Annotated in this window: 50 protein-coding genes and 1 riboswitch (1 of these 51 only partly in view); of the genes, 43 read left to right on the forward strand and 7 right to left on the reverse strand. The window is 38.5% G+C overall.

Annotation, left to right across the window (positions count from 1 at the left end):
• Positions 1-341, reverse strand: the 5' portion of a protein-coding gene (locus tag AC27HL_RS14515) for a Maf family protein (RefSeq protein WP_487081762.1). It extends 256 nt beyond the left edge of the window; the window shows 341 of its 597 coding nt (coding positions 1-341); the start codon lies at positions 339-341; its stop codon lies beyond the left edge, outside the window.
• 119 nt (positions 342-460) lie between these two features.
• On the opposite strand from AC27HL_RS14515, the gene yceD reads away from it, so the two are divergent.
• The 34 genes from yceD (at position 461) to pyrD (ending at position 43,002) form a co-directional block, all read left to right on the forward strand.
• Positions 461-973: a 23S rRNA accumulation protein YceD gene (gene yceD, locus AC27HL_RS14520; protein WP_487081763.1), complete on the forward strand. Its 513-nt coding sequence runs from the start codon at positions 461-463 to the stop codon at positions 971-973.
• 38 nt (positions 974-1,011) lie between these two features.
• Positions 1,012-1,182, forward strand: coding sequence for a 50S ribosomal protein L32 (gene rpmF / locus AC27HL_RS14525; RefSeq protein ID WP_487081764.1), 171 nt, complete (start codon positions 1,012-1,014; stop codon positions 1,180-1,182).
• A gap of 12 nt (positions 1,183-1,194) precedes the next feature.
• Positions 1,195-2,226 (forward strand): phosphate acyltransferase PlsX, encoded by a 1,032-nt coding sequence (gene plsX, locus AC27HL_RS14530; protein WP_487081947.1) that lies wholly within the window; start codon positions 1,195-1,197, stop codon positions 2,224-2,226.
• A 110-nt stretch (positions 2,227-2,336) separates the two neighbouring features.
• Positions 2,337-3,272, forward strand: a complete 936-nt coding sequence (gene fabD / locus AC27HL_RS14535) for an ACP S-malonyltransferase (RefSeq protein ID WP_487081765.1) — start codon at positions 2,337-2,339, stop codon at positions 3,270-3,272.
• A gap of 6 nt (positions 3,273-3,278) precedes the next feature.
• Positions 3,279-4,013 (forward strand): 3-oxoacyl-ACP reductase FabG, encoded by a 735-nt coding sequence (fabG, locus tag AC27HL_RS14540; RefSeq protein WP_487081766.1) that lies wholly within the window; start codon positions 3,279-3,281, stop codon positions 4,011-4,013.
• A 164-nt stretch (positions 4,014-4,177) separates the two neighbouring features.
• Entirely contained in the window at positions 4,178-4,411 is a 234-nt protein-coding gene (acpP, locus tag AC27HL_RS14545) for an acyl carrier protein (protein ID WP_077286054.1), read from the forward strand.
• Between the two features lie 163 nt (positions 4,412-4,574).
• Positions 4,575-5,807, forward strand: coding sequence for a beta-ketoacyl-ACP synthase II (gene fabF, locus AC27HL_RS14550; RefSeq protein WP_487081767.1), 1,233 nt, complete (start codon positions 4,575-4,577; stop codon positions 5,805-5,807).
• Positions 5,808-5,969: 162 nt separating this feature from the next.
• A complete protein-coding gene (pabC, locus tag AC27HL_RS14555; protein ID WP_487081768.1) occupies positions 5,970-6,785 on the forward strand; it encodes an aminodeoxychorismate lyase in 816 nt (271 codons plus the stop codon).
• Positions 6,778-7,836 (forward strand): endolytic transglycosylase MltG, encoded by a 1,059-nt coding sequence (gene mltG, locus AC27HL_RS14560; RefSeq protein ID WP_487081769.1) that lies wholly within the window; start codon positions 6,778-6,780, stop codon positions 7,834-7,836. Before pabC ends, mltG begins: the two co-directional genes overlap by 8 nt.
• 15 nt (positions 7,837-7,851) lie before the next feature.
• Entirely contained in the window at positions 7,852-8,493 is a 642-nt protein-coding gene (tmk, locus tag AC27HL_RS14565; RefSeq protein WP_487081770.1) for a dTMP kinase, read from the forward strand.
• Positions 8,494-9,444, forward strand: coding sequence for a DNA polymerase III subunit delta' (locus tag AC27HL_RS14570; RefSeq protein WP_487081771.1), 951 nt, complete (start codon positions 8,494-8,496; stop codon positions 9,442-9,444). It begins immediately after the preceding gene.
• 2 nt (positions 9,445-9,446) lie between these two features.
• A complete protein-coding gene (locus AC27HL_RS14575; protein WP_487081772.1) occupies positions 9,447-9,773 on the forward strand; it encodes a PilZ domain-containing protein in 327 nt (108 codons plus the stop codon).
• A gap of 74 nt (positions 9,774-9,847) precedes the next feature.
• On the forward strand, positions 9,848-10,624 hold the full coding sequence (locus AC27HL_RS14580; RefSeq protein ID WP_487081773.1) for a TatD family hydrolase: 777 nt from the start codon (positions 9,848-9,850) through the stop codon (positions 10,622-10,624).
• Between the two features lie 455 nt (positions 10,625-11,079).
• Positions 11,080-12,309: a nucleoside recognition domain-containing protein gene (locus AC27HL_RS14585; protein ID WP_487081774.1), complete on the forward strand. Its 1,230-nt coding sequence runs from the start codon at positions 11,080-11,082 to the stop codon at positions 12,307-12,309.
• 405 nt (positions 12,310-12,714) lie between these two features.
• Positions 12,715-13,395 (forward strand): GntR family transcriptional regulator, encoded by a 681-nt coding sequence (locus tag AC27HL_RS14590; protein WP_487081775.1) that lies wholly within the window; start codon positions 12,715-12,717, stop codon positions 13,393-13,395.
• 62 nt (positions 13,396-13,457) lie between these two features.
• The gene (gene prpB, locus AC27HL_RS14595) at positions 13,458-14,363 is read left to right on the forward strand and encodes a methylisocitrate lyase (RefSeq protein WP_487081776.1); all 906 of its coding nucleotides are present in this window, start codon (positions 13,458-13,460) and stop codon (positions 14,361-14,363) included.
• Positions 14,364-14,446: 83 nt separating this feature from the next.
• Positions 14,447-15,571: a bifunctional 2-methylcitrate synthase/citrate synthase gene (gene prpC, locus AC27HL_RS14600; protein WP_487081777.1), complete on the forward strand. Its 1,125-nt coding sequence runs from the start codon at positions 14,447-14,449 to the stop codon at positions 15,569-15,571.
• A 92-nt stretch (positions 15,572-15,663) separates the two neighbouring features.
• Complete coding sequence (gene acnD / locus AC27HL_RS14605; protein WP_487081778.1) at positions 15,664-18,282, forward strand: Fe/S-dependent 2-methylisocitrate dehydratase AcnD; 2,619 nt, start codon at positions 15,664-15,666, stop codon at positions 18,280-18,282.
• Positions 18,283-18,365: 83 nt separating this feature from the next.
• Positions 18,366-19,544, forward strand: a complete 1,179-nt coding sequence (prpF, locus tag AC27HL_RS14610) for a 2-methylaconitate cis-trans isomerase PrpF (protein ID WP_487081779.1) — start codon at positions 18,366-18,368, stop codon at positions 19,542-19,544.
• Positions 19,545-19,761: 217 nt separating this feature from the next.
• Positions 19,762-20,421, forward strand: a complete 660-nt coding sequence (locus AC27HL_RS14615) for a DUF2057 family protein (protein ID WP_487081780.1) — start codon at positions 19,762-19,764, stop codon at positions 20,419-20,421.
• 9 nt (positions 20,422-20,430) lie between these two features.
• Positions 20,431-21,204: an SIMPL domain-containing protein gene (locus AC27HL_RS14620; RefSeq protein WP_487081781.1), complete on the forward strand. Its 774-nt coding sequence runs from the start codon at positions 20,431-20,433 to the stop codon at positions 21,202-21,204.
• A 96-nt stretch (positions 21,205-21,300) separates the two neighbouring features.
• Positions 21,301-21,777 carry a GAF domain-containing protein gene (locus AC27HL_RS14625; protein ID WP_487081782.1) on the forward strand — a complete coding sequence of 159 codons (477 nt, stop codon included), beginning with the start codon at positions 21,301-21,303 and terminating at the stop codon, positions 21,775-21,777.
• Positions 21,777-22,064, forward strand: a complete 288-nt coding sequence (locus tag AC27HL_RS14630; RefSeq protein WP_487081783.1) for a hypothetical protein — start codon at positions 21,777-21,779, stop codon at positions 22,062-22,064. The genes AC27HL_RS14625 and AC27HL_RS14630 overlap by 1 nt, the downstream gene beginning before the upstream one ends.
• A 21-nt stretch (positions 22,065-22,085) precedes the next feature.
• The gene (gene proQ, locus AC27HL_RS14635; protein ID WP_487081784.1) at positions 22,086-22,808 is read left to right on the forward strand and encodes an RNA chaperone ProQ; all 723 of its coding nucleotides are present in this window, start codon (positions 22,086-22,088) and stop codon (positions 22,806-22,808) included.
• Positions 22,809-22,823: 15 nt separating this feature from the next.
• Entirely contained in the window at positions 22,824-24,860 is a 2,037-nt protein-coding gene (gene prc / locus AC27HL_RS14640; protein WP_487081785.1) for a carboxy terminal-processing peptidase, read from the forward strand.
• Positions 24,861-25,102: 242 nt separating this feature from the next.
• The gene (gene nhaC, locus AC27HL_RS14645) at positions 25,103-26,554 is read left to right on the forward strand and encodes a Na+/H+ antiporter NhaC (protein ID WP_487081786.1); all 1,452 of its coding nucleotides are present in this window, start codon (positions 25,103-25,105) and stop codon (positions 26,552-26,554) included.
• A gap of 112 nt (positions 26,555-26,666) precedes the next feature.
• Complete coding sequence (pepN, locus tag AC27HL_RS14650; protein WP_487081787.1) at positions 26,667-29,219, forward strand: aminopeptidase N; 2,553 nt, start codon at positions 26,667-26,669, stop codon at positions 29,217-29,219.
• Between the two features lie 11 nt (positions 29,220-29,230).
• Complete coding sequence (locus tag AC27HL_RS14655) at positions 29,231-29,446, forward strand: DUF2835 domain-containing protein (RefSeq protein ID WP_487081788.1); 216 nt, start codon at positions 29,231-29,233, stop codon at positions 29,444-29,446.
• A 309-nt stretch (positions 29,447-29,755) separates the two neighbouring features.
• Positions 29,756-31,807 (forward strand): DUF1302 domain-containing protein, encoded by a 2,052-nt coding sequence (locus AC27HL_RS14660; protein WP_487081789.1) that lies wholly within the window; start codon positions 29,756-29,758, stop codon positions 31,805-31,807.
• 22 nt (positions 31,808-31,829) lie between these two features.
• Positions 31,830-33,218 carry a DUF1329 domain-containing protein gene (locus AC27HL_RS14665; protein WP_487081790.1) on the forward strand — a complete coding sequence of 463 codons (1,389 nt, stop codon included), beginning with the start codon at positions 31,830-31,832 and terminating at the stop codon, positions 33,216-33,218.
• Positions 33,219-33,439: 221 nt separating this feature from the next.
• Positions 33,440-34,441 carry a WD40/YVTN/BNR-like repeat-containing protein gene (locus tag AC27HL_RS14670; RefSeq protein WP_487081791.1) on the forward strand — a complete coding sequence of 334 codons (1,002 nt, stop codon included), beginning with the start codon at positions 33,440-33,442 and terminating at the stop codon, positions 34,439-34,441.
• Positions 34,442-34,446: 5 nt separating this feature from the next.
• Positions 34,447-36,774, forward strand: coding sequence for an efflux RND transporter permease subunit (locus AC27HL_RS14675; RefSeq protein ID WP_487081792.1), 2,328 nt, complete (start codon positions 34,447-34,449; stop codon positions 36,772-36,774).
• A 262-nt stretch (positions 36,775-37,036) separates the two neighbouring features.
• Positions 37,037-41,878 carry an NAD-glutamate dehydrogenase gene (locus AC27HL_RS14680; RefSeq protein WP_487081793.1) on the forward strand — a complete coding sequence of 1,614 codons (4,842 nt, stop codon included), beginning with the start codon at positions 37,037-37,039 and terminating at the stop codon, positions 41,876-41,878.
• Between the two features lie 113 nt (positions 41,879-41,991).
• Complete coding sequence (gene pyrD / locus AC27HL_RS14685; protein ID WP_487081794.1) at positions 41,992-43,002, forward strand: quinone-dependent dihydroorotate dehydrogenase; 1,011 nt, start codon at positions 41,992-41,994, stop codon at positions 43,000-43,002.
• Positions 43,003-43,093: 91 nt separating this feature from the next.
• Here the strand turns inward: pyrD and AC27HL_RS14690 are convergent, their stop codons facing one another.
• Together AC27HL_RS14690 and asnB are read right to left on the reverse strand one after the other, a co-directional pair.
• A complete protein-coding gene (locus AC27HL_RS14690; RefSeq protein ID WP_487081795.1) occupies positions 43,094-43,870 on the reverse strand; it encodes a hypothetical protein in 777 nt (258 codons plus the stop codon).
• A gap of 138 nt (positions 43,871-44,008) precedes the next feature.
• A complete protein-coding gene (asnB, locus tag AC27HL_RS14695) occupies positions 44,009-45,673 on the reverse strand; it encodes an asparagine synthase B (RefSeq protein WP_487081796.1) in 1,665 nt (554 codons plus the stop codon).
• A 352-nt stretch (positions 45,674-46,025) separates the two neighbouring features.
• On the opposite strand from asnB, the gene AC27HL_RS14700 reads away from it, so the two are divergent.
• Entirely contained in the window at positions 46,026-47,219 is a 1,194-nt protein-coding gene (locus tag AC27HL_RS14700) for a hypothetical protein (protein WP_487081797.1), read from the forward strand.
• A gap of 80 nt (positions 47,220-47,299) precedes the next feature.
• Here the strand turns inward: AC27HL_RS14700 and AC27HL_RS14705 are convergent, their stop codons facing one another.
• A complete protein-coding gene (locus AC27HL_RS14705) occupies positions 47,300-48,952 on the reverse strand; it encodes a lytic transglycosylase (protein ID WP_487081798.1) in 1,653 nt (550 codons plus the stop codon).
• Between the two features lie 79 nt (positions 48,953-49,031).
• A complete protein-coding gene (gene gloB / locus AC27HL_RS14710; RefSeq protein ID WP_487081799.1) occupies positions 49,032-49,841 on the reverse strand; it encodes a hydroxyacylglutathione hydrolase in 810 nt (269 codons plus the stop codon).
• A gap of 59 nt (positions 49,842-49,900) precedes the next feature.
• Here gloB and AC27HL_RS14715 point away from each other — a divergent pair, with 59 nt between their 5' ends.
• Both AC27HL_RS14715 and AC27HL_RS14720 read left to right on the forward strand, forming a co-directional pair.
• Entirely contained in the window at positions 49,901-50,653 is a 753-nt protein-coding gene (locus tag AC27HL_RS14715; protein ID WP_487081800.1) for a class I SAM-dependent methyltransferase, read from the forward strand.
• Positions 50,654-50,706: 53 nt separating this feature from the next.
• On the forward strand, positions 50,707-51,465 hold the full coding sequence (locus tag AC27HL_RS14720) for a Nif3-like dinuclear metal center hexameric protein (protein ID WP_487081801.1): 759 nt from the start codon (positions 50,707-50,709) through the stop codon (positions 51,463-51,465).
• 82 nt (positions 51,466-51,547) lie between these two features.
• On the opposite strand, the gene AC27HL_RS14725 is transcribed toward AC27HL_RS14720, so the two are convergent.
• Positions 51,548-52,303 carry an ElyC/SanA/YdcF family protein gene (locus AC27HL_RS14725; RefSeq protein ID WP_487081802.1) on the reverse strand — a complete coding sequence of 252 codons (756 nt, stop codon included), beginning with the start codon at positions 52,301-52,303 and terminating at the stop codon, positions 51,548-51,550.
• Between the two features lie 144 nt (positions 52,304-52,447).
• Here AC27HL_RS14725 and AC27HL_RS14730 point away from each other — a divergent pair, with 144 nt between their 5' ends.
• The 3 genes from AC27HL_RS14730 (at position 52,448) to lysC (ending at position 55,261) form a co-directional block, all read left to right on the forward strand.
• Positions 52,448-53,224, forward strand: coding sequence for a substrate-binding periplasmic protein (locus AC27HL_RS14730; protein ID WP_487081803.1), 777 nt, complete (start codon positions 52,448-52,450; stop codon positions 53,222-53,224).
• A 195-nt stretch (positions 53,225-53,419) separates the two neighbouring features.
• A riboswitch (Lysine riboswitch) is annotated at positions 53,420-53,620 on the forward strand.
• Positions 53,621-53,759: 139 nt separating this feature from the next.
• Positions 53,760-53,894 carry a hypothetical protein gene (locus AC27HL_RS14735; protein WP_487081804.1) on the forward strand — a complete coding sequence of 45 codons (135 nt, stop codon included), beginning with the start codon at positions 53,760-53,762 and terminating at the stop codon, positions 53,892-53,894.
• Positions 53,885-55,261, forward strand: a complete 1,377-nt coding sequence (lysC, locus tag AC27HL_RS14740; protein ID WP_487081805.1) for a lysine-sensitive aspartokinase 3 — start codon at positions 53,885-53,887, stop codon at positions 55,259-55,261. Before AC27HL_RS14735 ends, lysC begins: the two co-directional genes overlap by 10 nt.
• 141 nt (positions 55,262-55,402) lie before the next feature.
• Here lysC and queC read toward each other — a convergent pair whose 3' ends face one another.
• The gene (gene queC, locus AC27HL_RS14745) at positions 55,403-56,062 is read right to left on the reverse strand and encodes a 7-cyano-7-deazaguanine synthase QueC (RefSeq protein ID WP_487081806.1); all 660 of its coding nucleotides are present in this window, start codon (positions 56,060-56,062) and stop codon (positions 55,403-55,405) included.
• A 69-nt stretch (positions 56,063-56,131) separates the two neighbouring features.
• Here queC and queE point away from each other — a divergent pair, with 69 nt between their 5' ends.
• The 3 genes from queE to AC27HL_RS14760 all read left to right on the forward strand — a co-directional run bounded on the left by queE (position 56,132) and on the right by AC27HL_RS14760 (position 57,658).
• On the forward strand, positions 56,132-56,806 hold the full coding sequence (gene queE, locus AC27HL_RS14750) for a 7-carboxy-7-deazaguanine synthase QueE (protein ID WP_487081807.1): 675 nt from the start codon (positions 56,132-56,134) through the stop codon (positions 56,804-56,806).
• Positions 56,807-56,933: 127 nt separating this feature from the next.
• Positions 56,934-57,182, forward strand: a complete 249-nt coding sequence (locus AC27HL_RS14755; protein WP_487081808.1) for a DUF3297 family protein — start codon at positions 56,934-56,936, stop codon at positions 57,180-57,182.
• A 44-nt stretch (positions 57,183-57,226) separates the two neighbouring features.
• Entirely contained in the window at positions 57,227-57,658 is a 432-nt protein-coding gene (locus AC27HL_RS14760; RefSeq protein WP_487081809.1) for a nuclear transport factor 2 family protein, read from the forward strand.
• Positions 57,659-57,671: the final 13 nt, after the last annotated feature.

Genomic DNA, 57,671 nt, shown 5'->3' on the forward strand with positions numbered 1-57,671 from the left:
TCAAGAGCGCTGTCGTAAACACATAGACCAGTATAAAAGACAACGGTTTTGTTACTGAACTTCTCTAATTGTTTTACGGCGTTTTCAAAATTGTGGGGCTTGCCTAACACTTCGCCGTCACACATGGCTACTTGGTCTGAGCCAATAATTAATGCATCAGGGTGCTCCTTAGCCACTGCTTTAGCTTTTTCAATTGCCAGTCGTTCGACTAAATCGACAGGTGATTCATTTTCAAAGGCAGTTTCATCGATATTCGGCTTTGCACATTGAAATGGCAGGTTAAGTTTAGTGAGAATTTCTTTGCGAAAAGGCGAGGTAGAGCCTAAAACTAGTTTTTTCATTAATACCACTCAAAATATAAACAGATTGCAGTTAATATATGGGCTATCTTGAATTTTTAAACAAAATTAGCTATTTTTCTTTTGACACAAGCCGATAGGCACTTTATTATGCGCGCCTTATGAAAAATCTTAAACTCCCGATAACGATAGACCCATCTAGAAGCGCGCAACGAAAGTTAGTGTGTGACGGATACTTTGAAGTATCTGGGATGAATAGATTGCTTGCTGTGTGTGAAGCGCGAAGTGAGCAAGTGCAGGTAAATGTTAATTTTAGTGTGGATGAGCAGGGTTTGGTAGCAATATCAGGCACAGCATCGGCAACGGTTACATTAACTTGTCAGCGATGTACTGAAGGGTTCGACTTGGCATTAGAAGTAAGCTTTACTTTTAGTCCGGTGAAAGACGCTGATGCTGAAGCTGAGTTGCCGTCATATTATGACGCAATTGAATTAGATGAAAATGGTGAGATTAACTTGCTAGAGTTGGTGGAAGACGAGTTATTGCTTGCTATTCCATTAATTCCTAGGCATTCCATTAAAGATTGTCAGTCACCAGCTGATAGTGTTTGGGGTGAGTTGCCAGAAGAGCTTGATAAACCGAATCCATTTGACGTATTAAAAAAACTTAAGTAGTAAATTTTAGCTAATAACCGAATTTTTAGGAGTAGGCAATGGCAGTTCAAAAGAGCAAAAAGTCTCGTTCAAGACGTGGCATGCGCCGTTCACATGACGCATTAACGGCAGAGCATTTATCAACAGATCCAGTATCTGGCGAAACGCATCGTCGTCACCATGTAACAGCTGACGGCTTTTACAAAGGTGTTAAAGTAATCAATAAGTAATCTGTAACGATTATTTTGATTAATCTAACCATAGCGTTAGATGTTATGGGGGGCGATCAAGGCCCCCTTGTAACACTTCCTGCTGCAATACGTGCAGTAGAAAACTTACCACATCTGCATTTAATACTTTGCGGTGACGAAAATGTCATTGTTGAGGTACTTCAGAAAAATAATTTCTATCCTCATTCTAGAATTACTATCGTGCCAACAACTGAAGTTGTTGAAATGGATGATAAGCCAATATTCGCACTGCGTAATAAAAAGCAATCGTCAATGCGTAAAGCGCTTGATTTAGTGCATGATAATAAAGCACAAGCATGTGTGAGCGCGGGTAATACCGGTGCCTTGTTTTCGATGGCGCATTTTGTTTTAAAAACCTTGCCAGGTGTAGAACGCCCAGCGTTGATTTCAGCGTTACCCACAAACGACAGTAAAAAGCATGTCTTTATGCTGGACTTAGGTGCAAATGTTTTTTGCGACTCAAGTGTTTTATATCAGTTCGCAATTATGGGCTCTGTAATGGCGAAAGAGGTTGACGGCATTCAAAACCCGAAAGTAGCCTTACTTAATATGGGTGAAGAAGATAACAAGGGTAGCGATCACATCAAACAAACCGCCAGTTATTTATCTGCCAATGACGATATCAATTATATTGGTTTTATTGAAGGTAATGATATTTTTACAAATAAAGCCGATGTTATCGTTTGTGATGGTTTTGTTGGAAATGTTGCACTGAAAACTTGCGAAGGTGTGGCAAGAATGGTCTACAAGCAATTACAAGAAATCATTAAAAAGCACTTTATAGCACAAATTCTGGGTAAATTATTGTCAAGCACGTTAAAAAAGCTGTTTAAACCCATGAACCCCGACCAGTATAACGGTGCAAGTTTGATAGGATTGCGCGGTATTGTCGTTAAAAGCCATGGCAACGCCAATGTTACAGCATTTTACACTGCTATTTTAGAAGCTGTGACAGAAGTAGAGCGACAAGTACCAACGAAAATTAAAGATCAGCTTGAGCATAACTTTTGTCATAAAGATTAATATGACGTTACCCATAATATATGTTCTGCTTTTCTAAACGAATTACTTCAGTATTGGGCTAAAGCCCGATACTACACGAAATTAAATTTTAATATAATTTAGGTCTAACAATGCAAAACAATTTAGCGTTCGTCTTTCCTGGTCAAGGTTCGCAGTCATTAGCTATGCTAGCTGACTTTGCTGAGCATGACGTTGTACAAAGTACATTTTCTGAAGCATCTGATGCTTTAGGTTACGATTTATGGCAATTAATTCAACAGGGGCCTGTTGAAAAATTAAACCAAACAAACTTCACTCAGCCGGCTTTATTAACTGCCAGTGTGGCTATTTGGCGTTTATGGCAATCTTCAACGTCTAGATCACCAGCTATTCTAGCGGGCCACAGCTTAGGTGAATATTCGGCATTAGTATGTGCTGGTGTTTTTTCGCTTGCTGACGCCGTTAAATTAGTCGAAAAACGTGGTGAGTTTATGCAAGCATCTGTTCCCGCTGGTACAGGCGCTATGTTTGCCATTATCGGTTTAGCTGATGAAAAAATTATTGCAGCCTGTGAGCAGGCCGCACAAGGTGAAGTGGTGTCGGCCGTTAACTTTAACTCACCAGGGCAAGTAGTTATCGCCGGTAATAAGGCTGCGGTAGAGCGTGCCGGAGAGTTATGTAAAGAAGCTGGAGCTAAAAGAGCTTTACCATTACCTGTTAGTGTGCCATCTCATTGTGCTTTAATGAAAGACGCTGCCGATAAGTTAGCCCAAGAATTTAATAATGTAACATTTAACTCACCAACGATTGCTGTGGTAAACAATGTAGATGTTGCCATTGAAACTTCAGCAGATGCAATTAAAACTGCATTAATAAAACAGTTGTACAGCCCAGTGCGTTGGACAGAAACCGTTCAGTATTTGGCGCAACAAGGTATTGAGCAAGCAATTGAAGCCGGTCCTGGTAAAGTGTTACAAGGTTTATTAAAACGAATTGATAAAACCATTAGTTGTCAATCTGTTAATGACTCAGTGTCGTTAGCTAAAGCATTAGAAACAGTAGAGTAATAATATATGTTTTCATTAGAAGGAAAGGTCATTTTAGTGACTGGTGCCAGTCGTGGCATAGGTAAAGCAATAGCGTCACAATTAAAAGCCCTAGGTGGTACGGTAATTGGTACAGCAACATCAGAGCACGGTGCAGCTAATATTAGTGAGTATTTAGGTGATAACTGTGGCTTAGTTCTTAATGTGACTGATGATGATTCAATTAATGCCATGTTCGATGTTATCAAAGAGAAACATGGCGCTGTTGATATTCTGGTTAACAACGCTGGTATTACGCGTGATAACCTTATGATGCGCATGAAGAATGATGAATGGGACGATATTATTGACACTAACCTTTCATCAGTGTTTAAAATTAGTAAGGCGGTTTTACGTTCTATGATGAAAAAGCGTCATGGTCGTATTATTAATATTGGCTCAGTCGTTGGTACTATGGGTAATGCTGGGCAAGTAAACTATGCTACTGCTAAAGCCGGTTTGATTGGTTTTACTAAGTCATTAGCGCGTGAAGTTGCATCTCGTGGTATTACGGTAAATACGGTTTCACCAGGCTTTATCGATACGGATATGACACAAACGCTTACAGATGAGCAAAAAGAAGGTATATTTGCACAAGTACCAGCAAACCGTTTAGGTAAGCCAGAAGAAATTGCAAATGCCGTAGCCTTTTTAGCATCAGACTCTGCCGCTTATATTACCGGTGAAACCTTGCATGTAAATGGTGGCATGTACATGGTTTAACAAGAGTTCGCTTTTTGGCGACTTTGTGTTAAATTCGAATAAATTATAAACAGTCAAGAGGTTAGACCAGCGAGAAAGTAAAATTAGAAGCTTGCATGGTTGGCTTTTGACGAATAAACTACACACAATTTTGAAAAATTGTATTTTCTAGTAAAGGAAAAAAAATGAGTACTATCGAAGAACGCGTTAAAAAAATTACTATTGAGCAACTAGGTGTAAGCGAAGACGAAGTAAAAGTTGAAGCTTCATTTGTTGATGACTTAGGTGCTGACTCTTTAGACACTGTTGAATTAGTAATGGCGTTAGAAGAAGAATTTGATACTGAAATTCCAGATGAAGAAGCTGAGAAAATCACAACAGTTCAAGCAGCAATCGATTACGTTACTGCTAACCAGTAATTACAACGAATGTTGATGATTTCAGGCGGTTTAATTACCGCCTGATTTGTTTTTACCGTTTTAAAATATTTAAAAGCAAGGTTATTGCTAAATGAACTCAGCAATAAGCTAGCAAAAATAAAACGCCCGCTATTATTCTACTCTATCGGAGGCAGCACATCTCATGAGACGCGTTGTAGTTACCGGTCTTGGCATGCTTAGCCCTTTAGGCAACAGCCCTGAATCAACCTGGCAAAATTTATTACTTGGCAAAAGTGGTATTTCAGATATTACGCATTTTGATACACAGCAGTATCCAACGCGATTTGCTGGCTTAGTAAAAGATTTTGATGCTCAAGACTATATGGCTCGTAAAGAAGCCAAAAAAATGGACTTGTTTATTCAATACGGCGTTGCCGCTGGTGTACAAGCAATAAAAGATTCAGGCTTAGAAATTACTGATGAGAATGCGCAACGTATTGGTGTTGCAGTAGGCTCAGGTATCGGTGGTTTAGGTCTTATTGAAGAAAACCATGAAAAGCTACTAAAAAATGGCCCTCGTAAGTTATCACCATTTTTTGTGCCATCAACCATCATCAATATGATTGCCGGCCATTTGTCGATAATGTTTGGTATGAAAGGACCGAATATCTCTATTGTAACCGCATGTACCAGTGGTGTTCATAATATCGGCCATGCTGCCCGTATGATTGCCTATGGTGATGCTGATGCTATGGTCGCCGGTGGTGCTGAAAAAGCTTCAACTACTTTAGGTATGGGAGGGTTTGGCGCTGCACGTGCACTCTCAACACGTAATGATGCGCCACAGCAAGCTTCTCGCCCTTGGGATAAAGACCGTGATGGCTTTGTGTTAGGAGATGGCGCTGGTGTACTAGTGCTTGAAGAGTATGAACACGCTAAAGCACGTGGTGCGAAAATTTATGCTGAACTTTCAGGTTTTGGTATGAGTGGTGATGCTTATCATATGACATCACCACCAGCAGACGGTGCAGGTGCAGCCTTAGCAATGAAAAATGCTATTAACGACGCCAAAGTTGATATGACTAAAATTGGTTATATTAACGCACATGGTACATCGACACCGGCAGGAGATATCGCAGAGACTAATGCGGTAAAATCAGTATTTGGCGCGCATGCTGACAAAATAATGGTTGGCTCCACTAAATCAATGACCGGACACCTATTAGGTGCTGCTGGCTCTGTTGAAGCAATATTTAGTATTCAAGCTTTAGCTAATGGCGCCGTACCACCAACCATTAATTTAGATAATCCGGATGAAGGCTGTGATCTTGACTACATTGCGCATACTGCGCGTGATGCAGATTTGGACTATGTGCTATGTAATTCATTTGGTTTTGGTGGCACTAACGGCTCGCTGATCTTTAAAAAGGTTTAGTTTTTAAGCAAATTAATGCTAGTTATGTAACAGACATTAAGCCAAATTTAATCCTTTAATATATAAGCCTGAATACTTTTTTGTGTATTCAGGCTTTTTTTATTTTTGCCAACAAAGATTTAACATATAATGATTTTAATTAACTTCACTAAAAATCGCTAAATGTATTATTGCAGTTTAAATGGACAACACAATAGCCAACTACCACTAAGCGATCGTGGTTTAGCTTATGGTGACGGTGTTTTTACTACTGGCAAAGTGCTTAATGGCCAAGTTTGTTATTTAGCGCAGCATATTCAAAGGCTAATAAATAGCTGTGAAAAGCTTAATATTACCTTGCCAGATATGCATGTACTCGAACAAGAGCTGATCGAAAATGCCATGCAATATACTTGTGCGGTGGTTAAAATTATTATAACGGCAGGGCAAGGTGGTAGAGGCTATGCGCGCCAATCAACTTTGCCAAGCAACGTTATTGTGACATTTTCTCAATTTCCTGCACAATATGTACCTTGGCAACAACATGGTATTTCAGTGGGAATAAGCGAGTATCAACTTGGCATTAATCCAAGACTAGCTGGCATTAAGCACCTTAACCGTCTTGAACAAGTATTGATCCGACAAGAGTTAGATACCAGAACAGAAGACGATTTATTGGTAACTAATTGTAATGGTTATATTGTTGAAGCAAGTAGTTCAAATGTTTTTTGGTTTAAAAATGGCATTTGGTTTACGCCGATACTTTCAGACTCTGGTGTTGCAGGGCTTAAGCGACAACAAATCATTAATTTATTATCAAAATCTCAGCAAATTCAGCAAATTCATGCATCGGTAGATGAGCTAGATAATATTTCGGCTATGGTAGTTACCAATAGCGTTATGGGTATAGTGCCTGTTCACACATTCAATAAACAAACACTTTCTATTGACGTTAGTAAAACGTTGGCGATAGCTATAGACAAGGACACTTGTGATTAAAAAGATACTTTTACTCATATCGATGGTTTTTATTCTTATTGGTAGCTACCTTGTTGGCAATACCCTTTATCAAGCCAAACAGCCTATTAATCTTACTAAGCAACAGTTAATTACAATTGAAGAAGGCAGCTCCTTTCATCAATTTTCTCGTTTATTAGTAAAAAAGGGCTGGCTAGAAAATCGATTTTGGTTAAGGAATTATGTCAGATTGTATCCTGAGTTAGCGAAAATTAAGGCGGGTACTTATCAAATTCAGGCTAATATAAGTTTACAGGCATTATTAAGACAAATTGTTGCAGGTAAAGAGCATCAATTTAGCATTACCTTTGTTGAAGGCACATCAATAAAGCAGTGGTTAGAGTTACTAGCGAGTACTGAAAATATTCAACATGAAATATCTGATGTTTTTATGCAAGGTAAAGAGAATACATTTTCAGTTTCTTATGTCGACAACAAGGAAAAAATGGCCGCATTAAAGCTGCTTTCACAACAATTTACTGTGGATCGGCAATATCCAGAAGGGTACTTTTATCCTGATACATATGCTTTTTCTTTAGGTGACTCAGATATCGATATTCTTCGCAGAGCCAATAATAAAATGTTAAAAGAGCTAGATAAGCGTTGGCAAAATAGAGATAAAAATTTACCTTACAAAACTAAACATGAAGCGTTAACGATGGCGTCTATTATTGAAAAAGAAAGTGGTAAGTATGCGGAGCATGAAATAATCGCCTCTGTTTTTGTTAATCGTCTGCATAAAAAAATGCGCTTACAAACAGATCCAACCGTTATTTATGGCTTGGGAGAGAATTACTACGGTGATATTAAATTTAAGCATTTACGTGATAAAACCCCTTATAATACTCGAAAAATCAAAGGACTACCTCCTACACCTATTGCTATGCCTGGCAAAAATGCCTTAGATGCGGCTTTTGCACCAGCAAGCACGAGTTATCTATATTTTGTCAGTAATGGCAAAGGGGAGCATATATTTTCCACTAATTTGCGCGATCACAATCAAGCCGTAAAAAAGTATCAATTAAAGAATTAAACTGGGTATATATTAATGAATTCAAAAGGTAAGTTTATTGTTGTTGAAGGTATCGAAGGTGCCGGCAAGTCGTCAGCAATTAGTGTGATAGAAACGGTTCTAGCGAAACACGGTATCGACTTTATTAAAACACGTGAGCCGGGCGGAACCCCCTTGGCGGAATCGTTACGCGACATCGTGAAGTCTGCAAATCATGATGAAGTGCTAACACAAGAAACAGAGTTATTACTAATGTATGCAAGCCGCAGCCAATTGCTGGCTAATAGAATTTTACCAGCGTTAGAACAAGGTGTTTGGGTTATTGGCGATCGTCATGATCTCTCATCTCGAGCTTACCAAGGCGGTGGTCGAGAGTTTGATGATCAGGTTATGAATGCGATTGCTGAAGTAACCTTAAAAGGCTTCACGCCTGATTTAACCGTCTATTTAGATATAGCGCCGGAGTTAGGCTTAGGCCGCGCCCAAGCTAGAGGTGAGCTTGACCGCATTGAATTGGAAAAAATTGAATTTTTTGAACGTGTTCGTAATAAATATATGCAATTAGCTACAGCGTCTAACAGTACCGATATTATCGATGCGAGCCAAGCAATGTCTGTAGTGCATCAAGATGTTGCACGTGCCGTGGAAAACTTTATCGTCAATCAGCAAGGTAAGTAAATGCATTCCTGGTTATTAGGTATTCAACAGCAATTGTCTAGGCAAATAAGTGAGAATAAACTACCTCACGCTATATTGATCTCTGGTAAAAAAGGGGCTGGCTATGAAGAAGTTGCTCTTTGGCTAGTTCAGGTATTATTGTGCCAAAATGTTAATGCTGATAATCAAGCTGTGTTGCACTCTTGTGGTCAATGTAAAACTTGTCAGTTATACGCCAGTAATAGCTACCCTGACCATATAATATTAAGTTCAGACAAAACGACTATTGGCGTAGATGAAGTCCGTATTTTGAGTCAGTTTTTTGAAAAAACTGCTCATATCGGTGAACGAAAAACAGCACTAGTAAAACGCGCTGAAAGTATGAGTGTTTCAGCAGCGAATGCCTTGTTAAAAACCTTAGAAGAACCAACAGCTAATAGTTTTATTATATTAATTACCGACGGCGCAGATACCTTATTGCCGACCATTGTCAGTCGTTGTCAGAAATTTGAAATCAGGCCTCCGGTGGGCGAACAGCTGTCTTCTACCTTTTCTAATACAGCTGACGGTAAGGCACATAATAACAAGGATTTATTTGCAAATCTTAGCCATTATAGTGAATTATCTGATACAAATGTTGCTGATGCTTTTGCAGAATTTCGCGAGAATATTATGCGTTACCTATGTTATCATCAGCAACGCACTGAGGTACTCAATGTGCTTGTTGATGGTCATGGTATACGCTGGCTTGAGAAAGTTATTGTAGATTTAATGCGACATCAATGGCATTGGCAAACATGCAACGTCAGTAATATCGAGGCTCGGTTAAATGAAGAGCAACTTTGGCAAATTTATCGATTAGTACAAGCAACAAATACTAAGCTAAAAACATTAATACAAGTAAATCGACAATTTGTTAGCGAAAAGCTTCTGGTTGATATTGCAAATATAGCCAACAAAGCAGAGGAATAATTTTGGAAAATATTACGCTTGAATTTGTTTCAGATCGTGACTTATACCAATCCTATATGCCATTTATGAAAAATGGTGGATTATTTGTTCGCACGACTCAGCATTTTGACTTAGCAACAGATATAAAATTAATTGTAACCTTGCCAGACTCTTTAGAGTCTTCAGAAGTTATTGGTAAAGTATCTTGGATCACACCTATTGGTGTTCAAAATGGTACCCCAGCAGGGATTGGTGTAAGTTTTGTTGAAGACCCTGACAATATTCGTAATCAAATTGATAAAGCGATTGGCCGTTTATTAAATTCTTCTGAACCAACCTTAACTATGTAATATTCAGTTATACACTCAATAGCGAAGATATATTAAATAAAACTCGATTTAGCACGTTTGTGTGGAGACCTTTTGTGTTTATAGATTCCCATTGTCATTTAGATAGATTAAAACTCGAAGAATTTGACAATAATTTAGATAATGTTGTTAATGCAGCGCATGAAAATAAAGTAAATACCTTGTTGTGTGTTAGCGTTACACTGGAAGAATTTCCATTGATGGCGGAAAAAACCGCCAAATATGCCAATGTTTGGTTAACTTGTGGTGCACATCCGTTGAATCAGGATGACGAAATAAATCCTGAACAATTACAAAGTCTTGCAAGTAACCCTCGGGTTATTGCTATTGGTGAAACAGGGTTAGATTACTTTTACGCGCCAGAGACTAAACAGGTACAATTAGACTCATTTCGAAAACATGTGCGCGTAGCAAACCAATTAAATAAGCCGTTAATAATTCATACTCGTGATGCCCAAGAAGACACGTTAGCTATTTTGCGTGAAGAACAGGCTGACAATGTTGGTGGAATTTTACATTGTTTTACTGAAAGTTGGGAAATGGCAGAACAAGCCATAGCTATGGGGTTTTATATTTCATTTTCCGGTATTGTCACTTTCAAAAATGCCAGTGCTTTAAGGGACGTTGCGAAAAAAGTACCATCTGATCGTTTTTTAATTGAAACCGACGCACCATATTTAGCACCGGTACCACATCGCGGAAAACAAAATCAACCAGCTTATGTGGTTGAAGTTGCCAAGCATTTGGCGAGTATTCGAGGCACATCGGTGTCAGAAATCGCCAAGCAATCAACGGAAAATTTTCACCGTTTATTTGCTCAAACTAAACGATAGTGAAAACATTTCCTCACAGAAAAAAATAGCCCAAAATCACTGCTGATTTTGGGCTCAGGGGATGGCTCAAAAGGAGATGAGCCTGCGCTAATAAACTGTCAAAATATACAAACAAAAAACATAAAATCTAAACTACTAAAGAAAATTACGCTACTTAAAAACGTCTAGCGTATAACGTTGCGAGCAACAGGTTGATAAGTAACCTGTAGAATTAAGTGTAGTGTATGGTGTTTTAAATGCAATAATATTTTTTAATTATTTAAGTTTTTGTTTTTATTGGTAATGTTTGATATGCATTTTTTCTATGTTTGTTATCAAAATTTGTTTCTTCACTGCTTGTGAACGGCTTTTTCACGGGCTTTACACAGCTTTTGCACAGCTGTTTAACACGCCCTAGGCAATGATAGTTTTGTATGTCATGATATTTTCATAATAAAAACATAAAGAGAGTAGGTTTGCTAAATCGTATTTGGAGTGGTTTTTTCTTTATTGCCTTTATTTCTGCACTAGTACAATGGCTGGTGTTTGATCAGGTATTGGTTTTTGAGCAAATAGTCAATGCTATTTTTGACATGTCCAAAGTAACTGTTGATATTGCAATTGGTTTAATTGGCGTATTAAGTTTTTGGCTAGGCATGATGAAAATTGCTGAACACGCAGGGCTCATTAATAAACTTGCTCGGCTTATTTCTCCGTTATTTACCCGTTTAATGCCAGAGGTTCCAAAAGGCCACCCTGCCATTGGTTCAATGACCATGAATTTATCGGCAAACTTCCTTGGCCTAGATAATGCGGCAACGCCGTTAGGCTTAAAAGCAATGCAAGATTTGCAATCGCTTAACACTCATAAACATACCGCGACAAATGCACAAATTCTGTTTTTAGTTTTAAATACTTCGTCAGTAACATTATTTCCGATAACGGTTTTTGTATATCGTGCTCAGCAAGGGGCTATTAATCCAACTGACGTGTTTGTTCCTATTTTATTAGCGACAACGGCTTCAACCTTAGCGGGATTGTTTGCGGTCGCATTCGTACAGAAAATTAAGCTATACCAGCAAACAATAGTGCTGTACTTGTCGGGAGGTATCGCGTTAGTAGGCGGTATTGCAGCGTACTTTGCAACCCTAAGTGCCGAACTTTTAGCGCAACAGTCGTCATTGATGGGTAATTTGCTGATATTTTCAACGCTAATAAGTTTTATATTTTTTGCCTTGAAAAAGCAGGTTAATGTTTACGATAGTTTTATTGAAGGTGCGAAGCAAGGCTTTGAAACTAGTATTAAACTTATTCCATATTTATTGGCAATGTTATGTGCTATTGGTGTTTTTCGCGCTAGCGGTGCTTTAGATTTATTTGTTGAAGCCATCAGGAGTTTGGTCGTTTACTTTAATGCTGATAGCCGATTTGTTGATGCATTACCGACCGCATTAATGAACCCATTAAGTGGCTCTGGTGCACGAGCTATGATGATAGAAACGATGAATACACATGGTGCAGATTCTTTTGCCGGACGACTCGCATCAATAGTACAAGGCTCTACAGAAACAACTTTTTATGTTTTAGCTGTGTATTTTGGCTCAGTTGGCATACGCTATAGTCGCCATGCGTTAGCGTGCGGGCTTATTGCTGACTTTGCTGGTATTAGTGCCGCAATCGCAGTGTGCTATTGGTTTTTTGGTTAGCTGTATGCCTAAACCACCTAAAACTGCATCTTCAAAGGGCTTGGGTATATATTTTTAATATATCCCTTTTATTGCTAATGCATAGCGAAAGTAATTTATTCCATTAGTCATAAACCATCTTATGACGGCTTATGAGCAAATTGTCGACAGTTTATCTGTCAGTCATTATTTTTATGTTTACTTGCATTAATTTTTCTTTGTTGACTATAACGCCCCGATAAACACTTTTACTTACATTGCGTTAAGTCTATTTTGTTTTGGGTTTAGCCTGTTTTTTCGCCTATTTATTGTCAATATGTAGACTAATGTCTAAGTGTTATTGTCGACAATGTTTCGGTTTTCACATTGACTAATCGGTATTTTTAGCTATTATTAGCAACACTGTTTTCAAATGTGTCGACAATAATGGCTTTAGATAACCCAACTTCAAAAACCGCAGTGACTACCGCTGATAAAGTGTTTGAACAAATGCTCCATGCCATTGTTGAAGGCAACATTAAGGCTGGCAGTAAAATCAGCGAGCCTGAACTAGCAAAAACATATCAAATTAGTCGTTCAACTCTACGTGAAGCTCTAAACCGTTTAGAAAAGTGTCATTTAATTGAGCGTAAAGCTAATGTTGGCTCGCGCGTTGTTGAGTGCACAACCGCGGGGTTATTGGAAATTTATGTGGTGCGTGAAGCACTTGAAGGTATGGCCTGTCGGCAAGCTGCAATGAATATGAGTGATGACGAAATTACCGACATGAAAGCCATGTTAGCACAGCACAGCAATTCAAAGGGGCTGCGTGATGGTGTGTCGTATTACCAAGAAGAAGGCGATTTAGACTTTCATTATAAAGTCATTTTAGGTAGCCATAATCAGCAATTGATCAATATTCTATGTGGCCAGTTATACCATTTAGTACGCATGTATCGTTGTCAGTTTGGTATGAATAGCCCACGAGCAACCAAAGCCTTTGGTGAGCACTCTCGTATTATCGAAGCCATTGCCGATCGCGATGGCGAATTAGCTGAAATGCTTATGAGAAGACATATTGCCGCTTCAAGAAAAAATATCGAAAACAAAATTAATCAACAAAATTAGCGTAATTACGCGTTATTGCCTAATAAATTTATTACAACATTTTACTTAAAAAGGACAATATTATGTCTACAGCTCAATCTTCAACTCAGTTGTCTCCGGGTGCGAAATTTCGTCAAGCACTTGTTGATAATAAGCCACTGCAAGTGGTCGGTACCATTAATGCTTATTGCGCCATGATGGCGGAGCAACTTGGCCATCAAGCGATTTACCTGTCAGGTGGTGGTGTTGCAAATGCGTCATACGGTTTGCCCGACTTAGGTATGACATCTTTAAATGACGTTATTGCCGATGTGCAACGTATCACCGCCGCTTCTAGCCTACCTTTGCTTGTAGATATCGACACGGGGTGGGGCGGCGCATTTAATATTGCTAAAACCATACGTGATATGGAAAAAGCCGGTGCCGCAGCGGTTCACCTTGAAGATCAAGTTGCACAAAAGCGTTGTGGTCATCGCCCTAACAAAGAAATTGTTTCAACAGAGGAAATGGTTGACCGTATTAAAGCCGCGGTTGATGCCCGTACAGATAAAGACTTTTTTATTATGGCGCGTACTGATGCCTTTGCTCAAGAAGGCTTAGAAGCAGCATTAGAACGTGCAAAAGCTTATGTTGCAGCGGGCGCTGATGGTATTTTCGCAGAAGCGGTGAAAACAGAAGAACATTACCGGGCCTTCACCGAAGCACTAGATGTACCGGTTTTAGCAAATATTACTGAGTTTGGCCAGACCGAGCTATGGAATAAAGAGCAGTTAGGAGCATGGGGCTGCGCTATGGTGCTTTACCCGTTGTCGGCATTTAGAGCTATGAATAAAGCGGCCGAGTCAGTTTACAAAACCTTGCTAGCTGACGGTGATCAAAAAGCAGAAATTGATAATATGCAAACCCGCATGGATTTATACGATTACCTTGGCTATCACGATTACGAACAAAAGCTTGATGCTTTGTTCTCTGAAGGTAAAAACAAATAAAATTTAATCGAATTTAACAATTAAAATTATAAATTAGCTCTCGGTGGCTAAGCAATGCCACCAAAGTAATAGAGGAAAGAATGATGACAGATAAGAAACTTTCAGGCGCTGGCCTTCGTGGACAAAGTGCAGGTGAAACAGCTTTATGTACTGTAGGTAAATCAGGTAGTGGCTTAACTTATTGCGGTTATGATGTTGCAGATTTAGCAGAAAATGCAACGTTTGAAGAGGTTGCATATTTACTTTTTAACGGTGAGTTACCTAATGAGGCAGAGCTAGCCGACTATAAAAATGAACTAATGGCAATGCGTGATTTGCCTCAGGCACTAAAAGAAGTTTTACAACGCATTCCAGCTAGCGCGCATCCGATGGATGTTATGCGTACTGGTTGTTCATTTTTGGGTAACCTTGAACCTGAAAATGACTTTTCAGAGCAACGAAAAGCGGCAAATCGCTTATTAGCAGCGTTTCCTGCCATTATGTGTTACTGGTATAAGTTTAGTCATGACAATATTGAAATAGATTGTATTACCGATGAAGATTCACTTGGAGGGCATTTTTTACGTTTACTTAATGGTACAACACCATCAGAGCAACACCGCCGTGTAATGGATGTTTCCTTAATTCTATATGCTGAGCATGAATTTAATGCTTCAACCTTTACTGCTCGTGTTTGTGCTTCAACGCTTTCTGATATGTTTTCATGTGTTACTGGCGCTATTGGTACGCTGCGCGGACCATTGCATGGTGGTGCAAATGAAGCGGCAATGGATATGATTGAGAAGTTTAAGTCGCCTGAAGATGCCAAAGAACAAATGGCTGGCATGTTAGAGCGTAAAGAGAAAATCATGGGTTTTGGTCATGCCATTTACCGCACTTCAGACCCACGTAACGTTATTATTAAAGCGTGGTCAGAAAAGTTAGCCGCTGAAAATGGTGATACATCGCTTTATGATATTTCTGTGGCTTGTGAAGAGTTTATGTGGGATACGAAAAAATTATTTTGTAATGCTGATTTTTTCCACGCTTCAACTTATAACTACATGGGTATTCCTACGAAACTATTTACGCCAATATTCGTTTGTTCACGACTAACTGGCTGGGCAGCACATGTTATGGAACAACGTGCCAACAACCGTATTATTCGCCCGTCAGCGGATTATACCGGAGCTGAGCCACGTAAGGTTATAGCAATCTCAAAAAGATAGTTTGACTCGTCATTAACTAGGTTATCTTAGTATAGGGGTGCATTGAGTGAATAACTTTTACGTACTCCTTTTTCTAAAAAGTGGAACAAATTATGAATTATGATTATCGCAAACCGTTGCCAGGTTATAAAGTTAATGGTGCAACGATAGACTTTTTTGATACTCGTGCGGCTATCGAAACAATAAAACCGGGGGCTTACAAAAAGCTACCTTATACTTCTCGCGTACTTGCAGAGCAGTTGGTTAGGAAATGTGAACCAGCATCACTAACTGACTCTTTAAAGCAAATTATTGAAAGTAAGCAAGACTTAGATTTTCCGTGGTATCCGGCTCGTGTTGTTTGTCACGACATTCTTGGCCAAACCGCGTTAGTAGATTTAGCTGGTTTGCGTGATGCTATTGCTGAACAAGGTGGAGATCCTGCGAAAGTAAACCCTGTTGTGCCAACACAACTGATTGTTGACCACTCACTCGCTGTCGAACATGGCGGTTTTGACCCTGACGCATTTGATAAAAACCGTGCCGTTGAAGACCGACGAAATGAAGACAGATTCCACTTTATTGAATGGACAAAAACGGCTTTTAAGAATGTTGATGTTATTCCTGCGGGTAATGGCATTATGCATCAAATTAACTTAGAAAAAATGTCTCCTGTCATTCAAGCGCGAGATGGCGTTGCTTTTCCTGATACTTGTGTCGGTACTGATTCACATACACCTCATGTTGATGCTCTAGGTGTAATTGCGATTGGTGTAGGTGGCTTAGAAGCTGAAACTGTGATGTTAGGTCGCCCGTCTATGATGCGCTTACCTAATATTATCGGTGTAAAACTTGTTGGTAAACGTCAACCGGGTATTACCGCAACTGATATTGTGCTAGCAATAACTGAATTTTTACGTAATGAGAAAGTGGTATCGAGCTACTTAGAGTTTTTTGGTGAAGGTACGGTTGATTTAACCATAGGCGATCGCGCAACTATTTCTAATATGACACCAGAATATGGGGCATCGGCTGGGATGTTCTACATTGACCAACAAACTATCGACTATTTAAAACTAACTGGTCGTGATCCTGAACAGGTTGAACTAGTTGAAACCTACGCAAAACACACTGGTTTATGGGCTGATGATTTAGTTGAAGCAGAATATGCACGTGTAATTGAATTTGATTTATCAAGTGTTGGTCGCAATATGGCTGGGCCGTCAAACCCTCATCGCCGTTTAGCGACAGCAGATCTTGCCTCTAAAGGTATTGCTAAAGAATTGGATAACTGTAAAGCGCAAGAGCAATCAGGTGCAATGCCGGATGGCGCTGTAATCATTGCCGCGATTACCAGTTGTACTAACACCTCGAATCCACGCAATGTTGTTGCTGCAGGTCTTGTTGCTAAAAAAGCTAATGAGTTAGGTTTAATCCGTAAACCTTGGGTTAAGTCATCTTTTGCACCTGGCTCAAAAGTCGCAAAACTGTACCTTGAAGAAGCAGGTTTATTGCCAGAAATGGAAAAGTTAGGCTTTGGTATTGTCGCTTATGCTTGTACAACATGTAACGGTATGTCAGGTGCGTTAGACCCGAAAATTCAACAAGAAGTGATAGAGCGAGATCTTTATTCAACCGCTGTATTATCAGGTAATCGAAACTTCGACGGTCGAATTCATCCTTACGCAAAACAAGCATTTTTAGCGTCGCCACCATTAGTGGTTGCTTATGCAATAGCTGGTACTATTCGTTTTGATATCGAGAAAGATGTTTTAGGACAAGATCAGCAAGGAAATGACATTACCTTAAAAGACATTTGGCCAAGTGATGAAGAAATTGACGATATTGTTAATGAATTTGTTAAACCAGAGCAATTCAAAAAAATCTATACGCCAATGTTTGATTTAGGCGCTTTTGAGCCTGCAGAAAGCCCACTTTATGATTGGCGAGAAATGAGTACTTATATTCGTCGCCCACCATATTGGGAAGGGGCTTTAGCGGGTGAACGCACTATGAAAGGAATGCGTCCATTGGCTGTACTTGGCGATAATATCACCACAGATCATCTATCACCTTCTAATGCCATTCTTCTTGACAGTGCCGCAGGTGCTTATCTTGATAAAATGGGGCTACCAGAAGAGGACTTTAACTCATACGCGACACACCGTGGAGACCATTTAACGGCTCAGCGCGCAACATTTGCAAATCCTAAGTTATTCAATGAAATGTGCCGAGATGAAAATGGTGAGGTTAAACAAGGCTCACTTGCGCGTGTAGAGCCCGAAGGTACAGTTACCCGTATGTGGGAAGCAATTGAAACCTATATGTCACGTAAGCAGCCATTAATTATTATTGCTGGCGCTGACTATGGTCAAGGTTCATCTCGAGACTGGGCAGCTAAAGGTGTACGTTTAGCTGGGGTTGAAGTTATTGTTGCCGAAGGTTTCGAACGTATTCACCGTACTAACTTGGTGGGTATGGGAGTGCTACCACTAGAGTTTATTAATGGTGACAATCGACATACTTATAATATTGATGGTACTGAGTCATACGATGTTATCGGCGAACGAACGCCCGGCGCTTTGTTGACGTTAATTATAAATCGTAAAAACGGCGAGCAAATTGAAGTGCCAGTTAAATGTCGCTTAGATACAGCAGAAGAAGTTTCGGTTTATGCCGCTGGCGGTGTCTTACAACGATTCGCTCAAGACTTTTTAGAGTCTAATGCTTAAATATCACTAACGTCTTGATGTGTAATAAGCGGTATTCATACCGCTTTTTACTTTTCTTCAGATAATTAAAAAAGGAAATAGCAATGGCATTTGTTCCTCAAGTAAAAATTCCTGCTACTTATATGCGTGGTGGTACTTCTAAAGGCGTTTTTTTCAATTTAACGGATCTACCAGAGCGTTGCCAAGTGCCGGGAGAAGCACGTGATAATATGTTGTTACGTGTTATTGGTAGTCCTGACCCATATGGCAAACAAACGGATGGTATGGGCGGAGCAACTTCAAGTACGAGTAAAACAGTCATTTTGGCAAAAAGTGACCAGCCCGATCATGACGTCGACTATCTTTTTGGTCAGGTCGCTATTGACAAAGCTTTTGTTGACTGGAGTGGGAATTGCGGCAATTTAACGGCTGCAGTCGGCTCATTTGCCATCAATTCCGGTTTGGTTTCTTCAGAACGAATTCCACAAAATGGTGTTTGCACCGTGCGAATATGGCAGAAAAACATTGCTAAAACGATTATTGCGCAAGTGCCCATTGTTAATGGTCAAGTGCAAGAAACCGGAGACTTTGAACTTGATGGCGTTACCTTTCCTGCAGCCGAAGTGCCGGTTGAATTTATTGCACCGGTTGACCCATCTGAAGCTATGTTTCCAACGGGCAATGTTGTTGATGAATTAGAGGTGCCAGAAATTGGTACTTTTAAAGCAACTATGATCACCGCCGGAATTCCAACGATTTTCTTAAATGCTGAAGACATTGGTTATTCCGGCACTGAACTGCAAGATGCCATTAACAATGACGAAGATGCATTACAACGCTTTGAAACTATTCGCGCCTATGGCGCAAAGAAAATGGGCTTAATTACTGATATTTCTGAAGCAGCAGCTCGTCAACATACCCCAAAAGTTGCCTTTGTTAGCACTGCCAAAGACTATGTTACTTCAAGTGACAAAGCTGTTTCGGCACAAGATATTAACTTGCATGTACGGGCATTATCTATGGGGAAATTGCATCATGCCATGATGGGAACAGCAGCTGTTGCCATAGGTACAGCGGCGGCAATTCCAGGTACTTTAGTTAATTTAGCAGCCGGTGGCGGTGAGCGAGAATCAGTTATTTTTGGTCACCCATCAGGGACACTGAAAGTAGGCGCACAAGCAGCAAATATTGATAACTTCTGGACAGTCAATAAAGCTGTGATGAGTCGTAGTGCGAGAATATTAATGGAAGGCTGGGTTCGAATTCCCGGAGATTCATTTTAACCTTTTTTGACGTTATTAAACTTAGTTATTGGAAATAATTAAAAAAGCGCGAATTACTTTTATGGTTTTCGCGTTTTTTTATGGGAATTTATTATTAGCACCAACAATAACTATTATATAGTAAGCTTATTGTGTGCTTATAGGTAATGCTATAAATACTATGAGCGAAAGCAAACGTAACTTAACACTTATTTCCACTATACTTACAGGGCTTAAAATGCGATTTATTTTACTATCCATCATTATTTTTCTACCATTCATGACTAAAGCTGCTGTAATCACAATACCAGAAAACTTGCTTGTTGAAAGCGTAAATGGCGTTGAGCAAGCAAGCTCTTTTTTTGCAAAAAAAACTAGCATAGAAGTTACTAAAGGTGACCATATTTTGGTATTAAAATATCAAGATTTATTTGATGGCGATGATGACCATACCACAGTGCGCTCAAAGCCATTTGTTGTGTTATTCACGTTAAGTAGTGAGACTGATGCCAAGGCCAATATTGCAGTTGAAATGCCAATGTTAGATGATGTCAAAACAGCAAAAGAATTTGCAAAAAATCCAAAAGTGCGACTAGTAGGTGACGACCGAGAAGAGATTGCAAGTATTAGCGAGTCATTATTATCTTTTAATGCAAAAGAAAAATTTCAACAGTTACCACAGAGTAAAAAATCACATCATCAAGCGGTTATCAAAAGTAAGAATAGGAAAACCTCAAACGCAATGAAAACTTCAAATCACTTTGATGTTTCTAACCAAAATGTATCACAATTAGAGCAGCTTAAAAGCATGTGGCAACAAAGTAGCAAAGCGGAGCAAGATGCATTTGTACATTATATTTTAGCGCAGCAACAGGCAGCGTTAAAATCAAATAAGTAAGGGAGATTTATGCGCTTTATTGTAACCTTGTGTATTGTTTTTAGCACAGCTACTTTCGCAGATAATATGCTACACGCAGGAAGTAGTAAAAGTATTGAAGTGACAGGTTTCGGTGAAGCTAACGTTGATATAAAATCTCAGCAAATCAAATTCTCTGTTGAGAGGCGTGGTACCAGTGCGGTTAAAGTAAAACAGGCCGTTGAGCATCAAACCAAGTTGCTTCAGCAATTCGTAACGAAAAATACCAAAAAAGTTAAAATAATCGCCAAGCAGGCTGTAACTTTAGATGTTTCTTATCCAGCCCTGAATAATACAATAGAGCAAGTAGAATTTATTTCTCGTTTGCCAAATAATTTACCTGCTAAAATTAATACTAAGCCCCAGTTAACTACGAGTGTGAATAAAAATGCCTTGATAGAGGCTAAGCTAGAAATTGATGTGATGATTTTAAATCGCGAGTTTTATCCACACTTTATTGATTATTTGTTTAAACTTGGCATAACGAACATACAATCGACAGAAATTTCTCTAGAAATTTACCAAGAACATTATCAACAGGCACTAGAGCGCGCATTAAACAATGCAAAACAAAAAGCTAATAAAATAGCAGAAGAATTAAATATTGTTGTTAATGGCGTTGTTACGGTTCAGGAAATTATCCCTAATAATGGTAAAGGCGATGCTGTGTACGAACATGTAAGCAATACTTTCAACAGTAACAAAAGCGCCGAACAGGAAGTTGTAAAAGCGCAAGTTAAAGTGGTATTTGCCATAAAACCATAAAAATTGACGATATAATTGCTAATTGCCACCGATAGCACTTTAATTTATTGCGCTATCGGGGTATGTTATGCGCTTTTATCTTTGGCAGCATTATTAATGACTAAAAATAGCTTTTATCATGACCTGTTTACTCAAGTTGAAGCGTTAATCAGTGATGAATCTGACGTTATTGCTAATATGGCAAATGTCAGCGCTTTATTATTTGAACAATTAACCGAAGTTAATTGGGTGGGCTTTTATCGCATGGTTAATAATGAACTGATTCTTGGGCCATTCCAAGGCAAAGTTGCTTGTATTCGAATTCCTGTGGGCCGTGGTGTTTGTGGCACCGCCGCAGGTGAAAATAAAACACAGCGAATTGATGATGTACATGCCTTTGATGGGCACATTGCCTGTGACGCTAGTAGTAATGCCGAAATAGTTATACCGGTAACATTAAACGGCCAAGTTATTGCGGTATTAGATATTGATAGCACGGCGTTTAATCGTTTTGATAGTGACGACCAAGCGGGTTTAGAGAAAATAATTAGTTTATTTGAAAATACCATGATCAAACATGGCGTGGTAAACTAATGAAAGAGTTTGTGGTAATTCATGATTATCTTGTGTCAGAAGCCGTTGTTGGTGACTGGGATGGACAAGAAGAAATTGTTGCTGAGCGTATTAACGAAATTTATCATACCGTTTATGACTTGGCTGAAGAAGATATTGCACCAGAGGTTTTAGAAGCATTGTTGTCTTTGGTGTGGGACACGTGGATAGGGCAAGAAGCCTTAGCCGAAATTGAAAGTGAAGATATTTATGATTGGTGCCGACATGTGTTGGAAAATCGAGAACAGTATCTTTCAGAACAGAGTTAAAAATTTTTAAAAGTTGTATTTATGGAACCTAAAACAGAAAGCGAAGTAAACGTAGCGGCAGATGCACCAGTTGAATCAACTGAGGCTGTTGAAGTTAAGCGAATCAGCACTAAAGAAATTATTGCGTATTTAGCAGAGAAATTTCCTGCGTGTTTTTCAACAGAAGGTCATGCAAAACCTCTTAAAATTGGTATTTTCCAAGATTTAGCTGAAAAACTTGCCGATGATGAAACGGTTAGTAAAACACGTTTACGTCAAGCGCTTAGACATTACACCAGCAGCTGGCGTTACTTAAAAGCCATCAAGGTTGGTAGTTTTCGTGTCGACATTGACGGCAATAACTCTGCTGAAATCGATCAAGAACAAGCTGACTATGCAAGTAAAACGCTAAAAGAAAGCCAAGAAAAGTTTGGTAACAAAAATAATAAAGATAAAGTTGCGAAAAAACCATTTAAAGGCAATGCTAATAACGGAACTAAGTCTGTTAAAAAAGACTCTACAGAAAAGAATCGTAAAGAAAAGTTTAACAACGTTAAGTCTTCAAAACGTTCAGCACCAAAAGCTGCAGTTAAACTAAAACCTGTAGAAACAAGTAATGTTGTGGTAGGCAAGCATATCAAAGTACAGCTAGGGCAATCTTCAATGGATGCCGTGATTACTGAAGTATCAGGAAATGATGTTAGCGTGCAATTGAATTCAGGTATGGTTGTTAAAACACAAGTTAAAAATATATTTACTGAATAAATTTGGAGTATGTGCATGCATAAATTTTGTCGTATAGCTATTGCAGTATCATTATCAGTTTCTGGTTTAGCGGCGGTTGCCGACACTAAGGAAGAAAATAAATCGCTTCCTATATTGGCGCCAGAAAGCCAGCATGCAACCTCAACTAAGCGAATTACGGCACAATTTACCCGTGCGCATTACAAGCAAATTAAAATAGATGACTTATTGTCAGAGCAAATTTTTGATCGCTATATTAAACAGCTTGATTACGCACGTAATGTTTTTCTAGCCTCTGATGTTGAAGGTTTTGAACAATATCGTGATGACTTTGACACTGTTATTGCTCGTGGTAAATTAGATATTGCCTACCAAATTTATAACCTTAATTTACAACGTCGTTTAGAGCGTTATAACTACGCATTAAGTTTACTTGAAAACGAAAAACCATTTAATTTTGAATTGGACGAGTCGTACAATTTTGACCGTGAAGATGCAGTGCGCCCAACATCAGTTGCTGAATTAAATGAATTATGGCGAAAAAAAGTTAAATACGATGCCTTGAATTTAACTTTAGCAGGTAAAGAGTGGCCAAAAATTCAAGAAGTGCTTGGCAAACGTTACCGTTATGCCATTAAACGCTTAAAGCAAAGTGAAAGTGAAGACGTTTTTCAAGTGGTAATGAATAGCTTTGCTCGTGTTGTTGAACCTCACACTTCCTATTTATCGCCTCGTAATGCCGAACGCTTTCAAATGGAAATGAACCTGTCATTAGAAGGTATTGGTGCGGTACTGCGTGCCGAAGAAGATTATACCGTTATTCAAAGTGTCGTATCTGGTGGCCCTGCGGATAAGTCTAATGAGTTAAAGCCTAAAGATAGAATTGTCGGTGTTTCTCAAGACGATAAAGAATTTGTCGATGTTATTGGCTGGCGACTTGATGATGTCGTTGAACTCATTAAGGGGCCAAAAGGCAGTAAAGTTCGTTTGCAAGTACTTGGCGCTGATTCAGAAGATGATGGCAGTATTAAAGTCGTATCAATTATACGCGATACCATTAAATTAGAAGATAGAGCGGCAAAGTCTGAAGTTTATTTTGAAAAAGAAGGCGATAAAAATAGTAAGAAATTGGGCGTAATTACCATCCCAAGTTTTTACAATAATCTTTCTCGCGACGTGAAGCTGGAAATTGCTAAGCTTAAAGATGAAAATGTTGAAGGTATTATTGTTGATTTACGTGGTAACGGTGGCGGTTCATTAACAGAAGCGACACTATTAACAGGTTTATTTATCGATAAAGGACCTGTAGTACAAGTACGTGATGGTGCTAATCGGGTACAGGTGAATAGCGACAAAGATGGCATCAGTTATTATGATGGCCCGTTAACTGTCATGGTTGATCGCTACAGTGCTTCAGCATCAGAAATATTTTCTGCCGCCATTCAAGATTATGGGCGTGGTGTTATTGTCGGAGAACATACCTTTGGTAAAGGCACAGTACAGCAACATCGTGGTTTAGGTCGTGTTTATGATTTATATGACAATCCATTTGGAAGCATTCAATTTACCATAGCTAAATTTTACCGTATAAATGGTGGTAGTACGCAACATCGAGGTGTGTTACCAGATATTAATTTCCCTTCAGCGGTTGACCCAGCAGATTGGGGCGAAAGTCGTGAAGAGAATGCGTTACCTTGGGACCAAATACCTAAAGCTCGTTACAATAAGTTAAGTGATATTAGTCAAGATCTTACGTATTTGAACTCGTTACATAGCTCTCGTGTAGTTGACAACCCAGAGTTTAATTATTTATTGTCAGATATCGAAGAGTACAAAGCCGAAAAAGATGATAAAACGATATCATTGAACTTAGCGACTAGAAAAGAAAAAAGGGAAGCGCGTAAAGCCAAGCAATTGAAAAGGGCCAATGAGCGGCTAACGTTAATGGGCAAAGATAAAGTTGCCAGCTTAGATGACTTACCTGATGATTTAGAGGAATTAGATCCGTTTTTAGATGAAACGGCAAAAATTACTTTTGATTTAGTTTCATTAGGAAAGGTCGCTAAAAAATAAATTTGTATAATCGATTTTATAAGCCACCTCAGGGTGGCTTTTTATTGTGCCGAAGAATAATAGCGGGCTTGTAGTTTTACTTAATATTGCTGCATATTTATTCTTGAATAGCCTATTAATAAAGGGCTTGTTAAGTGAAAAGCGTAAGATAAAACTTGCACAATTTGTTAACAGTCGGCATCTTAACTATCACGAAAACAAAATCACTATAATAAATAAGATAATAAGGTGTAAATTTATCTATGTCTGAACCTCAATCTTTACGACAACCATCAATGCTTGACGCATCAATACCAATTATTGCTTTAATTGCAATGTTAGCGGCCGCTGTAACGTTTTTTGGTGATAATTCCTCCTATGGTCCAAACCAAATTGCTTTATTGGCCAGTATGGGGATTGCAATTATTATTGGTTTAAAAAATGGCGCTAGTTGGGTTCAAATAGATAAAGCGATTGTTAAAGGAATCTCCTTATCACTGAGTGCAATATTGATTTTACTTTCAGTTGGCGCACTAATTGGTACTTGGCTGCTGTCAGGTACTGTGCCAACCATGATTTATTACGGTTTAAAAATACTAGACCCAACTTGGTTTTATGCGGCGTCATGTGTCATTTGTGGCATAGTTGCTATGAGTATAGGTAGCTCATGGACAACGGCGGCAACTATAGGTGTTGCTTTGCTCGGTATTGCTCAGGGTCTAGGCTTGTCGCCAGAAATTACTGCAGGTGCTGTAATTTCAGGGGCGTACTTTGGTGATAAAATTTCACCTTTATCAGAAACAACTAACTTAGCACCAGCGGTTGCTGGCAGCGAATTATTTGCTCATATTCGTTACATGTTATGGACGACAGTGCCATCGATATGTACCGCGTTAATTCTCTTTATTATTTTGGGTTTAACGGAAACGGCTACGGCAAGTGATAATTCAATCGCGATGCTAAACGAACAACTTGCCAGTCAATTTGAGTTAAGTATTTTTAATCTTATTCCTTTAGTTATTCTATTAGGGTTGGCGATTAAAAAAGTACCGGCATTTCCAGCGGTTTCAATTGGCGCCTTAATGGGAGCGTTATGGGCCATTGTTTTCCAACAAGACTTGATTGCCCGTTTGGCAGCAGATGGTTTAGATAGCATGACGGCTAACGTAACTGTTGTTTGGAGCGCATTTTATGATGGCGTTGCTGTTGAAACAGGTAATGATGAACTAAATAAATTACTAAGTGGTGGCGGTATGGCCAGTATGCTTAATACCATTTGGCTGATTATGTGTGCGTTAAGTTTTGGTGCGGTATTAGAGCATTTAGGTATGTTGCGTAAGTTTGTCAATGTGATCCTTGCATCAGCTAAATCGACAGGAAGCTTAATTGCAAGCACTGTTGGTACTTGTATTGGTACTAACTTAATTACCGCCGATCAATACATGGCTATAGTTATGCCAGGGCGTATGTACAAAGAAGAGTATAATCGCCGCGGTTTAGACCCTGTTGTGTTAAGTCGTACATTAGAAGACTCGGGCACAATTACTTCACCACTTATTCCTTGGAATACCTGTGGTGCATATATGTATGGCGTACTGCTAGTAAACCCATTTGACTATATCTTTTATTGTTTCTTTAACTTAATTAATCCGATATTGGCAGTTGTATATGGTTTTATGGGCTTTAAAATTAAAAAATTAGTGACAAATAAGTAAAATATTTTCAAAATTAATAATTATTCACAAAGCCTGTTCATAACAGGCTTTTTATTATTTCCAGTTAGTGTCGATTGTAGACAATGATTTAAATTATCAGTTAAGGATTTCCATGAGCGATTTTACTCCACGTTATTTAGCAGATTACCAGCGGTCAAATTTCGCTATTTCTACCGTTGATTTAACCTTTGAACTTGATGAACATAAAACACGCGTCACTAACCGCATGCAAATTTCTAAAACAGTATTAGGTGAGCAACCGCTAGTATTAGATGGTGAACACCTAAAGCTACTAGCGATTTCGTTTAACCAGAAAGAGTTACACGAAAGTTTATATCAGCTCGATGATACTTCTTTAACGATAAATGTATCTGAGCCGGATTTTGTTTTAGAAATTGTGACGGAAATCAATCCTACAGAAAATACTGCACTCGAAGGTTTATTCAAATCGGGTGATGCGTACTGTACTCAGTGTGAAGCAGAAGGGTTTAGACGAATTACCTATTATCTTGATAGGCCAGATGTAATGGCAACTTTTACCACGAAAGTTATTGCCAATAAAAAACAATACCCGTACTTACTTTCTAATGGTAATAAAATAGCAACTGGCGATGTAGGGGGCGACAATCACTTTGTACAGTGGCATGATCCACATCCAAAGCCAGCCTATCTTTTTGCTTTAGTCGCCGGTGACTTTGATGTTTTAACTGACAATTATATAACTTCGTCAAACCGTGACGTTGCGTTAGAGATATTTGTTGATAAAGGAAATTTAAAAAAAGCGCACCATGCCATGTCATCACTAAAGCATTCAATGGCGTGGGACGAAGATACCTTTGGCCTTGAGTATGACTTAGATATCTACATGATAGTTGCCGTTGATTTTTTCAATATGGGGGCAATGGAAAACAAAGGCCTTAATGTTTTTAATAGTAAGTTTGTATTAGCCGATGAGAAAAGTGCAACGGATCTTGATTATTTTAATGTAGAAGCTGTTATCGCACATGAGTATTTTCATAACTGGACAGGAAATCGAGTTACCTGTCGAGATTGGTTTCAATTAAGCTTAAAAGAAGGTTTAACTGTTTTTCGTGATCAGCAATTTAGTGCCGACATGCACTCTGCTGCAGTTACACGTATTCAAAATGTCAGAGTGTTGCGTTCAATGCAATTTGCTGAAGATGCAGGGCCTATGGCGCATCCAATTCGACCAGAAAAAGTATTGGAAATGAACAACTTCTATACTTTAACTGTGTACGAAAAAGGCTCTGAGGTTATTCGTATGATTCATACCTTATTAGGAGCTGATAAATTTAGACTTGGTTTAGAACTTTATTTTCAGCGTTTTGATGGTATGGCAGTAACATGTGATGACTTTGTTAATGCTATGGCTGATGCTTCAAATATTGATCTATCACAGTTTAAACGTTGGTATGAACAAGCGGGTACCCCGCAACTTACAGTGCAAGAACAATTTGATAGTGAAAGTCAAAAATATCAATTAACCATAGCACAAAGTAATAATGAACAAGCTGCACTACATATCCCAGTTGGCATCGAATTAATTGACAGTGATAACAAACAAAGTACATCACACTTATTACAGTTAACCGAGCAACAACAATCATGGACTTTTGACAACTATAATAATAAACCCGTACTGGCACTACTAACGGGGTTTACAGCACCAGTAAAAGTGAACTTTGTTCAGGCTGATGATGAGCTCGCAGTTATTTTAAAAAATGCTCAAGATGACTTTTGTCGCTGGGATGCAGGGCAAATATTGTTATCAAACCATATTAAAAAGGTAATGCTAACACCTGAATTACCATTGCCAAGTAGTGTTATTAGCACTTTTACTCACCTATTAAATGCTGATATATCTCCAGCATTGAAAGCAGAGCAATTAACCTTGCCTAGCTTTAATGAATTAGCTGATAGTATCGAAGAAGTAGATCCTATCGCTTTGCTTGACGCAATAGATACTGTTAAACAGGGACTTGCGGAAACGCTTGAGGAGTTGTTTTTAAAACATTATCAAGATAATACCCAAACCGCGTTTGAAAATAATGGTGAAGCAATAGGGCAGCGAGCATTGAAAAATATTTGTCTTTCATATTTAAGCACAATTGCATCCAAGCAATACTTATTGCCTGTGCAATTTAACAGCGCCCATAATATGACTGACAGCCTTGCCGCTTTAAACTGTGCCGCAAAATCTAATGCTGACAGTTTTGATAACATGATGGCTGAGTTTGAAAATCAATGGAGTAGCACTACATTAGTTATGGATAAGTGGTTCGCGATTCAAGCAATTGTTAACAATGAAACCATATACAATAATTTAGATCAATTACTAGAGCATCCATTGTTTTCTTTGAAAAATCCCAATAGAGCTCGGTCATTAATTGGTGCATTTACCATGAATAACCCAAGATATTTTCATTGCCTTAGTGGTAGAGGTTACCAATTCTTAATTGCGCAAATTAAATTGTTAGATAGTATTAACCCGCAAGTAGCATCACGTTTGATCACACCACTGATTCAATTTTCATCTTTTGATAAACAGCGTCAGAAATTAATTAAAACTTTGTTAATCGATTTGTCTAATCAAAACGGCTTGTCGAAAGACCTAAAAGAAAAGCTTGATGCGGCTTTAAATTAATAGGTGTTATTGTGAAATATTTTTTTAATATTAACATGACTAGTCATGAATTTTTGCCCTACTACCAAGGTCAAGTGCAAAGCATAATTGTAAGAACACATGAAGGTATGCGAGTTGAATTTCCCGCGATGCACTTGCGAAATTATGTTACCGCAAGTGGCATAAAAGGGCAGTTTTGCTTGCAAACTAAGAACAATAAGTTTTTATCTTTAGAAAAAATCAATTAATTAGAGCCTTTGCTTTAAACAGTGGTCAGACCATTATTTTTGATTTGTAATATTTTGTAGACATGAATACGACTGTTAATTTTGTTCATTATCTGCACCTTTCTTCTTACTATAAAAAGCTGTTTTAAACGCGTGTTTTAAACGGCTTTTTCTTCTCATCAGATGACTTGACTCAAGTCTTTAAAATAAAGGGCTTTAACTAATGTTTTAGCACTTGCCACATTGCAAAAATGATGTAATTATTGTTTCATACCATTTACGTGGATTTATAAAAATAAAAATGCAGAATCGCATCTGGGGAGATAACAAATGAAACAAAACCTTCGCAACGGGTTTTACAAGAAGCCACTGGCTTTAAGTATTGCTGCCGCCATGATGACATTAGCAGGTGCTAGTGCTCAGGCAACCAACTTTCAGTTAGGGGATTTCGATATAAGTTTCGATTCAACATTTTCTGCAGGTACAAGTTGGCGTGTAGAAAATCGAAACTGGAATGATAATATTGGTAAGTCTAACAATCCTCAAGTAACTAGCGCTTACGATTTAACTAAATATCACCCAATTTTAAATGTAAATCCTAATGCTGATACCGTGTGGAATAGTGCAGGTAGTTATTCTACCAATGGTGATAATGGCAATTTGAATTATGATGCTAAAGAAAGCTTTTCTAAACTGATCAAAGGTTCTCATGAATTAGATGTACGCTATGAAAACTTAGGTTTTTTCGCTCGCGGTATGTATTTTTATGATTTTGAAATGATGGATAGTGACAGAGCATGGACTAACCCTCATTCAGGTAAAGTTAATGATCCATGTCGTGATAAAGAAGCTCGCGACCAAGTATGTCGTGATATTCGTTTATTAGATGCCTTTGTTTACGGTGATTTTGATATTGGTGAAATGCCATTTTCCGTCCGCGTCGGCCAACAAGTGATTAGCTGGGGGGAAAGTACCTTAATTTCACATGGAATTAGTGAACTAAACCCGGTTGATATTGCTCGATTGAAAGCACCAGGTGCAGAATTAAAAGAAGCCTTTATCCCATTTGGAGCAGTTTGGGGCTCGTTAGGAGTTACCGAAAATTTCAATGTTGAAATGTTTTACCAATACAGCTGGGAAAAAACTGTGCTACCAGCACCAGGTAGTTATTTTTCTACCAATGATTTTGCCGGCGATGGTGGTCAATTTAATAATGTACAATTAAATTTTGCTAGTAATCCAGATATGGATCTAGATTCGCTAATCACAGACTTAAATGCCTTAAGAGCTAACATATTAAATGGTAATGTAGCAATGGCTGATGCGGGTAGTGCATATGTTGGTGGCTTCCCAACTAAATTAACATTGCGCCAAGCTGATGCGGAAAATGATCCTGATGATGGCGGCCAATATGGTTTACGTTTATCTTGGTTTTTACCTGAGTTAAATGATACAGAAATTAGTTTATATCACATGAACTATCACAGTCGCCGTCCTGTATTTTCGGGTATTACTGCTGATTTTAGTGCTGAAGCATTAGAACATGATGTAAGGATGTTGGCATCGACTGAAATCACTTATGATAACTATACTAACTTAAAAGCGTTTTCACGTGTTGAACTTGATTATGTTGAAGATATAAAACTTTATGCTTTGAGCTTCAACACGGCAATTGGTGAAACATCAGTGGCTGGTGAAGTTAGCTTCCGTCAGGATGAACCGCTACAAATAGATGATGTGGAATTATTATTTGCTGCTATGCCACAACAATTAGCAAATGACTTAGGTCGAGACGAACTAGATGGCGTCTCGCAAATGGATGTATTTCCAGGTGGGTCACGTGCTAACGGTTTTATTTTATCAGATACCTTACAAGCACAATTTACCGTGACTAATTTATGGGGGCCAACTTTATGGGCAAGTCAATTTACTACCTTGCTTGAAGTAGGTGGTATTGATATTCGAGATATGCCAGATCCAGATGTGTTACGTTTAAATGGCCCTGGTACTGCTAGAAATGGCGGAATTGAAGGTAAAGAAGGGCTAGAAATAGCGTTACAAGATGGCGTTGAAACAAACCCATTCCCAAGTGCATTTGCCTGGGGCTACCGCTTTGTTGCTAAGTTAGATTACAACGATGTATTTGCTGGTATTAACGTATCACCTAAAATTGTTTTTTCACATGACGTGAATGGTATTACACCAGATCCACTCTTCTTATTTGTAGAAGATAGAAAGTCTATGTCGCTTGGCTTTAGCTTTGATTATCAAAGCCGTTGGTCTGCTGACTTAAACTACAACAGCTTTTTCGGTGGAGTAGGTACGACTAACCAAATGGAAGATCGCGATTACGTGTCTTTTAACATTAAGTATTCGATTTAAGGCAAGTTTGAGGATTATTGTCATGAGAAATATATTAAAAAATTCATTTAAAAAGGCAACGCTAGTATCTCTGGCGGTGACCGTTGCTTTAGCATCGACGACAGCTTCAGCAAAAATTAGCTCTCAAGAAGCAGCTAAGCTAAGTAAAGAACTAACGCCATTTGGCGCAGTTCGTGGCGCAAATGCAGACGGTTCAATTCCAGAATGGACTGGCGGTATTACAACGCCTCCTGCTGGCTATACTGTCGGCGATCATCATCAAGACCCATTTGCTGATGATAAACCTCTTTATACCATTACCGCTAAAAATTTAGCGCAATATAAAGAACTATTAACACCTGGACAAATTAAGTTGTTTGAAACCTACCCAGACACTTATAAAATGAGTGTTTACAAAACAAGGCGTTCAGCGTCATACCCTGAACATGTATATCAAGCAACTTTAGATAATGCTACAAAAGCTGAGTTGGTTGAAGGCGGTAATGGAATTATCGAAGCGGCGATTGGCGTACCATTTCCAATTCCAAAAGATGGTTTAGAAGCGATTTGGAACCATATTTTACGCTACCGTGGTGAAAAAATTGTACGTGAAGGTGGCCAAGCTGCACCAACGGCATCAGGTGATTATACGTATATGGGCTTTGATGATCAGTTATTGATCCCATATGGTGTAAAAGGCGTTCAGGCTGCAGATCTGCAAAAAACCAATATTTTGTTTAAGTTTAAACAAAAAGTGACTGAGCCTGCACGCTTAGCTGGCACAGCACTCTTGGTTCATGAAACTATGGATCAAATTAAAACACCTCGACAAGCATGGACTTATAATACTGGACAACGCCGTGTTCGCCGTGCTCCAAATGTTGCATACGATGCACCAGGTACAGCGTCAGATGGTTTAAGAACAACTGACGATTTTGATATGTTTAATGGCGCACCTAACCGCTATACCTGGACACTGAAAGGTAAGCAAGAGTTGCTAATTCCATATAACGATTACCGTTTACACAGCGATAACTTGAAATATGATCAAATTTTGCAACCGGGTCATATTAACCCTGACTTAGTGCGTTATGAAAAGCATCGTGTTTGGGTTGTGGAAGCGAATTTAAAATCGGATACTCGCCATACTTATAAAAAACGCGTGTTTTACATAGACGAAGATAGCTGGCAAGTAGCTGTTACAGACATCTATGATAATCGTGATGAACTTTATCGTGTAGGTGTTGCTCATGGTATTAATTATTATGAAGTGCCGACACAATGGTCGACTTTAGAAGTGTTCCATGACTTACAATCTCGTCGTTATATCGCCATGGGCTTAGATAACGAAGCAGCGATGTATGATTTTTCTGCAGACTTGAAAGACGTGAGTTTTACTTCTTCAGCGTTACGCCGTGAAGGTCGAAGATAGATAGCAGAGCATTAAAAACGGCTGGCAAATGCTAGCCGTTTTTATTTTAACGATTTCAATTGTTTAAATTTTCATTCTGATGATTTTTAGCTAAGCTAAAAGTTAGAAGATTTTTCGGTATTGACGTGTAATTTTAAACTCGTAATTTTTCCAAATCATCAATACCTTACATTGAGGCGAGGCCTCTATAGTTAAAACTCACGGAGCTAATATTTCAAATTATGCGTCTTTTCGTAATTTTACTCAGTTTGCTTTGTAGCAGCGCAGTTCATGCTCAGGCACTTAGCGCACGACAAGCACCATTAGCAAGCCAGTCATTGTTGCTTGATATTGCCAAAGTTTCTCAAGATAAATTAGTTGCTGTTGGAGAGCGTGGTCATATTCTTCTTTCATCTAATGGTACACAGTGGCAACAATCTGTTGTGCCGGTGCAATCGACGTTAACGGCGGTTTTCTTTGTTAATGATAATATTGGTTGGGCAGTGGGACATGATGCGACAATTTTAGCAACAACAGATGGTGGTGTATCTTGGCAAGTACAACAATACTTTCCGCAAGTTGAAAAGCCTCTGTTAGATGTTCTTTTTGCTGATGAGAATAATGGCATAGCTATAGGTGCCTACGGTTTGTTTTATCGTACTAGTGATGGTGGAAAAAGCTGGTTAATTGAATATCACAATGAATTTCTCTATCCCGAGGATCAAGAATATTTAGCCGAATTGAAGCTCCAAGACGAAGAAGCGTATTTAGACGAGCAAAGTAGTATATTACCGCATTTCAATAGGGTGGTTGCCGATGGACGTACTTTATACATGGTGGGAGAAATTGGCTTAATTGCAAAAAGTAATGATTTTGGCGTGACTTGGCAAAAATTTGATGAAATTTACCCAGGCTCATTTTATGACATTAATCGCACGCAAGAAGGGAATTTATTAGTTGTTGGCTTACGAGGGCATGTATTTCGCAGTTTAAAAAATGGTACTCCTTGGCAAGAAAGCGAAAGTAAGGTTACCGCTTTACTTAGCAGTATTGTTTTAACGGATGACCAACGTATATTTATTTTAGGTAATAACGGTGTGCTATTAGAAAGCCAGGATGATGGCTTAACATTTACCACGTATCCGCAAAAAGACGGCAAAGCGCTAATTAGTGGCGTATGGTTTAACAATAAAATAGTTGCCACATCTGATGTTGGTATTAAAACTATTAATGTAACGAAGTAACACACATGAAATTGAATTCTTTTATTAATGTAGTTGAAGCAACACTTTTTCGCCGTCGTCTAACGGTATTGGTATTTTTTGCTCTGACCAGTATTTTCTTATTATTTCAAGCAAGTCAAATAAAGCTTGATGCGGCTTTTACCAAGCATATTCCGCTTAATCATAGCTATATGAAAACGTATTTAAAGCATAGAGCAAACTTTGGCGGCGCAAATAACGTTTTAATATCTGTGTGTGACAGTAGTGGAGATATCTTTAATCCAGAATTTTTTACTGCATTAAAAGGTGTACACGATAAATTATTTTTTATCCCAGGTGTTGACCGTATTCAAGTTAAATCTTTGTTTTCGCCAAGTACCCGTTTTGTTGAAATTGTAGAAGATGGTTTTGCCGGCGGCCCTGTGATTCCCGCTGATTTTCAGCCTGATGACAGTGGCCTAGCAATTGTAAAAGGCAATATTGAAAAAGCCGGCATTGTTGGCAGTATAGTTGCCGATGATTATAGTTGTTCCATGGTGAAAACATCGTTAATGGAAATTGACCCTAATACGGGTGAGAAGCTCGACAGTATTGTGCTTGCCGAGCAACTAGAAAATGACATTAGAGGTGAATTTGAAGAAGGCAACATTTCCGTTCATATCATTGGTTTTACTAAAATGGTGGGGGATGTAGCCCAAGGCGCGAAAGGCGTTGTTACTTTCTTTGGGATAGCAATAGCAATTACAACATTAATGGTTTTCTGGTTCTGCCGTTCAATTGCTTTAACTGTATTGCCTATTTCATGTTCTTTAATCGCAGTTATTTGGCAGTTAGGAATGTTATCGACCATTGGTTTTGGTTTAGATCCAATGTCAATTTTAGTACCGTTTTTAGTGTTTGCTATTGGCGTAAGTCATGGTGTACAAATGATTAACTCGGTTTCGAAAATGGTAAATTCAGGTAAAACGAGTAAAGAAGCCGCACAGTTTAGTTTTCGAATTTTACTTGTTCCCGGTGGTATCGCCTTGCTATCGGATACCGTAGGTTTTATGACCTTACTATCTATTGATATCGGTATTATCCGTGAACTAGCCATTACTGCTTCGCTTGGCGTTGCCATGATTATTTTAACTAACTTGGTTTTATTGCCGTTGCTCGTTTCTTATATTCATGTGCCAAGAAAAGAGAACAAAGAAGCGGGAAAAAAACTGGCTACTAGTGCAAGTGATGATAGCGTTTGGCACTTTATGTCAGCGTTTGCAACACGTAAATTAGCGTTAGTGATTCTTGCAATTACAGCCATTCTTTATGTTGTTGGCTATCAAAATGCACAAAACATGAAAATAGGGGAGTTACATGCTGGGGCTCCTTCGCTCCATGAAACTTCGCGTTATAATCAAGATACATTTTTAATTACTGATAAATATGCCATTAGTGTTGATTATATGTCAGTGATTATCGAAACAAGTGCTGATGCCTGTACTTACTATGAACATATGGATGTTATTGATAGATTCCAGTGGCGTATGGAAAACGTGCAAGGTGTACAATCAGCGGTGAGTTTAGCGTCGATTGCTAAAATTGTTAACGCTGGTTATAACGAGGGTAATCCAAAATGGCGGGCACTATCGCGTAACCAACAAACTTTGGTACAGTCAATCGCACGTGTTCCTTCATCAAGTGGCCTGTTAAATAGTGACTGTAGTGTGATGCCAGTGATCCTCTTTTTAGAAGATCATAAAGCTGAGACGATAAATCGTGTTGTTGATGCTGCGAAATTGGTGGCTGATGAATTAGGCAATGATGATTTATCGTTTAAATTGGCTTCCGGTCCAGTTGGTGTAATGGCAGCGACCAATGAAGCGGTAGAAGCCGCTCAAATACCAATGATGCTTTATGTATATGGCGCGGTGATTATTTTGTGTTTACTAAGCTTTAGAAGCCTAAGAGCGACAATTGCCGTTGTTGTACCACTTTATGTTGTGTCAACCTTAGCGCAATGGCTGATGACCGAACTTAATATTGGCCTGACAGTTTCAACGTTACCAGTTATTGCCTTAGGGGTTGGTATTGGTGTCGACTATGGTATTTATATTCTTTCTACCATGAGTGTAAAACTAAGAAATGGCGCCAGTGTGCAAAGTGCATATTTTGACGCATTAAAAGAGCGCGGTAGTGCAGTATTAATTACTGGTGTTACCTTAGCAATTGGCGTTTCAACCTGGTTTTTCTCCGATTTAAAATTCCAAGTTGATATGGGGATTTTATTAACCTTTATGTTTTTGGTTAATATGATTGCTGCCGTACTGGTACTACCTGCTATCGCAGCATTTCTCTGGCCTGAACGAAAATAAATTCATAAAAATTTAAAAATATTTTATGCATAAATAAACAAGAAAATGACCGAAAGGTCATTTTCTATTTATAACTAATGAATAAACACTTATTTGTAATCAAAGTTGTTACATAAAAGCACATTTTTTAAAGTAATATATCTAAAATAGTACTCGCAATCGCTTAAGTTTATTAATAAAATCGCCCCAATAGTCTATTCTGATTAAAAAGACTAAAAATACAGCAATTATTTCAAGCGTTTTATCCAAAAAGGAAAAAGGCATGGCGTTAGTAGACGGTTTACCTTCAGTGATACTTTCGAACGTAGCACAATTAATACAACAAAAAGTTCCAGCAGCAACAGCTCCTCTTGTTAATAAATTTGCAGAGTTGCTTTACAACAATATTTCTACCTTAGATTTAGATCATAGAAATGATAGTGACATGTATGGTGCCACACTAAGTCTTTGGAATGCTTTAAACGATCATCAAGATGATAAGCCTGTAATTAAAGTGTTTAACCCACAGGTTTCAAAAAATGGTTGGAAATCAAGTCATACCATTATTGAGATTATTGTACGAGATATGCCATTTTTAGTTGATTCGGTCCGTATAGCATTGAGTCGATTAAACCTTACGCCACACTTAATGTTGAACTCGCCTATTAAAATTATTCGCGATAGTAATAAAAATATTAGCGGTCTTTCGTCGGCAATAGATACAAAATTTAAGTCGACATCAATTGAAACTGTGTTTTTTATTGAGATTGATCGCCAAAATGATACTGGCGTTCTTGAAAATATCACTAAAGAACTGCACTCAGTCGTTAGCGATATTTCAGTGACGGTAAATGATTGGAAACCAATGCAAACGCGTCTACGCGATGTAATTGATGAAGTTAAAAAAGCTAAATTGCCTTGTTCAAAAGCAGAGCACAAAGACAGTGTAGACTTTTTAGAGTGGATGTTAGCCGATAACTTTACCTTGTTAGGTTATCGTTCATACAATGTTAAAACGTTAAAAGGTGATATGGCTCTTTCCGCTGACGTTAAAACTAGCTTAGGTTTAATGAACCAGTATGATGGCACAAAAGAGCGTTTAATTTCAGGCTTAAGCGAATCAGCGCGAGAAATTGCATTAGGTGATAACTTACTGATATTAACCAAAACTAATGCTAAGTCTCGAGTACATCGTCCTGCACATCTTGATTATATCGGTGTTAAACGCTTTGACGATAAAGGTAACGTGATTGGTGAAGAAAGGTTTGTGGGCTTATTTGGCTCGGCGTATTACACCAACAGCGCATTAGACTTACCACTAATTAAATCAAAAGTGGCCGGTGTTTGTAATGACTCTGGCTATGCCAAAGGTACACATGCATATAAAGCACTAATTAATATTTTAGAAACTTATCCGCGTGATGAAATTTTACAAAGTTCACCTGCTGAACTCTTGCAAAATGTTATGGGTGTTTTTCAAATGCAAGAGCGAGATTATTCTGGCTTGTTTATGCGTCGCGATGCCTTTAACCGCTTTTATTCTTGCATGGTCTACGTGCCACGTGAGCGCTACAACACAGCATTACGTATTAATACACAAAAGCTTTTACAAGAAGCTCTTGGCAGCGACGAAGAAGTTGAATTTACTACTTTCTTCTCAGAGTCTGCACAAGCAAGAACACATTACATTGTAAGAGTTAACTCGACAAAAGCAGACATAAACGTGAAAGAAATTGAAAAAAATCTTAATCATGCCGCGCGTAGCTGGGATGATAATTTGGCTGATGCTTTAAACTCACATAAAGGTGAAGCTACAGGGAAGGAGCTTAGTCGTAAGTACGCAAGTTTCCCACAAGCATACAAAGATGAAGTTTTACCAGGCACAGCAATCGTAGATATTGAAAAGCTTGAGTCTTTATCGGCTGACAACAAACTAGAAATGTTGTTTTATCAACCGCAAGAAGAAGACACCAATAGCCGTTTTGTTAAATTAAAATTATTCCATTCTGGCGAACCGCTACATTTGTCTGACGTATTGCCTATGTTGGAAAACTTCGGCTTACGTGTTATCGGCGAAAGCCCTTATGCGGTAAGAACAGCAAGTGGTGAAGTTTGTTGGATTCTAGACTTTTCAATGTTACTAACTGGTAAAGGTAAGTTTAATTTAGAAATTGTCCAAAGTTTATTCCAAGATGCGTTTGCAAAAGTTTGGGCTGGGCAATTAGAAGATGACGGCTTTAACCGTTTGATTTTAGGTGCAGAGCTGGGCGGACGTGAAGTTTCAATATTACGAGCCTACGCCAAGTATGAACGCCAAATTGGTGGTACTTTTAGCCAAAACTATATTGAAGACACATTTGCTCGCTACCCAAGTATTGCAGAATTATTAATTAGCTTATTTAACTTACGTTTTTCGCCAGCGAAAAAGCTTAACCAAAAAGCCATTGATAAAGTTTTAACAAATATTGAGTCATCTTTAGATAATGTTGCTAACTTAGACGATGACCGTATTATTCGCCGCTTTGTCGAAATGATTAGTGCCACTATTCGTACTAATTACTTCCAACCACATGAAGTAACAGGTGAAAAATCATATATCTCTTTTAAAATTGTACCTTCACAAATTTCTGACGTGCCATTACCAGTACCAGCATTTGAAATTTTTGTTTATTCTCCACAAGTTGAAGGTGTGCATTTACGTGGCGGTAAAGTTGCTCGTGGTGGTTTACGTTGGTCTGACCGTCGTGAAGATTTCAGAACAGAAGTGCTTGGTTTAGTTAAAGCACAGCAAGTTAAAAATACGGTTATTGTACCGGTTGGCGCAAAAGGTGGCTTTGTTTGTAAACAATTACCAAGTGGCGATCGCAATGCTATTTTTGAAGCAGGTAAAGAGTGTTACAGAACCTTCATTCGTGGCTTGTTAGATATTACTGATAACATTGTTGCTGGCGAAATCGTACCGCCACTTAATGTAGTTCGTCATGATGAAGATGATGCTTATTTAGTTGTTGCCGCCGATAAAGGTACAGCTACGTTCTCTGATGTTGCCAATGCTATTTCTGAAGAATACAACTTCTGGATGGGTGATGCCTTCGCCTCCGGTGGTAGTGTTGGTTACGACCATAAAGCCATGGGTATTACAGCAAAAGGTGCATGGGAGTCAGTTAAGCGTCATTTCCGCGAAATGGATATTGATTGTCAAACCACTGACTTTACCTGTATCGCTATTGGCGATATGGCTGGGGATGTGTTTGGTAATGGTATGTTGCTATCTAAGCACATTCGATTACAAGCGGCATTTAACCACATGCATATCTTTATTGATCCAAATCCAGATGCGGCATCAAGCTATGTTGAACGTGAACGTTTGTTTAATTTACCAGGTTGTACTTGGGAAGATTATAACAAAGACCTTATTTCTGAAGGTGGTGCGATTTTCAGCCGTAGTGCTAAATCAATAAAATTAACGCCACAAATTAAGAAAATGCTTGGTACACAAAAACAAAGCATGTCGCCAGTTGATTTAATGCAAGCAATTTTAAAAATGCAAGTCGACTTATTGTGGAATGGCGGTATTGGCACGTATGTTAAAGGCTCTAAAGAAACTCATTTAGAAGTTGGTGATAGAGCAAATGACTCGTTACGTATTAACGGTGCTGAATTAAATGCTAAAATTGTTGGTGAAGGTGGTAACTTAGGTTTAACACAGCTAGGTCGTATTGAGTTTGCTTCTAAAGGCGGTCGAATTAATACTGATGCCGTTGATAATGCCGGTGGTGTTGATTGTTCAGATAACGAAGTTAATATTAAAATCCTTCTTAACGGTTTAGTACAAAGTGGTGATTTGACGGTTAAACAGCGTAATAAAATTCTTTATGATATGACAGATGAAGTTGGTGATATTGTAATTGAAGATTGTTACCGTCAAACGCATTCACTTTCTATTACAGAATTACGCGGTGGTAGCCAATTAAAAGAGCAAGCGCGCTTTATTCACGAAATTGAACGTTCAGGCAAGTTAGATCGTGCCTTAGAATTTATTCCAAGTGATGAAGAAATTGCTGAGCGTTTGGCTCTAAGCAAAGGCTTAACTCGACCAGAGTTGTCAGTATTGCTTGCTTACAGCAAAATGATCCTCAAAGAAGAATTAGTTTGTCCTGAAATTACCGACAACGATTATCATCAAAGTTTGCTTATTGAAGCATTCCCTAAACAGTTGCAAGAAAAGTACAGCGCACAAATGCAAGAGCATCCGCTACGTGCAGAAATTATTGCCACTAAGTTAGCCAATAAAATTGGTAACGACATGGGCTTTAACTTTGTTAACCGGATGAAGGAAGAAACGGGCGCAACAACAGCAGAAATCGCCAATTGTTACTCAATGGCTAGTGCAGTATTTGAACTATCTGATGTTTGGAAACAAATTAGCGATCTTGATAATAAACTGTCAACCTCAATTCAAACGGAAATGTTGTTCCAATTACGTCGTACAGTACGCCGAGCTACACGCTGGTTCCTACGTCACCGTAATAAAGCGTTAAACATTGCTGAATCAATTGAGTTTTATCATACGACTTTTGCTGCCTTGTCGAGCAAAATAACCAGCTTTATGGTTGAAGAAGAAGCGGCACAATTAAAACGTGTTGAAAATGATCTAATTAAAGCTGGCGTGCCTGCAAACGTTGCGTTAAGAATTTCACTACTGAGTACCTTATTCTCAGCGATGGATTTGGCAGAGATTTCACAATCTGATGGTCATTCAATTGATTTAGTAACAGATCTTTACTTTAAGTTGGGTGCAAGATTAGAACTACACTGGTTCTTAGATCAAATTACCTCTCAGCCAGTTTCTAATCACTGGCAAGCATTGGCTAGAGCGTCATTTAGGGAAGAGCTTGATTGGCAGCAACGTTCATTAACTTCAGTTATTTTAAGTGGCAGCAAGAGCTCGAACGATGTTGATGAAATGTTAGATACATGGTTTGAATCAAGTGCACAGCCATTAGAACGTTGGCAACATATTTTAGCGGAGTTTAGAATGGGACAAACACATGAGTTTGCCAAATTCTCAGTTGCACTTCGAGAGCTAATGTTGTTAAGTTTACACTGCGACACCGTCGAATAAGTGTTAAGATCCCCGCCAATGAGCGGGGATTTTTTTGTCTTCAAAACTAGGGTAGTTGACGGAAAACGTTTGTCACACTGCCAGCGGTAATTTAATTTTTATAAAGGGGCTATATGTTTTACTCAGCTATTCGCAACGTTTTTTTTAAATTCGATCCGGAAGCCATTCATGAATTAACCATTAAAGGTTTTAAAGCGACCGGTGCAACACCGCTCAATATGCTTTATAAACAAACCGTGCCGAATAAGCCTGTGGAAGTGATGGGTATTAAATTTCCAAATCCTGTAGGTTTAGCGGCAGGGCTAGATAAAAATGGTGAATGTATTAAAGCCTTTGAGGCTATGGGCTTTGGTTTTGTTGAAGTAGGAACCGTTACTCCTCGTCCACAACCAGGTAATGATAAACCGCGTATTTTTAGGCTTCCTGAAGCGAACGCTATTATTAACCGTATGGGCTTTAATAATAAAGGTGTTGATTATTTAGTTGACCAAGTAATTAAAGCTAAATTTACCGGTGTATTGGGTATCAATATTGGTAAAAATAAAGACACTCCAGATGAAAATGCCAAAGATGATTACATACATTGCATGCGTAAAGTTTATGATTTTGCTACATATATTACGGTAAATATTTCATCACCAAACACGCCGGGTTTACGTTCTTTACAATATGGTGAAGCACTCAATGAATTGCTCGCTGCATTAAAAGCTGAGCAAAAGTCTTTAGCTGAGCAGTATGGTAAGTATGTACCAGTTGCAGTAAAAATAGCGCCAGATTTAACCGCCGAGGAAGTTGACTCAATAGCTGAATGTTTAATTGCAAATGATATTGATGGTGTTATCGCAACCAATACTACCTTAGCTCGCGATAAAGTTTCGCACCTTCAACATGGCAACGAACAAGGTGGTTTAAGTGGCGCGCCTGTAAAAGAGCAGAGTACTAAAGTCATTCAGCTTCTCGCAAAAGCGCTAGATAATAAACTTCCTATTATTGGTGTTGGTGGTATTGCATCAGGCGCTGATGCACAGGAAAAAATTAACGCAGGTGCTAAATTAGTGCAAGTTTATACTGGCTTTATCTATCAAGGAACTGACTTAGTAAAAGATATTGTAAATACACTTTAGTCTATCAATTAACTTAAAATAAAAAGGTAATTACAAACTTGTGATTACCTTTTTAATATTTATCATTTAGTTTGTTAGCAATAGTCTGCTGTTAAGGTTTAATTGCCGTGCTATTGTTGGTGGCAAGTTTTGCTTCTATCGACTCTAAACGTTCTACTAGTAATTGCAGTGTGGTATCAAATTCGTTAATACTAGTTGCAGTTACCATTTGTTGTTTATCACGCGTTTTTGCATTTGCATCTAATTCGCTAAGCTGAGAAGTTAGTTTTGCTATTTGATCTTTAATGGAATTGGCAGCAACAATTTGTTCAGATACTGCGTCAATGGCAAATTCAGTTGCGGTAATTTTGTCTTTAACGTCGTTGATATTATTATTTTGAGTATTTATCGCATTGGTGTTCTTTGTTTGTTGTGTTGCTATTTTCTTACTTTGTGAATTTAACTCTTTAATTTCTTTTTGATTGCGTCGCCATGCTGACGCCCACAGCTTATCCATTTCTGTTAGCAATAATTCAGTTTTCTCACTAATGGCTTCAAGTTTAGCTTTTAAAGCTATAGTTGATTCGCCCATTTCTTCACCTGTTGCTGACAGCTGGTTTTCAAGTTGCTGTATTCTTGTCACGCTATTCTCAAGGGCACTTGTAAGCTTGATTTGCTGTTGATAAAAGTACCAACCACCGCCAGCAATCGCAATATATGGTATGAGTATTAAAAGTGACTTAGCAATTGAAGACTTAGGCTTTGCCGAATTGTTATTATTATCCGACGAAACGTTTTTCGCCGTTGACTCTGCATTGGCACGCGAAGATTTTACTTGGTCATGATCTAAGGTAATCGTTGGGATTTCAGGTTCTACACGATTTGACAAGAGAATGTCCTACTAACAATGAAATTTAAAATATTATGGTAGCAACTGTATAATATTTAGAAAATTTTGTACAAAAAAACCGACTAAAATGAGTCGGTTTTATTAAATTTTTAACAAATGGTGCTAATAAATTAACGATTAGTAACTGTCGTTGTGAATATTTTGCACTGCACGGCCTGAAGGATCGGCATTATTTTGAAAACTCGCGTCCCAAGCAAGTGCTTCTTGTGTACTACATGCTACTGACTTACCACCTATTACACAGTCGGCAGCTGATGCTATTGGGAATTTTTCTTCGAAAATACAACGATAGAAATAGGCTTCTTTACTATCGGGTGTATTCACCGGGAATCTAAAGTTTGCACTTTCAAGTTGTTGATCGGTGACTTGTGATTCTACATAGCTTTTTAAACCGTCGATCCAAGAATAACCAACACCATCAGAAAACTGCTCTTTTTGACGCCATAATATTTCTTTTGGTAAATAGCCTTCAAATGACTCACGTAAAATTGCTTTTTCCATTTTACCATTGCCACACATTTTGTCTTCAGGATTTATACGCATGGCGACATCCATAAAACCTTTATCTAAAAACGGCACCCGTGCTTCAATACCCCAAGCGGACATCGATTTGTTGGCACGTAAACAGTCGAACTTATGTAGGCGCTCAAGTTTACGAAGTAATTCCTCATGAAATTCTTGGGCATTTGGTGCTTTATGAAAATATAAATAGCCACCAAAAATTTCATCAGCGCCTTCGCCAGAAAGTACCATTTTAATGCCCATGGCTTTAATTTTTCTCGCCATTAAATACATTGGAGTAGACGCGCGAATCGTAGTGACATCGTAAGTTTCTAAGTGATAGATAACTTCTTTAAGGGCATCTATACCTTCTTGCTCGGTAAAAATTACACTGTGATGAATAGTACCTATGCTATCGGCAACCGTTTGCGCGGCAACTAAATCTGGCGAGCCTTCTAAGCCACAGGCAAACGAGTGTACTTTTGGCCACCAAGCTTCTGAAAGGTCGTTTTCTTCAATGCGTCTTGCGGCAAACTTCTGAGTAATGGCAGAAATTAATGAAGAATCTAAACCACCAGAGAGCAGAACGCCATAAGGTACGTCGGTCATTAAATGGCTTTTTACTGAGTCTTCTAATGCCTCGCGTAACTTTTCTTTACTGGTGTTGTTGTCTTTAATTGCCGAATATTTTTGCCAGTTGCGGTTATAATATTTTTTTAACTCACCGTCTTTGCTATCAAGTACATGGCCAGGTGGAAATTCTTCTACAGTTTTACAAATTGGCATGAGTGCTTTCATTTCAGAAGCAACGTAGAAGTTACCGTCAACATCATAACCAGTATACAAAGGAATGATACCCATGTGATCACGCGCAACTAGGTAGCTATTATCCTTTGCTTTATATAAACAAAAGGCGAACATACCTTGGAGTTTATCGACAAAGTCGCTGCCATATTTTTCAAACATAGGAATGATAATTTCGCAATCTGATGCCGTTTGAAAATTATAGTTAGGTGTATGTTGGCTCGCTAAAGACTTATGGTTATAAATTTCACCATTAACGGCTAGCACAAGTGATTTATCACTGTTATATAGTGGTTGAGCACCATGTTCAGTATCAACTATGGCTAAACGTTCGTGTACCAATATAGCGTTGTCATTGTTATAGATTCCAGACCAATCTGGTCCGCGATGGCGTAGTAAACGAGAAAATTCTAGTGCTTTTGGACGTAGTGCATCTGCACCGGCTTTAATATCTAATATACAAAAAATCGAACACATTGAAGTGCTACCCCTTTATATTTAAAAATGTCAAATTGTAAGACTTACATTAAATGATCAAGCTGTAATGTAAATATGCGTTTAATTAAGTTGGCCTTTTTGGAAAACGTACTTATTTTAACGTTTAAACACTTTGCCAGTATTTGATAAAAAATCAATAGTATTTTTACTCTAAATTTACAAAAAGGTTATAAGGCGACACTCAGGCCCTGATGTATTCTGAGAATTTGTTATTAAATTAAGAATACTTTCAAGGCTACTAGTTTTAATAGCGACCTTGAATTAGTATGACATGACAAATCACAAACTAAGCATGAGTAGTTGATAACTTTTTGATGGTAAAGAGAAACGTATGCAAAAAAAAATAACAATAAGTAAAACTAGTAAACTTTTACTTGCGATGTCGTTGGGCCTAAGTCTACAAGCGTTGGCCAAACCGAGTGAACTAAGCACAGTTACCGTTGAAGAGGCACGCATTGCTAAAGCAGAAAGTACTATGCCCGATATCACCGAGCGTTTAGCGGAGCGAGTTAACCTATTTAAAAAGCAAATTAGTCAAGATAATAATTATACCGTATTAACACAACTTGTATTACGACATGCGCCCGCGCTTTGGCGAGATGCAAAAACTTCTTACCGTAAATTGGCGGACTTAGATGACCGTGCTTTATATTGGTCACGCTTAAAAATGACTCAAGCGTTACGAACCTCAAAAGGCTTTGCTAAGCTTTTTCCCAATCAACAACAAAAATTGTTATCAACATTTGAATTATTGTCTCGAGGCCAGCAAGATATAAAATTTGATAAAAACACCAGTAAGAAAATTTTACTGACAGGCTTTGATCCGTTTTTTCTTGATCGGCATATAGACCAAAGTAACCCGTCGGGGGTTGTCGCCTTATCACTAGATGATATTGTTTTAAGTATAGATGGGCAAACCGCTGAGGTAGAAGCATTGATAGTACCGGTGCGTTTTGCCGACTTTGATCAGGGGATGATTGAGGAATTATTATCGCCTTATATTGCAGGCAAAGATGTTGATATGGTTGTGACAGTTAGTATGGGCCGTGAAAATTTTGATTTGGAACGCTATCCAGCTTTACGACGCAGTGCTAAAGCGCCAGATAATTTAAATGTATATACCGGCGCATCAAAGCAAACTCCTTTATCGCCTAAGCTTAAATCTGAGCAGTTAAAAGGACCAGAATTTGTTGAATTTAGTTTACCAGTTGTAGCGATGCAAAAAGGGGCAGGGCCGTATAAAGTAAATGATAATCGCAATGTCAGTACCTTAGTAAATCCGGAAACTTTTGCCGCACAGTCGTTGCTGGAAATTATTAATCAAACTTCGGTTAGTGGCTCGGGTGGAGGTTATTTGTCTAATGAGATATCGTATCGAAGTATTTTACTACGTAATAAATACAACCCGCTATTACCCGTTGGCCATATTCATACGCCGAGAATTAAATCGTTTGATCAGCAAGCCTTATTGAATATTGTTACGCAAACAAAAAATATTATTACTCAAGGTGTTGCTAAATTATAGCTAGAGAAATTTTAGGATTTATTTATAAAAAAAGCGCTAATACACATAGCGCTTTTTATTTTTAGCGTGTTAATAACATTTTAAATATTATTAGTGACGTCAACTGACAGCTTTAACATTTGACCAGGCTGTAAATACTTATTACGACTTAAGCTATTCCAGCGTTCGATATCTCTGATAGTGACATTAAATTTATCAGCAATACGAGCAAAAGAATCGCCTTTGCGGACTCGGTAACTAATGTTTCGCATTATAGCTTGCTCAGTAGGTGTTACTTGAGCTTTTGCTAGGTTTTTCACAGATTTCTTTTGCCAAATAACCAACTTTTGGCCCGGCTTTATGGTGTCACGTGGCGCCATGCCGTTCCATTTTGCAATACTACGTGTCGATACATTATAGCGTTGGCTTAATTCCCACAAGGTGTCACCGCGCTTGACGATGTGAATGCGCTTTTCACCGGCCAATTGTCGATTTTGGGTTTTTGCTAAACGTTGATCTTGCGATAAAATGTAACTGTCGAGTGACGCTGTTGCAACTGGAATTAGTAAAAACTTTCCAGCTCTTATTTGCGTTCCTTTAACGTTATTAATTTGTTTGATTAAAGCGATTTCAGTATTAAATTTTTTCGCAATTTTCCCTAAACTGTCACCATTTTTAATTTTGTAACGTTGCCATGCTAGTCTTTCGTTTTTAGCTAGTTTCGCTAATTGCTGTTGGAAACCTGCAACTTTATGATTAGGTAGTAATAAATAATGTGGTCCATCAGGGTCTGTTGCCCAACGGTTAAAACCAGGGTTTAAACGTTGTAATTCAGTGAGCGATAAGTCGGCAAGTTCAGCAGCTTTTGCTAAATCAAGTTGCGAGCCAATATCTACTTGACTCAATACTGCTTTATTTTCGATTTGGTGTAACTGAATTTTCAATTCATCATTACGTTTAACAATGTCGGCAAGTGCTAAGAGTTTAGGTACGTAAGCCCGTGTTTCCTTTGGAAGATCTAACGACCAAAAGTCAGTTGCTTTATTTTTCTTCTTATTATTTTTCACCGCTCGTTGTACGCGGCCTTCACCTGAATTATAGGCGGCGAGGGCTAGCATCCAATCGCCATCAAAAAACTTATGTAAATATTTTAAATACTTGATTGCACCTTGTGTAGAGGCGACAACATCGCGTCGTCCGTCATACCACCAATTTTGCTTCATGCCAAAGCGTTTTCCCGTACCGGGCACAAATTGCCACATACCTGAGGCACGACCATGCGAATATGCAAACGGATCAAAGGCACTTTCTACAATAGGTAGCAGTGCTATTTCTAACGGCATATTGTTCGCTTCAAGTTCTTTTACGATGTAATAAAGAAATGGCTCAGCGCGTTTCGCTACACGATCTAAGTAAGCTGGGTGTTTAACAAACCAGTCACGCTGGCTTTTAATTCGACGGTTTTCTGGAATTGAGAAATTTAACTGACCGCGAATTCTTTGCCACAGATCATTGGCTAAATAATTTTCGTGTTGTTTGTTACCTAAATCAACATTAACATCAGCAACAGGGTGAATAACGTCAATTGCTTCATCGACTAATAAGGCTTGGTTAATTTCGTTAACCGATGCAATGTCGATAAACGATTGCTCTTCTTGGTTGGTTTTAGGAGCTTCTGATTGAATTTTACTAATAGGTAACTGGCAGCCAGATAACATTAATGCGGCGGCAACTGATAACGATATATACTTCATGAATAATCTATTTAAATTTACTTGCCGTCAGTGTTACTTATTTAATCGTTATATTCAAGATTTCAAGCCGAAAACCTCGTTAAAAGTTATCCTTCCATGCGCGTATCGCGGTAAATGTCGCTAATTTAGTGTTAACTTTTTCACCACTATATTCCGCTGCACTTTCCTGAATACTTTCCTGTTGACAGCGCAGGAATGGGTTGATTTTCTTTTCTAGTAAAATTGAACTTGGGATTGTCGCAATATTTTGTGCCCGTTTGTTTTGCACTTGATTGTAATAATGCACCAACTCAGCGTTGCTTGGCTCGACTGTTAAAGCGAAATCTAGATTTGCTTTAGTGTATTCATGTGCGCAATAAACATGTGTTTTTTCGGGTAAAGCACTTAGTTTTTCAAGTGAATTTAACATTTGCTGAGCTGTACCTTCGAATAAGCGTCCGCAGCCACCTGAAAATAAGGTATCACCGCAAAATAAATTATCTTGCGCTAAATAAGCGATATGTCCGGCGGTGTGTCCTGGTAAATCTAGCACGCTAAATTCAATAGCTAAATCACTTAATGACACCTTTGATTGCTCATTAACTTTAATATCACAATGAGGGATATTTTCATTTTCAGGGCCATATATTGTTAATGGCCATGCATTATCTTGACAGTATTGTACTAGTTTTTGAATGCCACCAACATGATCATGATGATGGTGAGTAATCAGAATGGTACTGAGTTTTTTTTGATTGTCCTTAATAAACTTTATACATACCTCGGCATCCCCAGGATCAACTAATGCCATCGTCTGGCTGTTACTCGATGTGATCGCCCAAATATAATTGTCTGAAAATGCCTTGATCATAGAAACTTTCATATTTGATGTTGTTTGACTTTGCAGCATGCGGGGCTCCTGAGTATACTGAAGGTATGATTATACTTACTTTTTTACAAGTTTAAACTATGAAACCTGCGCTGTCGTTTAGGTCTCCAGATCTGCCAAAGTCATGGCAAGAGTTACCAAATGGTGAGTTAATTGTTAAAAACATTGATCAAGTATTAAGTAACTGGTGGCCAAAATTTTTTGGTTATCATTTGCTGAAACTGGGGGCATTAAGTGCTGAGATTGACAGTTCGACAAGCCTAATTAAACATCAGTTAACATTATGTAATCAAGCTAGCTCTGCTAATATTGTTGCAGAAGTTGATGACTTGCCTTTGTTAGAGCACAGTATTGATGTTTGTCTGCTATCACATGTACTTGAATTTTCGCTTGACCCACACCATGTTGTACGTGAGGCTAACCGGGTATTAATACCGAATGGCTATTTGGTGATCACAGGTTTTAATCCGTTTAGCTTAGTTGGCTTTAATAAGTTTATTCCGTATCGACGAAAACAACCCCCTTGGAATGAACGGCTGTTTTCTCCTATGCGTGTAAAAGATTGGTTGCATTTAATGGGCTTTGAAATTCAGTTAGATCATCGATTTTTACACTCTTCGTTGTCGGGTCAATATAGCGAAGGGGTTTTTAGTACCCAATGGCGAAAACTTGCCGCACGCTATTTTCCAAGCTTAGGTTCTGTTTATGTTATTGTGGCGAAAAAACGCGTGTTACCATTAACGCCAATTAAAGCCAAATGGCAGCTTAGGCCTCGTTTTGAACCGGTGAAAGTGCCAACAATGAACTCATCAAGTAAACAAAATAACAAATAGTCACCCTAAAGAAGAATGACTGACTACAACTTACAAATAGGCGAAAATGAAACATGCAACGTCATGAATTTGAAAATTATCTCAATGACTTATTAAAACCTGAACAAATTAAAGACTTTTGTCCAAATGGCCTGCAAATTCAAGGGCGAGATAGTATAGCGACGGTGATAACTGGTGTTACCGCTACGCAAGCATTAATAGATAGGGCTATTGAAGAAAAAGCTGATGCTTTAGTGGTTCATCATGGTTTTTTTTGGAAAAATGAAAGCTATGTTATTCGTGGGATGAAGCATAAGCGTATTAAAGCGTTACTTGAGAATGACATTAATTTGTTTGCCTATCATTTACCGTTAGATATTCACCCAACATTAGGAAATAACGTCCAACTGGCGAAATTGTTTGATATTGAAAATGTTGCGCCACTAGAAGCTGGAAATGCGTTAAGTGTTGCTGTGCGCGGTGAATTTGCAACAGAACTTGCGTCAGATAGTTTACAACAAAGAATTAGCCATCAGTTAAACCGTGATTGTTTACATATTGGCGCACCTTCAAATAAGTCAATCAAAACTGTGGCTTGGTGTAGTGGTGGTGGTCAAGGATATATAGAACTAGCTGCAGAACTAGGTATAGATGCTTTTATAAGTGGTGAAGTATCTGAGCAAACTACTCATGTGGCAAGAGAAATGGATATTCATTTTTACTGTGCAGGTCATCATGCTACTGAACGCTATGGCGCCAAGGCGTTAGCGCAGCATTTTAATGAAAACTTAGCGTTAAAAGCAAAGTTTATCGATATCGATAACCCTGCATGATTGCTTATATTTTTAAGTATCACCAACAGCTGCTTGGTTGTTAGTGATACTTTTGCCTTTTATTTAGCGTTAACTATGTTAGCTACAAAGTTTTAAACCACTGAACAATTCGACCTAAAGTTTCATACCAAGCACGCGTTGTTTGCGGTAATTTGTTGGCACTTGGCGCGTAATATCGCCAATCTTTGTTTGGGCTTTCTTTAACCCAAGGGCTTGCTGGAGCTGGAATAGCATTAACTCCGTGCATCTCAAAGTAATTCATGGCACGCGGTAAGTGATCGGCATTAGTTACTAATACTACATTTTTATTTTTAACTCTTGGAGCAATCAACTCAGCTTCTTCTTCAGTATCTTGCGGGAAGTTTTCCGTCAGTATCTTGTGCTCTGGAACACCAAGTAATATCGCGGCTTGCTTAACTTTTTCGGCATTTGAGGTTTCGTCACTACCTGAATAACCCGAGGTGATAAGTTGTGCTTCTGGGTGAATTCTAAAAATACGAATAGCTTCTACTAAGCGCTCTAATGAACAAGACTTTAATTGGCTTGTGGCAGGTAAACTGTGATCACTGGTGTGTGTGCAACCAAGTACAATAATATAATCAACAGGAAGGCTACTGCGAGTAAAAGCAGGGTAGTTATCTTCTAATGGTGCCATTAGTGAGTCTGAAATGGCAGGTAAGGTACTTACGATAAGTAATATTGTCGCCAACAGTAGCGATTTAAAACTCCAACCTGGCTTTTTGCCATGAAATACTATCGCAACCAGAAGTAGCATAGTAATGATGCTAAGCGGCATAACCAGTAAAGCAATTATTTTTTTTAACAGGAATAAATCCATATTTACGCTAACCTTAAACTTGAATGCTTAGATAATAACAAGTTAATTATCAGGCAACTAGATTAGCACGTATAAATAACTAGGTTATTGCTTGTAATTTGTTTTGAACGACGATGACAAGTTAATGTTGAGAGAAGTTAAGCATTGCAAATTTTAAAATTGTGGTTTTTAAGTGCATTTTATCTAGCCTCAAATAATGTTGTTGCTAAACAAAGCCCACATTACGAGGTAAAGGTTGTTACTGAGTTATTGGAGCCATACCAAGTCTATAATCATGATGGCAGTTTAGGTGGCTTTTCAACCGATGTAGTAACTGCCTTATTTCGCCATGCTGGCTCTAAGGCACAGATAGAAGTAATGCCTTGGGCTCGTGCGTATAGCACAGCGCTAAGTGCTAAAAACGTTATGATTTACTCGATTACTAAATCGGCTAGTCGAAATGGAGATTTTTTATGGCTTGGCGAGTTTTTCGAAGAAAAATTATGCTACTGGACGCTTAATAAAAATGATGATACAGAACAACTAGTAGACAAAGCATTAAAAGGTAAAATATTTTCAGCGCCTCGTTTTTCCATCAGTGCGCAATATTTATTCGATAACGGCTTTTCAAATGTTTATTTAACTTCCAATGAGATGCAAAGCATCGAAATGCTCTTTCTTGGTCGAGCAGACTTCATTCTTGCTACAGAATATTCACTGCGATTGGCGGTAAGAAATCTCGGTCGAGATCTAAATACTGTTAAAAGAGTGTTTGAAAATAAAGTAGTATCTAACCCCCTCAGTATTGCTTTTAATTTAGAGACTGATAAGGCATTGTTTCAACATTTTCAGACGGCATTTCGTGAAATGACGCGCAATGGCACATTGTTCAATATCACTAAAAAATGGAATGTTGAACGTTTAGCCAAACATTGTTTGTAATGCCTATTAATCAATCCTAATTATTTTAAGCATTAGAACGCTAAATTTTTGTATTCAATTTCTAATTATATATTTCACTTTAGACATCTAAAAGTCTATTGACCTTGTTTAATAAATGAGGTTAAATGGCGCTGTAGTAAATTAGAACTTTTACTCGATATTTGTTTTTTTAAATAAATATTGGTTAATAATTTACTCACCAGAAGAGGTGCAATTGCCAGGTAGGTAACAAGAGGAACCACATCCGTTGATGGTTACTAATGGGGACAATTGCCGAGAATGTTGGTATGGGTGGCATATCACATTCGGTCACTAGGGCTGAATCCTTAGGGCTGTCACCGCTGGAAAATACTTTTGTTGGTATTTTCTTGATTTGGGTGGAGAGCTTCTGGCTGAAAAGTACCGCATAAATAGTGGCTATCTTTAGCCGTTATTCAGTCTACGCTCAGTCATGCTCTTCCTATTTTTTATTAGCTTATTTTTACGCGTTATTTTAATTAAATTACCGGTAAATACGCTATAAGGGAGAATTTTTATGTTAATATCTCAGCAATTAATACTAAGTGGCACAACACATACTGTCACTATGACTTCAATGTATAACGGTCGAGTAAGACTTGGCTATTTATCGAATCAACCTCGACTTCATGGAGAACTTGCATGTCAATAGTGGAAAATCCAGCAAGCGCGAGTGAAACGACTGTCGCAAAATTTGGTGGTACTAGCGTTGCTAACTATCAGGCAATGTTGCGTTGTGCAGAAATTATTAAAAAAGATACTAGTAACCGTTTAGTGGTTGTTTCGGCAAGTGCTGGGGTAACAAACCACTTAGTACGTTTAAGCCAAGCGCATGTTCCTGAACCAGAACGTATTGATATTCTCAGTGATATTAGTCGCATCCAGTTTGCCATTACAGAGCACCTACCTGATGCGAGCGCATTAAATAGTGAATTAGAGCAATTGTTAACTATGTTAGCAAAATGTACTCAGCAACAAGCCAATCAGCATAGTTTGCAAAATAGTGATGAAATTCTAGGATTTGGCGAGCAAATGAGCTCGCGTATTTTTGCGCAAGTATTACAAAGCATTGATGTTAATGCTTGCTATTTTGACGCTCGTACTGTGATGAAAACTGACGATTTATACGGTAAAGCACAGGTTAATCTTGAGCAGCTTGCTATGCATGCGAAAGAGCGCTTAATGCCATTGTTTACAAATAATGTAGTTGTTACCCAAGGTTTTATTGGCAGTGACGAACAAGGCAATACCACGACACTAGGTCGAGGCGGCTCTGATTACAGTGCAGCGTTACTCGCTGAAGCAGTTAATGCCAGTAACTTAAGTATTTGGACTGATGTTGTTGGAATATTTACCACAGATCCACGAATTACCGAGCAAGCGCGTTCAATTAATGAGATTAGTTTTGGGGAAGCGGCAGAAATGGCAACATTTGGCGCTAAAATATTGCATCCTGCTACGCTGATCCCCGCTATGCGTCAAGATATCCCTGTGTTTGTTGGCTCAAGTAAAGAGCCAGATGCCGGCGGTACTCGTATACAACGACAAGTTAATTCGAACCCCACTTATCGCTCAATAGCATTGCGTCGTGAACAAACCCTGGTAACGGTAAAAAGCCCGGAAATGTTACATGCCAGTGGTTTTCTTGCGAAAGTATTTACTGTATTAGCTAAGCATCAACTCAGTGTTGATTTGATCACCACTAGTGAAATTAGTGTCGCTTTAACTTTTGATAACCCATTAGGTTCAACGCAGGCACTTTTAACCAAAGCTGTGGTTGAAGAATTGGAGCAATTATGTGAAGTAACGGTTGAGCACGACTTAAGCTTAATTGCGGTGATCGGGAATAAAATTCATGGTACTAAAGGTGTTGGTAGCAGTATTTTTGATAAAGTGAATGACTTTAATATTCGGATGATTTGCCACGGTGCGAGTGAACACAACCTATGCTTTTTAGTTCCAGAAGCAGATGCTAATCAAGTGGTAGAGCGTTTACATGACACTTTATTTACCCAGTAAATAATTGTGATATCTGGCTAGATAGCGATAAAAAAGGGACAATTATTGTCCCTTTTTTATCTATAGGAAGTAGAGTATAACGCCGTTACAAAGACGTAAAAGAGCCTATATGATCATAATATCTATGTATTGTTCTATCAATTACACTTCGTATGCTAATGGATCAATCGCGTTATTGTCGGCAAAGGCTTCTAAGCGTTCTTGACACGCGCCACACTTGCCGCAGGCTTTTTCACGGCCGTTGTAACACGTCCAGGTATTTTCGTAGCTTAAACCCATTTTTAATCCGTCGGTTAAAATATCAGTTTTGCTGACGGTTAAGTAAGGGCTGAAAATTTCTACGGCTTCGTAGTTTGCAATTTGGCAAACGTCATTCATTTTCATGACAAATTCAGGGCGACAATCAGGGTATATGGCGTGATCACCCGAATGGGCGCCATAATAAACTTGTGACGCTTTCACAGAAACCGCATAACCTACCGCTAAAGACAGTAAAATCATATTACGATTTGGCACTACGGTTGATTTCATATTTTCTGCTTCATAGTGTCCTTCAGGAATTGCTATGTCATCTGTTAATGAAGAGCCCGCAAGTAATTGGTTTATAGCTGAAATATCAATAATTTTATGAGCAACATTAAGTTGTTGGCAAACCTTACTGGCACAAGCTATTTCCTTGACATGCTTTTGGCCGTAATCAAAAGTTAGAGCGTAAACTTCTTTACCGTCTTTTAGGGCACGATTAAGAACGGTGAATGAATCCATGCCACCGGAAAAAATTACCACAACTTTATTACTCATAATTGTTTATCTCTTGAGGTATAATAAAAACTTGCGCATTCTACTCGAAATTATCTAAGCATTAAAGTAATGACCACACGTTATAAAATAAATGAATTGTTTGAAACTTTGCAAGGTGAGGGCTCTTTTACTGGCCAACCATCTATTTTTCTTCGCCTACAAGGTTGCCCCGTAGGCTGCTCGTGGTGTGACACCAAACATACGTGGGAAATTCATCCTGAATTAGAAATTTCCAGTCAACAGCTACTGAGTAAATCAGAAGAAACCGAGCAATGGTCAAACTTGTCGCTAGATGATATTGCCAATATTTTTGTGCAACAAGGTTTTAAAGCTAAGCATATTGTTATTACCGGTGGTGAGCCGTGCATGTACGATTTAACAAAATTATGTGAGTATTTTGAAGCACTTGGTTATAGCTGTCAGGTTGAAACATCGGGGACTTTCGACATTCGCGTATCGCATAATTGTTGGGTAACAGTTTCTCCGAAAGTTAATATGCGTGGCGGCTACGATATTCTAGCCAGTGCAATGCAAAGGGCAAATGAAATTAAGCACCCAGTGGCAACAGAGCAACATATTGATGATTTAAAAAAGTTACTAGCGCGATTTAAGGTTGAAAATAAGCAAGTGTATTTACAACCCATCAGCCAAAAGCAAAGAGCAACGGAACTCGCCATTGCTACTTGTATTGAAAATAATTGGCGCTTGTCAGTTCAGGTTCATAAATATATCGGTATTGAATAGCAGGAGACTACTGCGATAAAAGTCTATGCGTTAGATTATTATAAAGCCTTGAGCTGATGCTAACGCCTTGAGTACAAGGACTATATTGTCTAGAATGGCGCACTTTTATTAATTGCAGGGCAAGAATATGAACGAGGAAAAATCATTACCGGAATTACCCGATCGCTTATCAGGTAACCCGCGTAGCAAGTACCATGTTGCAGAAATTTTCGAACATAATATTGGTATCCGTTTGAATGGCAAAGAGCGCACTGATGTTGAAGAATATTGTATTAGTGAAGGTTGGGTGAAAATACCATCACCGAAAGCTCTAGATCGCCGCGGACAACCTTTGTTAATGAAAATGAAAGGCACAGTTGAAGCTTATTATAGTTAATGAGTACAGCTAGCTTCTGGGATAAACCTATTACGGGATAAATTATGAATGTTTTCAAGGTTTTACTACTGACGTTGTTTGTAATATTTATTTCAGAAGCTCATGCCAATGAAGTCACTTCTTCACATGCCACTACCGTTGAACAATTTGTTAAAAGCTTTAATGCTCAAAATAGCAAGGCAATGGCGACATTTGTTACTGAAAATGTGCAATGGCTAAGTGTTGATGGAGAAAATATTTTGCTAGAAGTACAGGGCAAAGATAATTTAATTCAAAGTATGAATGATTATTTTAAGTCGTGTCCGACTTGCCGTTCAGAAGTATCCAATATTATTGTGACAAAAAATCGTATCAGTGCTATCGAAATGGCAAGTTGGCAGGGGGCTAATGGTGTAAAATCTCAACGTGCGTTGTCGGTTTACGAATTTATTGGTGACAAAATTAACCGTGTTTATTATTTTCCAGCAGAAAAATAGTGAGAGTTTTGTC

It is taken from the genome of Colwellia aquaemaris, from assembly GCF_057548755.1.

Coding starts and splice junctions, on each gene's coding strand:
- AC27HL_RS14700 (WP_487081797.1), top strand. CDS start 46,026: ATGCAAAAAAAAATAACAATAAGTAAAACTAGTAAACTTTTACTTGCG.
- fabD (WP_487081765.1), top strand. CDS start 2,337: ATGCAAAACAATTTAGCGTTCGTCTTTCCTGGTCAAGGTTCGCAGTCA.
- queE (WP_487081807.1), top strand. CDS start 56,132: ATGACCACACGTTATAAAATAAATGAATTGTTTGAAACTTTGCAAGGT.
- AC27HL_RS14620 (WP_487081781.1), top strand. CDS start 20,431: ATGCGCTTTATTGTAACCTTGTGTATTGTTTTTAGCACAGCTACTTTC.
- AC27HL_RS14615 (WP_487081780.1), top strand. CDS start 19,762: ATGCGATTTATTTTACTATCCATCATTATTTTTCTACCATTCATGACT.
- prc (WP_487081785.1), top strand. CDS start 22,824: ATGCATAAATTTTGTCGTATAGCTATTGCAGTATCATTATCAGTTTCT.
- AC27HL_RS14625 (WP_487081782.1), top strand. CDS start 21,301: ATGACTAAAAATAGCTTTTATCATGACCTGTTTACTCAAGTTGAAGCG.
- pabC (WP_487081768.1), top strand. CDS start 5,970: ATGTATTATTGCAGTTTAAATGGACAACACAATAGCCAACTACCACTA.
- fabF (WP_487081767.1), top strand. CDS start 4,575: ATGAGACGCGTTGTAGTTACCGGTCTTGGCATGCTTAGCCCTTTAGGC.
- lysC (WP_487081805.1), top strand. CDS start 53,885: ATGTCAATAGTGGAAAATCCAGCAAGCGCGAGTGAAACGACTGTCGCA.
- AC27HL_RS14720 (WP_487081801.1), top strand. CDS start 50,707: ATGCAACGTCATGAATTTGAAAATTATCTCAATGACTTATTAAAACCT.
- AC27HL_RS14665 (WP_487081790.1), top strand. CDS start 31,830: ATGAGAAATATATTAAAAAATTCATTTAAAAAGGCAACGCTAGTATCT.
- AC27HL_RS14760 (WP_487081809.1), top strand. CDS start 57,227: ATGAATGTTTTCAAGGTTTTACTACTGACGTTGTTTGTAATATTTATT.
- pyrD (WP_487081794.1), top strand. CDS start 41,992: ATGTTTTACTCAGCTATTCGCAACGTTTTTTTTAAATTCGATCCGGAA.
- prpB (WP_487081776.1), top strand. CDS start 13,458: ATGTCTACAGCTCAATCTTCAACTCAGTTGTCTCCGGGTGCGAAATTT.
- asnB (WP_487081796.1), bottom strand. CDS start 45,673: ATGTGTTCGATTTTTTGTATATTAGATATTAAAGCCGGTGCAGATGCA.
- AC27HL_RS14680 (WP_487081793.1), top strand. CDS start 37,037: ATGGCGTTAGTAGACGGTTTACCTTCAGTGATACTTTCGAACGTAGCA.
- AC27HL_RS14755 (WP_487081808.1), top strand. CDS start 56,934: ATGAACGAGGAAAAATCATTACCGGAATTACCCGATCGCTTATCAGGT.
- AC27HL_RS14705 (WP_487081798.1), bottom strand. CDS start 48,952: ATGAAGTATATATCGTTATCAGTTGCCGCCGCATTAATGTTATCTGGC.
- AC27HL_RS14570 (WP_487081771.1), top strand. CDS start 8,494: ATGCATTCCTGGTTATTAGGTATTCAACAGCAATTGTCTAGGCAAATA.
- acnD (WP_487081778.1), top strand. CDS start 15,664: ATGAATTATGATTATCGCAAACCGTTGCCAGGTTATAAAGTTAATGGT.
- AC27HL_RS14630 (WP_487081783.1), top strand. CDS start 21,777: ATGAAAGAGTTTGTGGTAATTCATGATTATCTTGTGTCAGAAGCCGTT.
- AC27HL_RS14660 (WP_487081789.1), top strand. CDS start 29,756: ATGAAACAAAACCTTCGCAACGGGTTTTACAAGAAGCCACTGGCTTTA.
- proQ (WP_487081784.1), top strand. CDS start 22,086: ATGGAACCTAAAACAGAAAGCGAAGTAAACGTAGCGGCAGATGCACCA.
- fabG (WP_487081766.1), top strand. CDS start 3,279: ATGTTTTCATTAGAAGGAAAGGTCATTTTAGTGACTGGTGCCAGTCGT.
- nhaC (WP_487081786.1), top strand. CDS start 25,103: ATGTCTGAACCTCAATCTTTACGACAACCATCAATGCTTGACGCATCA.
- prpC (WP_487081777.1), top strand. CDS start 14,447: ATGACAGATAAGAAACTTTCAGGCGCTGGCCTTCGTGGACAAAGTGCA.
- AC27HL_RS14735 (WP_487081804.1), top strand. CDS start 53,760: ATGTTAATATCTCAGCAATTAATACTAAGTGGCACAACACATACTGTC.
- AC27HL_RS14675 (WP_487081792.1), top strand. CDS start 34,447: ATGAAATTGAATTCTTTTATTAATGTAGTTGAAGCAACACTTTTTCGC.
- AC27HL_RS14670 (WP_487081791.1), top strand. CDS start 33,440: ATGCGTCTTTTCGTAATTTTACTCAGTTTGCTTTGTAGCAGCGCAGTT.
- AC27HL_RS14715 (WP_487081800.1), top strand. CDS start 49,901: ATGAAACCTGCGCTGTCGTTTAGGTCTCCAGATCTGCCAAAGTCATGG.
- tmk (WP_487081770.1), top strand. CDS start 7,852: ATGAATTCAAAAGGTAAGTTTATTGTTGTTGAAGGTATCGAAGGTGCC.
- AC27HL_RS14725 (WP_487081802.1), bottom strand. CDS start 52,303: ATGGATTTATTCCTGTTAAAAAAAATAATTGCTTTACTGGTTATGCCG.
- queC (WP_487081806.1), bottom strand. CDS start 56,062: ATGAGTAATAAAGTTGTGGTAATTTTTTCCGGTGGCATGGATTCATTC.
- gloB (WP_487081799.1), bottom strand. CDS start 49,841: ATGCTGCAAAGTCAAACAACATCAAATATGAAAGTTTCTATGATCAAG.
- acpP (WP_077286054.1), top strand. CDS start 4,178: ATGAGTACTATCGAAGAACGCGTTAAAAAAATTACTATTGAGCAACTA.
- yceD (WP_487081763.1), top strand. CDS start 461: ATGAAAAATCTTAAACTCCCGATAACGATAGACCCATCTAGAAGCGCG.
- pepN (WP_487081787.1), top strand. CDS start 26,667: ATGAGCGATTTTACTCCACGTTATTTAGCAGATTACCAGCGGTCAAAT.
- AC27HL_RS14590 (WP_487081775.1), top strand. CDS start 12,715: ATGGCTTTAGATAACCCAACTTCAAAAACCGCAGTGACTACCGCTGAT.
- rpmF (WP_487081764.1), top strand. CDS start 1,012: ATGGCAGTTCAAAAGAGCAAAAAGTCTCGTTCAAGACGTGGCATGCGC.
- prpF (WP_487081779.1), top strand. CDS start 18,366: ATGGCATTTGTTCCTCAAGTAAAAATTCCTGCTACTTATATGCGTGGT.